Genomic DNA, 56,096 nt, shown 5'->3' with positions numbered 1-56,096 from the left:
AGCGCTCGATGCCGACCTCAAGAAGCGCCGTCGCAGCGAATGGGTCTCCATCGAGATGGAGGTCCTGACCTCTCCCCGGACCTACGACTTCCACCCCGAGCGGGCCTGGGAGCGGCTGAAGACGCGCGTGCGCAAGCCGAAGGATCTCGCGGTGCTGATGGAGGTCGCGGCCTGGCGCGAGCAGGAGGCGCAGAGCCGCGACGTGCCGCGCGGCCGCGTGCTGCGCGACGAGGCCATCAGCGATATCGCGACCCACGCGCCGAACACGCTGGAAAAGCTCGCCCATCTGCGCTCGGTGCCGAAGGGTTTCGAGAAATCCAAATGGGGCGCGGACATCGTCGCCGCGGTCGAGCGCGGGCTGGCGCGGGATTTTTCGACGCTTCCGAAGCTGGAGAAGCCGCGCAACAACAACAACGGCGCCGCCATCGTCGAGCTGTTGAAGGTGTTGCTGCGCATGACCGCCGAGAAGCATGCGGTCGCCAGCAAGGTGATCGCGACCGTCGACGATCTCGAGGAGATCGCGGCCGACGACGAAGCCGACGTGCCGGCACTGCGCGGCTGGCGCCGCGAGCTGTTCGGCGACGCTGCCTTGAAGCTCAAGCGCGGCGAGCTGGCGCTGGCGGTCGAGAAAGGCCGCGTGATCGGGGTTCAGCGGGCGTAGGGCTCACCAAGGCGCAAACTTTTGCTCGTCATCCTGAGGTGCGAGACGTGTGGTGCAGAGCACCACGCGGGGAGCCTCGAAGGATGAACGCCCGTGCTGCTACAGCCGGGCCGTCGCCCTTCGAGGGCCGCTGAAGAAGCGGCCACCTCAGGGTGACGGTGATAGATTTGAGGCCGGCGTACCCTACGCCGGCGTCAGCTTCGCCACTTCCGCCTTCATGTCGTTCAGCACACCCGAGATCGCGGCGACGAGGTCGTCGATCTGGGCCTTGGTGACGATCAGCGGCGGGCAGATGGCGATGGCGTCCAGCATGTTGCGCGAGATCACGCCGCGCTCCTGGAGCATGCGGCTGGCGATGCCGCCGACGGCGCCCGGCGTCGCCGCTGCGGTCTTGCGGCCCTTGTCGAGCACGAGCTCGATCGCCGCGATCATGCCGACGCCGCGAACCTCGCCGACCAGCGGATGGCTGGTGAGCTCACGCAGTCTGCCCTGCATATAAGCGCCGAGCTCGGCCGCATGCGCGACCAGGCCGCGCTCCTCGATGATCCTGAGGTTTTCCAGCGCAACCGCCGAACCGACCGGATGACCGCCCGCAGTGAAGCCGTGGCCGAGCACGCCGATCTTGTTGCTCTCGTCCGCAATCGGCTCGAACATGCGGTCGTTCATGATGATCGCCGAGAACGGGAAATAGCTCGAGGTGATCTGCTTGGAGACCACGAGCACGTCGGGCTTGATGCCGTAGGTCTCGCAGCCGAACATCTTGCCGGTGCGGCCGAAGCCGCAGATCACCTCGTCGGCGACCAGCAGGATGTCGTACTTGTTCAGGACCGCCTGGATCTTGTCCCAATAGGTCGCCGGCGGCACGATGACGCCGCCCGCGCCCATCACCGGCTCGCCGAAGAACGCCGCGATCGTATCGGGCCCTTCCTTCTGGATCAGCGCGTCGAGCTCCTCGGCCCGGCGCGTCGCAAAGGCTTCCTCGCTCTCGCCGGGCGCGCCGTCCTTGTAGAAATGCGGCGAGCCCGTGTGCAGGATGTTCGGCAGCGGCAGGTCGAACGAGCGGTGGTTGTTCGGCAGGCCGGTGAGGCTCGCCGAGGCAATGGTGACGCCGTGATAGGCGCGCATCCGGCTGATCACCTTCTTGCGCTGCGGCTGGCCGAGCGCGTTGGAGCGATAGGCGATCAGCTTGAGGACGGTGTCGTTGGCTTCCGAGCCGGAATTGGTGAAGAACACCTTGCTCATCGGCACAGGCGCGAGCGCGACCAGCTTCTCGGCGAGGTCGATCGAGGGCCCGTGCGATTTGGCGGAGAACGTGTGATAGAACGGCAGCGCCTGCATCTGCTTGTGCGCGGCCTCGACCAGCCGCTTCTCGTTGAAGCCCAGCCCAACGCTCCACAGGCCGGCCATCGCCTCGAAATAGCGCTTGCCCGACGCATCGAAGACGTAAGGACCCTCGCCGCGCTCGATCACCAGGGGACCTGCCTGCTGATGGGTGCGCGCGTTGGTGTAGGGATGGAGCTGATAGGCTACATCCCGGGCCTCTTGCGAATTGGGCAGCATGGACATTTGCGGAGATCCTTGAAAGCGTCTCGTCGCAGGCATAGCCGGCGTCATCACTCGATGATCAAGTACCTTGGCTATTGCGACAGCGCAGAACTTGCAACGCCAATTCGTCGGCAGCAAGCGCTCAGCAGCGATGCACAAAAATGCACGCGACAAAGCTGCACGTGACATTGCCGCACGTGACAAATCCGCTCATGACGAAGCAACATGTGGAGCATCTCTCATGCCGCGTCGTCGTCATGCCCGTCGTCAGTGCCGGCAGCGGCCTCCCTCACCTCCACCAGCGCCATCGAGAGCAGATAGACCGTCGTCGGCAAACCAAGCCCGCGCGCCCTCTCGGCCGCACGCGACAGATCACTCGCCAGCTCCTTGAGCTCGTCTCCCCGTGACAATCTCTCACCCCATCCGCCGGTCGCGGCCGCCTACACCGCAACGGCGCCGCTGGTTCTGATCAGTTCGGCGCTGGACTGGATTGTAGCAAAATTCCCGATGACATTCACTACCGCATGCTTATAAGCGGCGGATTCGCCCGTACCCGGCTGCCGGCAAGCCACGGCGTCAGCGACCACCTGGTAGCGATGGCTGCGGTGAAACCCTTCGGCTGCGGTGGCCAGGATGGTCTCGTCCAGGGAAAAACCGATCAGAATGCAGCGCACGGTCCGGATATTGGACATGTAGTCCACAAACCGCGACGAGCTGTAGGCCGACGGCAGCGGATGATCGAACGTCATCTCTCCCGGCCGCGGCTTGGTCTCCGCGATCCAATCGGTCAGCCTCGATGCCGGATTGAACCACGCCGCCTGCGCGATGCGCTTCAGATGCATCACCGGCCAGAGATTGCCCCGCCACAAGGTCAGCAGTTCCAGGCAGCGCGTCGTGACGGCGTCGCCGTCGAGGACGACGTGGCGGCGCCCAGGGGTCAGATACTCGACCTGGAGATCCGCGCAAATCAGGATCGGCGGATCATCGTGGATGGAAGCCAGCATTGTCTTGCGCAGAGCTGCACCAGTTTCAACGGTCGGCGAGCGCGAGATCCCGCAGCGGTGAAGTCACCGCCCGCCCCGCCGAGGCGTCGAGCACGCCCGGCCGGTCCCAATCGCCTTCGGGGCGGATGATCACGTAGGGATCGCTGTCCAGCGTGATCGCGTCCGGGCCCGGCTCGATCTCCAGCAGCATTTCCGTGTAGGAAAAATCCGAGAATGTGATCTTGCGATTGTGGCCGAGCGGCTTGGCGCCGAAATGGGCCCAGAAATCGACCAGCCTGTCCTGTGCCTGGCCGTAGATCTTGCGAAAGCCCTTGCGCTTCACATAGTCGACGCTGGCCTGCACCAGCTTGAACGAGACGCGCGAGCGCCGGTATTGGTGACGGACCGCGAGCCGCTCCACCTTGGCGAAATCGCCGAAGAAGCGCACCCGCAGGCAGCCTGCGGGCTCGTTGCCGACGAAGCCGATGAAATGGGCCGCGACCATGTCGTTGCCGTCGAACTCCTCCTCGAACGGACAATCCTGCTCGGCGAGATAGACCGCCGAGCGAATGGCGGTGACCAGCATGAGATCGCTTGGATCGCGCGCAAGGCGGATGGTGATGGCGCGGGAACAGGGCTGGGCGACAGGGATCCTAGTACCGTGCATCTGCAAAACTCCTTGCTTGGATGATCGCGCCCGGCATGCGCAGCGGCTGGCGATGCCAGGGCCGCTCGTAGCACCAGAGGTCGGGCTGGAAGCTCGGGACCGGCGCAAAGCCGGTCGCCTTCATGATGTCGCGTCCGGCCACGGTTGACGGCTGCGCATAGCAATCGGCGCTGCGGAACCTTAGCTGTCGCAGATGTGCTGCAGCCTTGCCGAGACCGGCGATACCGCGTCCCGTCGCCGCGATCGCCCAGATATAGATGGCCGCGACCTCTTCGTTCGCGGAAGCGAGATAGCGCGTCTCGGGCGCGGTGAGGCAGATCTCGTCGAGGAGCAACGCATCGTGCCCGCGGTCATTGAGAAACAGGAAGGCCATGCCGCCGACGAGATCGCCCTTCCGGCTGAACGTCAGGATGCTCTGGGGATCGAACGTGAAGTAATGCGCAAGCTCGGCTGTCCCGATCCGCACGCCCGGCACCAGCCGGTGCGCCATCTGCGAAAGCGGTGCAATTTCGGACAATTGCGCGCAGCGGACATCCACATCCGGGCTCAGCGGCAAGGCGTCGAAATCATGCCTTGCGGCAAACGAGCCCCTTTCCATACCCATGTCACGCCTCTATCGTTCGAGACTTTCGTGCCCCGCTACGCCGACGAGCTTAGCGGCTGGGGATCAGGAGTATGCAGCAGTTATTGCACCGGGGTGCTGCGATGACGCAGCACCGTGAAGAAGTCCTGGGCGCGTCCTGGGACGATTTGAAACTGTTTTTAGCGTGCGCAAAGTATAAAAGTTTTCGCAATGCCGCCGAGGAGCTCGGGCTCACCTCGACCACGCTGATGCGCCGCGTCGACCGGCTCGAAGAGAGCATCGGCTGCAAGCTGTTCCTGCGCGACCAGAGCGGGCTCACGCTCAGCGATGAAGGCATCGCGATGATCGCCGACGTTGCGCATATGGAGCGTCATGCCTTCAACGTCTTCCGGCGCGCCGCGCGGTCGTCGAACGACACATCAGGCACAGTGCGCGTCGCGGTGACGGAAGGCCCGGGCAATTTCTGGATCCTGCCGCGACTGATCGACTTCCAGAAGACCTACCGCAGGATCACCGTCGATCTGCGCTGCGCGATGGAGCAGGCCGACGTCGCACGGCTTGAATCGGACATCGCGATCCAGCTCGAGCCGCCGACCAATCCGGATCTGATCGTCGCCAAGCTCGGGCGTCTGCACATCTATCCCTTCGTCTCCAAGGAGTACGAAAATCTCTACGGCGTGCCGGCGACCCTGGCCGACCTGAAGAACCACCGCATCATCAAGCAGAGCGCGCCGCAGGTCGACGACGGCGCCTACGCGCGCGTGCTCGGACTGAAGTCGCTCGAGGGCATCGTTGGGATCAAGACCAATTCCTCGGTCGGCGTGCTCTATGCAGTCGAGCGCGGCGCCGGCATCGGCTTCCTGCCGACGGTCTCGACCGCGCTCGGCGCGCCGCTGATCGCCGTCGATCTCGGCGTCAGCCACCACGCCGATCTCTGGCTCACCTATCACCGGGAATTCCGCACCTCCGAGCGCCACAAGATCGTGGTCGACTGGCTGAAGAAGATCTTCGATCCCAAGACCTATCCCTGCTTCCGCGACGAGTTCATCCATCCGAACGCGCTGGTGCCGATGATGACGGCGGCGCGCGAGGGTTTTGGATTGACGGGATATGTCGCGGCGACGCCGACCTAAAGCATGATCCGGAAAAGTGCGCAGCGGTTTTCCGAAAAGATCATGCTCAAACAACAACCTAAAGCGCGATGGCGATTCATCCTAATCGCATCGCGCTTTAGGAGGCTGCGCCTACCAGCGATATTCGAAGCCGACCGTGCCCTGGTGCGAGGTCAGCTCGTTGCGGAACTTGCCGTCGTAATTGACGTAAAGCCGCGCCACGCTGGTCAAGCTGAGCGAAGCCGAGGCACCGGCATCCACGCCGTAACGGCTCTCGCCGATGCCGGGAACGACGATGTTCTGAGCGCCGAGGCTGACCTGGACTGAGCCCAGATCCTGGTGGAAATTGTCGACGAACTTGCCGTAGCCGGACAGGTCCAGGATCTTCTGGTCGATGATGAAGTAGCGGCCGATCTCGGCCCCGATCATGATGCGTGCGCGTGAGAGCGCCGTCGAGCCGACGTTGAGCGGATCGAGGCCGCCGACCTCCTGGAACGCCGCACTGGTGGCGCGCACATATTCCAGTGCGCCTTTGGGCACGATGCGCATCTGGTCCTTGGTCCAGTAATAGCTGATCTCGGTCAGCGCGCCGTCGACCGCGGCGCGATAGCCCGCGGTCGCAAGGCCAAGGCCGGTGTCGCGGCTGGAACGGACCTTGCCGAAACCGTGCACCACGGCAAAAGCCCAGGTCCATGGCCCCTTGTCGACCGAGCCGTTGAAGCCGATTTGCGTCAGGTCGAGCGTGGCCGATTGCAGCGCCAGCGGCACCTCGATGTCGGTATGGCTCTGGTCGACGGAAAAGCCGAGATTGACGCCCGGGGCCACGCGCGCGCCGAAGCCGGCGACGCCGCCAACCGTCTTGCGCCGGTCGCCGACGAAGTCGCCTTGCGCATCGGTCCGGACCGAGATGCCGTAGCCCTCGAACCAGGTGCGGTAGCGCGGATCTTCAGTGCTGGCGGACGCGCCGCCGCCGCCGGGATTGGTGCGGAATGTCCGGTTGAAACCGTTCGACGCCTGGTTGCCGAGCCGCTCCAGGAAGTTCGAGCCGAGATCGAGCGCAGCGTTGCCGGCCGACGGGGACGGGATCGGGGTGGGTGACGGCGTGGGCGTCGGTGTCGGGGTCGGCGTAGGCGTCGGGCTTTGCGCGAAGACCGGCGACGTGGCCGACATCATCACGACGATCGCAAACGCCGCCGCGATCGCTGCCGCGACCCTGCGGACGCGGTCCAGCCCGATCGTCCGCCGTGTCCCGGAGGGCTGCGATGTGCAGCACATGACGACAAATCCCGAAGCAAATGGCGGCGCGCAAAAATGCAACACGCGCGGCGCACGCATGTCGCGATTTGTGCCGAACTGCTACGGAGGGTCAACCGCTTAGCCCGCGGTCACCGAGGCTATTGCCCTCGATTGTGGTTCCGCGGCCACAGGTCGGAAATTGCAGAACGGCACAATCCGCCCGCCCTTGAAATTTAACCGCAGCTTGCTAACGGGCGATTTTCATGTTGCAATGTTGGACACAATCGGAATTGGCCGCTCTGCTGTGCGTTTCGCGACATTGAGATTCAAGACTCGAACAGACTCCCGGAAGCCCGTTTGTGGCGTGGCACGCGAAAAGCGGCCGCGTCTTTTTTATATCTAGTGGAGGAGACTGAGGATGCCGCAAAAGGGCACCGTCAAATGGTTCAACCCGACCAAGGGCTATGGGTTCATCAAGCCGAACGGCAGCGACAAGGACGTGTTCGTCCACATCTCCGCCGTCGAGCGTGCCGGACTTTCGACCCTCAACGAGAACCAGGTGGTTGAATACGACCTCGTGGAGAACCGCGGCAAGGCATCCGCGGAGAACCTCAAGGTCTCCTGAATTCTCTTAAAGCCAAAGCGCGAGAGATCATGACGTTGCCCCCGGCTCTGCCGGGGGATTTTGTTTGTGAGACCGCCGCGAGGACGGCGCTTCAGCTCACCACCGGCGCAACCAGAAAATTCTCCGACGCGGAGCTTCCGTCCGTCTTGCACACATCGCCCTCGATCCGGACCTTGCCGGTCGCGAGCAGCCGCAGCGCTTCGGGATAGATGCGGTGCTCGACTTCGAGGATGCGCTCCGACAGCGTATCCCCCGTGTCGTGATCGCTGACGGGAACCGCGCCCTGCATCACGATCGGGCCGGCATCGGTCTCGGGGATGACGAAGTGCACCGTCGCGCCTGATAGCTTGACGCCGGCGCGCAGCGCCTGGCCGTGCGGATCGAGGCCGGGGAAGGACGGCAGCAGCGACGGATGGATGTTGAGCATCCGTCCGTACCAGGCCCTGGTGAACTCGGCCGTGAACAGGCGCATGAAGCCGCCGAGGCAAATCAGCTCGATCCCATGCTGGTCGAGCGCCGCCTGCAGCACCTTTTCGAAGCCGGCGCGGTCCTTGCCGAACGGCTTGCTCTCGATCACCAGCGTGTTCACGCCGGCCGCCTTGGCCCGCTCGAGCCCGAGCGCATCGGCCTTGTTCGAAATGACGAGCGAGATTTCCGCCGGGAAATCCGCAGCAGTGGCGGCCCTGATCAGCGCGGACATGTTGGAGCCGCGGCCGGAGATCAGGATGGCGACGCGGCGCTTCATCACAGCGCCAGTCATCACAGCGCCATGTCGAGATGGCCGTTGTAGACGACGCGGTGCTCGCCCTCGGCCGGAATCACGGTGCCGAGCTGCGCCACGGTCTCGCCGGCGTCGGTGAAGACCTGCACGACCTGGTCGACCTTGTCGGGCTCGACGATCGCGATCATGCCGATGCCGCAGTTGAAGGTGCGCAGCATCTCCAGCTCGGCGATGCCGGCCTGCGCCGCCAGCCATTTGAACACCGGCAGCACCGGAAGGCGGGCCAGATCGATGCCGACGCCGAGGTTGCTCGGCAGCACGCGCGGAATGTTGTCGGTGAAGCCGCCGCCGGTGATGTGGGCAAGGCCCTTCACCGCGCCGGTCTCGCGGATCGCGCGCAGGCAGGATTTGACGTAGAGCTTCGTCGGCGTCAGCAGCGCGCCGCCAAGGGTCATGACCGGGGCGAACGGCGCCGGCGCCTCGAAGCCGAGGCCCGATTGTTCCACGATCTTGCGCACCAGCGAGAAGCCGTTCGAATGCACCCCCGATGAGGCGAGGCCAATCACGGCGTCGCCGGCCGCGATGTCCTTGCGCGGCAGCAACGTCCCTCGCTCCGCGGCACCGACGGCAAACCCGCCGAGGTCGTAATCGCCGTCCTTGTAGAGGCCGGGCATCTCGGCGGTCTCGCCGCCGATCAGGGCGCAGCCGGATTCGCGGCAGCCTTCGGCGACGCCTGCGACGATCGAAGCCGTCGCCTCCGGATCGAGCTTGCCGCAAGCGAAATAATCCAGGAAGAACAGCGGCTCGGCGCCCTGCACCACGAGGTCATTGACGCTCATGGCGACGAGGTCGATGCCGATCCCGCCATGCAGGCCGGTCTCGATCGCGATCTTGACCTTGGTGCCGACGCCGTCGGTCGCGGCCACGAGGACCGGATCTTTGAAACCGGCCGCCTTGAGGTCGAACAGGCCGCCGAAACCGCCGATCTCGGCGTCGGCGCCCGGCCGTGCGGTGGCGCGCACCATCGGCTTGATCAGGTCGACCAGGCGGTTGCCCGCATCGATATCGACGCCTGAATCGGCGTAAGTGAGGCCGTTTTTGCGGTCGGTCATGCCCGATTTCCAGTGGGTTCGCGGCTGGTTACGTCGAATTCCGGGGACGCGCAATGGCTCGCATGGCGCACCGCCGTATACTATGTAGAGATATCAACCGGTTCAGCCTCCCGAGAGGCCGGATTCGAGGTCAGACCGGGTGCCGGGAAGCGCTTTCGTGAGTATTCCGAACATCATTACCCTGGGCCGCATCATGCTGGTCCCGATCATCGTCTGGGCCATCGTGTCGAGCCAAATGGAGGTCGCGTTCGCCGTCTTCCTGATCGCCGGTATCAGCGACGCCGTGGACGGCTTCCTGGCCAAGCGCTTCAACATGACGAGCGAGCTCGGCGCCCTGCTCGACCCGCTCGCGGACAAGGCGCTGCTCGTCTCGATCTACATGGCGCTCGGCATCTGGGGCGCAATTCCGCGCTGGATCGTGATCCTGGTGGTCTCGCGCGACATCATGATCGTCGCCGCCGTGATCGTGTCCTGGCTGTTCGACCGGCCCGTCGAGATGAAGCCGTCGAAAGTGTCCAAGCTCAACACGGTGGCACAAGTGGCGTTCGCGGCGCTCGTGCTGGCGGCGCTTGCCTTCGGCTTCAAGCCGGCCCCTTATGATATCATCCTGATGGGCCTCGTCACGGTCTTCACGCTCTCCTCCGTGTCGCTCTATCTGGTCGAGTGGCTGCGGCACATGAGTACGATCGAGGCCAAATGAGAGGGGATGCGGCCCCGTAAAAGGCCAACTCCCGCTCGATACGTCCGACCTCTTCAAATGACGCCGGCGCGCCGGCATGGAGCAAAGCAAGCGTGCCAGGCCGCGTTCACCCCCGACAATTGGCGTTTTCGCTTCCGCATGCGGAGAGCCTCAGCCGGGACAATTTCCTTGAGGGACCGGCCAATGCAGCCGGTCTCGGCCTGATCGACAGCTGGCCGGAATGGCCGAACCGGATCATGTGGCTGGCCGGCCCGGAAGGAAGCGGCAAGAGCCATCTCGCCGCGATCTGGGCCGAGGAGGCCGGCGCCCGCTCCACCACGGCCAATGCGCTGACCGCTGCGGGCGTTCCGGGCACGCTCGCCACCGGTGCGCTGGTGGTCGAGGATCTCAAGGCCAGGGAATTTGACGAACGCGCCCTCTTCCACCTGATGAACCTCGCCCGCGAGGATGGCGCCTACGTTCTGTTCACCGGACGCGAGGTGCCGGCCTCGCTGGAGATCGAGCTTCGCGACCTGCGCTCGCGTCTGCGCGCCGTTCCGGTGGTCGCGTTGTTGCCGCCCGACGACCAGCTCTTCCGCGGCCTGATCGTCAAATTCTGCGCCGATCGCCAGCTCACCGTGGACGAGAGCGTGGTCGGCTACCTCGCCACCCGCCTGGAGCGGTCCTCGGCCGCCGCCCGCCAAGCCGTGGAATTGCTCGACAGCGAAGCCCTGCGACTTGGCCGCCCGGTCACCCGGGCGCTGGCCGCCGAGCTGCTGCGGGACGCTTGATCGGCCACGCGGCCGCGCCCAAGGCCTACGCGCGAGCCCGCTTGACGCGGGGAAGCCGCGGAACATCAATGTCATCGAAACGTCATCGCTCTAACACATGCTCCGGCCGGTTTTGCGCATAAGTCGCAAATTGGGGCGAACTGGATGGACCGACTTCTGATGGACTCTGCGCAAGCTGTTGAAACTAAAGAAAAAGCCCCAGAGACCGAGAGCCTGCCGGCGATCGCATCGAGTCCCGAGCGATTCATCAACCGCGAGCTTTCCTGGCTGCATTTCAACCGCCGCGTCCTGGAGGAATCGGTCAATCCCAGCCATCCCATGCTGGAGCGGGTGCGATTCCTGTCGATTTCCGCAAATAACCTCGACGAGTTCTTCATGGTTCGCGTCGCCGGAATCAAGGCGCAGGTGCGCGAGGGCATTGCCGAACGCAGCCCCGACGGCCTGACGCCATCCGAGCAGCTCGCCCTGATCAACCGCACCGTCTCCGAACTCGCCTCCGACCAGCAGGCCATCTGGCGCGATTTGCGCGGCACTCTGGCCGATGTCGGCATCGTCCTGGTCGACGGCAAGGACGTCACCAAGGCGGAACGGACCTGGATCGAGGACTATTTCCTCAGCAACGTGTTCCCGCTGCTGACGCCGCTGGCGATCGACCCGGCCCACCCCTTCCCGTTCATCCCGAGCCTCGGCTTCACCATTGCGCTCCAGCTCACGCGCGCCGCCGACGGCAAGCAGATGAACGCGCTGATCCGCATGCCCGGCAAGATCGACCGCTTCATCCGCCTGCCGGCCGACGGCAAGGTGGTCCGGCTGATCTCGCTGGAGCAGGCCACCGCCCTGTTCATCAACCGCCTGTTCCCCGGCTACAATCTGCACGGCCAGGGCGCCTTCCGCATCATCCGCGACTCCGAGCTCGAAATCGAGGAAGAGGCCGAAGACCTCGTCCGCCTGTTCGAGACCGCGCTGAAGCGCCGCCGCCGCGGGTCGGTGATCCGACTCGAGATCGATGCCAAGATGCCGGAGGAGCTGCGCAGCTTCGTGCAGCACGCGCTGTCGGCCGCCGACGACGAGGTGTTCCTGGTCGACGGCGTGCAGGCGATGAACGAGCTCTCGCAGCTCACGCGCCTCGATCGGCCCGACCTCGAATTCACCCCTTACGTGCCGCGTCATCCCGAGCGCGTGCGCGAGCATGGCGGCGACATCTTCGCCGCGATCCGGCAGAAGGACCTCGTCGTCCATCACCCCTACGAATCCTTCGACGTGGTGGTGCAGTTCCTGCAGCAGGCGACGCGCGACCCCGATGTCGTCGCGATCAAGCAGACGCTCTACCGCACCTCCAACAACTCGCCGATCGTGCGCGCGCTGGCGGAAGCCGCCGAGGCCGGCAAATCCGTCACCGCGCTGATCGAGCTGAAGGCGCGCTTCGACGAGGAAGCCAACATCCGCTGGGCACGCGATCTCGAACGCGCCGGCGTGCAGGTCGTCTACGGCTTCCTCGAACTGAAGACGCACGCAAAACTCTCGATGGTGGTGCGTCGCGAGGGCGGCAGCCTCACGACTTACGTCCATACCGGCACCGGCAATTATCATCCGGTCACCGCGCGCATCTACACCGACCTCTCCTACTTCACCTCCGATCCGACCATCGGCCGCGATGCCGCGCGCGTGTTCAATTTCATCACCGGCTACGCCGCGCCGAGCGATCTGGAAAAAATGGCGGTGTCACCGCTGACCTTGCGCAAGCGCATCATCGAGCACATCCAGGGCGAGACCGCGCACGCGCGCCACGGCCGCCACGGCGCGGTCTGGATGAAGATGAATGCGCTGGTCGACCCCGACATCATCGACGCGCTCTACGAGGCCTCCCAGGCCGGCGTGCAGGTCGAGCTCGTGGTGCGCGGTATCTGTTGCCTGCGCCCCGGCATTCCCGGCCTGTCCGAGAACATCCGCGTCAAATCGATCATCGGACGCTTCCTGGAACACGGCCGAATCTACTGCTTCGGCATGGGCCAGGGTCTGCCGAGTGCCAAAGCGGCTGTGTATATCTCCTCCGCCGACATGATGCCGCGCAACCTCGACCGCCGCGTCGAGGTGCTGTGTCCGCTGCAGAATCCCACGGTGCATCAGCAGGTTCTCGAACAGATCATGGTCGCGAATCTCAAGGACAATGAGCAGAGCTGGCAATTGTTGCCGGACGGGTCCTCAACGCGTATGAAGACCGCGAAGGGCGAAGAGCCTTTCAACGTCCACAACTACTTCATGACAAATCCGAGTCTGTCTGGCCGTGGAAAGTCGCTCAAGGAATCCTCGCCGCGTCGTCTTACGCGCCGGAACGAACGCCATCAATCCTGATCGGGGATGTTCGGCGTGAAGCGGCCGCGCAAGCGCGGCTCGAGCGTCGCGGTCATCGATATCGGTTCCAACTCGGTCCGTCTCGTCGTCTACGAGGGGCTGACGCGGAGCCTCATTCCGATCTTCAACGAGAAGACGCTGTGCGGCCTCGGACGCGAGGTGCAGAGCACCGGCCTGCTCGCGCCCGACGCTGTCGACAAGGCGTTGACCTCGTTGAGGCGCTTTCGCGCGCTGTGCCGCGTGATGCAGGTCGGGCGCGTGTTCGCGATCGCGACCGCGGCCTGCCGCGACGCCTCCAACGGCCCCGACTTCATCGCGAAGGCCGAGCGCATTTGCGCGGTGAAGATCGAGATCCTGTCGGGTCCGCGCGAGGCGCGGCTGTCGGCGCTCGGCGTAATCTCCGGCATCCATCATCCCGACGGCATCGTCGGCGATCTCGGCGGCGGCTCGCTCGAACTGATCGACGTGCGCAGGAACAGCGTGCGTAGCGGCGTGACGCTGCCGCTCGGCGGGCTCGCGCTCCAGGACCTCGCGCACAAATCGCTCAAGCGCGCCGACCGCATCGTGCGCGAGGCGATCGACGAGGTGCCACAGCTCACCGCGGGCCGCGGCCGCACTTTCTATGCGGTCGGCGGCACCTGGCGTGCGCTGGCGCGCATCCACATCATCCAGAGCGGCTATCCGCTCCAGGTGATGCACGGCTATTCGCTGTCCGCGGCTGAAGCGCTCGACTTTTCGCGTCGTCTGCGTCGCCTTGCGGCCGCGGACATGCTCGCCGACATCGAGATCGTCGCCGATGCGCGGCGCCCGCTCCTCACCTATGCGGCGTTGGTGCTCGAGCACATCATCCGGGTGGCAAAGCCGAAGACGATCGTGTTCTCGACCTTCGGCGTGCGCGAGGGCCTGCTGCACGAGAAGCTGTCGGAGCCGGAACGCAACAAGGACGGCCTGATCTGCGCCGCGGAAGAGCTGAACCAGCTGCTGTCACGCTCGGCCAAGCACGCCCACGAGCTGATCGCCTGGACCGACCGCCTCGCGCGCGTGGTGAAGCTGCGCGAGAGCGAGGAGGACCGCCGCTTGCGCCACACCGCGTGCCTGCTGTCCGATATCGGCTGGCGCGTGCATCCCGATCACCGCGGCGAGCAGACTCTGAGCCTCGTCGTCAACGGCAATTTCGGCGCGATCACCCACACCGAGCGCGCCTTCGTCGGCCTGTCGGTGTTCTATCGCTATGCGGGCCTGAGCGAGGAAAACCAGCCGCCGGTCACCATGCAGGAGCTGCTGACGCCGGCGCAGCTCGAACGCGCGCGCCTCTTGGGCGCTGCGTTCCGCGTCGCGCATCTGATCTCGGCAGCGCGCCCTGGCGTGCTGCCGGCCACGCATTTCCGCAGCCAGGGCCGCAAGCTGATGCTGGTGTTCGAGCATCGCCTCGGCGACCTCGTCGCCGACCGCGTCGGCAGCCGCTTCCGCGCACTCGCCCGCCTGGTCAGCCGCGCCGGCTCGATCGTGCGGCGCTAGCGCATGATCCGGAAAAGTGCGTAGCGGTTTTCCGAAAAGATCATGCTCTAACAATAAACCAAAGCGCAACGAGACAGGTGCAAGCGACAGGCATCTGCACCGACATTTACTTCGCGACGAATCGGCTGCCATTCCAGCGCAGCTTCCGGCTGGTTCCATTGCGGTCGAGGAGCTCGACGAAGGCCTGGTTGTTGACGGATGATAGTCGGATGTCATAGGTGCGCACCGTGAGCACGCGGCGGTATCGGCCGGCCGTCGCGACATACACTTCGTGAAGACATCCCGCGGAATTGCAAAGAACGGCTCTGCTGCGGCATTGAAAATCGTCGAAGTGAAGGGCCACGAACTCGGCGCCTGGCACGGTCAGATAGAGCGCAAAATGTTGGGCGGCCGCTATCGAGCCCCCGCACGTAGCGTTCCATTTCTGCACGTCTGCGCGGATTTCGTCCGGGAGCATGTCAATGTGCGCGGGGCTCCAAGGATCCTGCGCCGTTCCACTGTGGGAAAGCGCGGGCTGCACGAGAGCAAGCGCCGCAATGACACTGCCCAGCAGTGTGCACAAGATTCTGCTCAATTTCACGACTTTGCTCCTGCGTAGTTCAGAACAGCCTTGGCTGTTGCGCCCCCCGATAAGCAAACCACCCGGAGCCCACCTCGGCCCACAGCCGGATCGATGCCATCTCCGGCGCGCCTCGTGCAAAAATATCCTGCGCAGGCCAAGCGCGCTTGATGCACATCAACCCACCACCGTCGCGCCGGCGTTAGCGAGATACAAATGCGGCGCTCCGGACGACTTCCGCCATGCAACTGCCCCATGGGATTTTCCGTCTGAGCCCCGCTCGGAGCGCGACTGCCCGTGCTCTCCTAGCGCTTGTATTGAGTCTTTGGCCCTCCGCGCCGAATGCGCAGGACGAGGTGAAGCTCAGCGATGCGCAGGCGCGCAATCTCGGCGTCCGCGTCACCCATCCGGTCGCGAGCCGGACCGATCTGACGCTGCCCTATCCCGTCCAGATCGTCATCCCGACGCAGCAATTGTGGGTCGTCAGCGCGCCGGTGGCCGGCATGGTCGCCAATCTCCTGGTGGGGCGCGGTGACCGCGTCACAGCCGGTCAGCCGCTGGTCACGCTGGAGAGTCCGAGCTTCGTCTCCCAGCAACGCGACTATCTCCACGCGATCGCGCAGGAGCACCTCGCCAGCCAGCAGCTCAATCGCAACGTGGATCTGTTCGAAGGCAAGGCCGTGCCGCAACGCGTGCTCGAAGCCAGCCAGGCCGAAGCGCGCCAGGCCGCCCTCGTCGTCGCCGAACGGCGTCAGATGCTGCATCTGAGCGGGATGTCCGACGATGCAATCTCCCGGCTGGCCCAGCAAGCGGCGATCAGCGGGACGCTCACGGTCAATGCCCCGCAAGCCGCGTCCGTGGTCGAGCTCGCGGTGTCACCAGGGCAGCGGCTCGAACAATCCGCACCGCTCGTCAAGTTGGCGCGGCTCTCGCCGCTATGGGCGGAAATCGCGGTCCCTGCCGCCAATATTCGAGCGATCCGTACCGGCGCGAAAGTCGAGATCGAGGGCTATTCCACCCCGGGCAAGGTCGTGCTGGTCTCAGAGACCATCGATCCTGCCACCCAGACTATTCTGGTTCGCGCGGAAGTCCCCAACGACGGCGAGCTGCATCCCGGCCAGACCACCGCGGCCCGCATCGGATTTCTCTCGACCGGCGAAAGCGCCTGGGAGATCCCTTACAGCGGGCTGGTCCGGCGGGGCGAGCAAACGTCGGTCTTCGTCGGCTTTGACGGCGGCTTCCGGCTGGTGCCGGTCAAGCTGCTTGCGGAAGATCAGGACCATGTGGTCGTAGCGGGCGCCGTCTCGGACCGGGATGAGATCGCGATCGGCGGCATCTCGGCGCTTCGCGGCATCCTCTCCGGACTGGGGCAGTAAATGCTCCGGCGCCTGGTTGCGTTCGCACTGTCGCAGCGACTGTTCGTCATGCTCGGCGTGCTGCTGGTGATCGGCGCCGGCGCTGTCCTCCTGCCCGGCTTGCCGATCGATGCCTTTCCTGACGTTTCGCCGGTTCAGGTCAAGGTCATCATGAAGGCGGCGGGCCTCACTCCCGAAGAGGTCGAGCAGCGCATCACCGTTCCCGTCGAGCTCGAACTGCTCGGATTGCCGAACAAGAAGGTGCTTCGTTCGACCACGAAATACGCGCTGGCAGACATCACCGTCGATTTCGAGGACGGCACCGACATCTACTGGGCGCGCAACCAGGTCTCGGAGCGGCTGTCGAACATCTCGCGCGATTTCCCCGACGGGGTGAGCGGCGGTCTGGCGCCGATCACGAGCCCTCTCGGCGAGATGTTCATGTTCACGATCGACAGTCCCGAGCTGTCGCTCGCGGAACGCCGCACCCTGCTCGATTGGGTGATCCGCCCGGCCTTGCGGACCGTCCCCGGCGTTGCGGACGTCAATGCGCTCGGCGGCTATGTCCGCGCCTTCGAGATCGTGCCGCGCAACGATGCGCTGGCCGCGCGCGGCATCACCTACGATGTGTTTCGCCGGGCCATCGAAGCCAACAGCCGCAACGACGGCGCCGGGCGGGTGAACCAAGGCGAGGACAGCGCCCTGGTCCGGATCGAAGGCAGCGTCCGCTCGATCGAGGACATCAAGGCGATCGTCGTCGACACCCGCGAGGGCGTACCGATCCTGGTCAACGACGTCGCGAGCGTCAAAGTCGGGACGCTGACCCGCTATGGCGCCGTCACGGCGGACGGCCGCGGCGAAACCGTCGAGGGACTGGTCCTCGGCTTGCGCGGCGCCAACGCGGGTCAGCTGATCCGTGACGTGCGTGCCCGGCTCGCGGAACTGCAACCCTCGCTGCCGAAGAGCGTGTCGATCAACGTGTTCTATGACCGCAGCCGCTTGGTCAACCGCGCCGTCGGCACCGTGGTGCGGGCCCTCGGCGAGGCCACCGCCCTCGTCATCGTCCTTCTGCTGCTCTTCCTCGGCAACTGGCGGGCCTCGCTGGTGATCGCTCTCAGCCTGCCGCTTGCCATCGTCATCGCCTTGATCGTCATGCGCGTGGTGGGAATGTCGGCCAACCTGATGAGCCTCGGCGGACTTGCGATCGCGATCGGCATGCTGATCGACGCGCTGGTGGTCGTGGTCGAGAACATCGTCGGGAACCTCGGCAAGCACGAGCCGGGCAAGGCCACTCCGCTGATCCACCTGATCTACCGGTCGGTCTGCGAAGTCCTGGAACCGGTCGCCTCGGGCGTGCTCATCATCATCATCGTGTTCGTCCCCCTGCTGACGCTGCAGGGGTTGGAGGGGAAGCTGTTCATCCCCGTCGCGCTGGCCATCATTTTCGCGCTGGGCGGGTCGCTGCTTCTGGCGCTCACAGTGATCCCGGTCGCGACCTCCTTCGTGCTCAAATCTGCATCGCATCGCGATCCCCTGCTGGTACGCGCGGCCCAACGGGTCTACGCGCCGGCATTGACCTGGGCGCTCAACAACGAGCACAAGGTGATGACTGTGGCACTGATCGGCCTCGTCGCGGCGGGCTTCGCCTATACCAAGCTCGGCAAGACCTTCATGCCGACCATGGACGAAGGCGACGTCATCGTCAGCGTGGAGACGCTTCCGTCCGTCAACCTCGACGAGTCGCTAGCGATGAATGCAAGGCTGCAGACCGCGCTTCTGGCCGTGCCTGATATTGCCGGCATCGTCGCGCGAACCGGGTCGGACGAGCTCGGCCTCGACCCCATGGGCCCCAACCAGACCGACACGTTCCTCGTGCTCAAGCCGGCCGCCGAGCGTGCGACCGACAATCGCGAGGCTTTGCTGCAGAAGCTTCGCGAGGTCCTCACCGGCTTCCCCGGCATTTCGCTCAGCTTCACCCAGCCCATCGACATGCGTGTGCAGGAGATGATCAGCGGCGTGCGCGGTGACGTCGCCGTCAAGATCTTCGGCCCCGACATCGCCAAGCTGAACGAAACCGCGGCAAAGCTGTCGGCGATCCTGTCCAGCATCGACGGTGCCGAGGATGTCTACACCACGCTGAACGAAGGCGCTCAATACTACACGGTTGCGGTCAACCGCATGGAGGCCGGCCGCCTCGGCCTGACCGTGGATTCCATCGTCAACTCGCTGCGGACGCAGATCGAGGGCCGGACCATCGGGACCGCGCTCGAGGACGGACGCCGCACGCCGATCCTCATCCGGGGCAGCGAGACGACGCGGGAAGCGCCGACGCTGCTGGCGAGCCTGCCGCTCACGCTCGTCTCCGGACGGCACGTCGCGCTGTCGCAGGTCGCCCGCATCCAGCGCGTGGACGGCCCGGTGAAGATCGACCGCGAGGACGGCGCCCGCATGAGCGTGGTGCGCGCCAACGTCCGCGGTCGCGACATGGTCGGCTTCGTCGAAGCGGCCCGCCAGAAGGTCGCGACCGAACTGCCGCTGCCCAGCGGTTACCGGCTGACCTGGGGCGGGCAGTTCGAGAACCAGCAACGCGCCGCCGCGCGCCTATCCGTCGTGGTCCCCGTCGCGATCGGCCTGATCTTCGTGCTGCTCTTCACAACATTCGGTGCCATCCGCCAGGCCCTGCTGGTGCTCGTCAACATTCCCTTCGCCCTGATCGGGGGCGTCTTCGCCCTGGTCGTGACGGGCGAGTACCTGTCGGTGCCGGCTTCGGTCGGATTCATCGCGCTGCTCGGCATCGCCGTGCTCAACGGCGTCGTGCTGGTCTCCTACTTCAATCAGCTCCGCGCCCACGGCCTTCCCGAGGATCGCATCGTCGTCGAAGGCGCCATGCGCAGGCTTCGCCCCGTGCTGATGACCGCGAGCATCACGGCGCTCGGCTTGATCCCGCTGCTGTTCGCCACCGGCCCGGGATCCGAGGTGCAGCGACCGCTCGCAATCGTCGTAATCGGAGGACTGCTGTCCTCCACCCTGCTCACCCTGATTCTCCTGCCGATCCTGTATCGCCGCTATGGCGGATCGTCGAAGGTGGCCAAATGATCGAGCAGCCGGTCTGTCTGACGCTGATTGTGCCGCATCTCCTGCGCGAGGAGGTGCTCGACTATCTCGCTGAGCAGACCGACCTGGTTTCGGGATTCACGGCATCGCACGGAGCCGGTCACGGCACTGAGATCCGTTTGCATACGGCCGCCGAACGCGTGAAGGGCCACGCCGATCAGGCCGTCGTGCAAGTGGTTCTGTCGAGCAGTGATGCCGGCCGCTTGCTCGACCGTCTGCGGGTTTCGTTCGCCGGAACCAAGCTGGTCTACTGGACGATACCCGTGACGGAACTCGGCACGATCGACTGAGCGGGCCTACTCCGCCGACGCCCGGGCGTGCCGCTCGGACGATTCCAGCGCCGCTGCGGTCAGCTTGCGGCGGCGCCAGATGGTGCCGACCACCAGCACGACGATGACGCCTAGCGCGGCGCAGAAATATTCGCCGCCGGCTCCGCCATGGCCGAATTGCGGCGGGATGCGCAAGGCGCCGAGCATGCTGTCCAGCGAGGCGCCGAACGGACCGTCGAACAGCGTGTGCAGCTTCGGCGCGACACCGGGATCGGTCGCCATCACCTCGCCCGCGATCCAGCCGAGCAGCGCAGCACCGGCCCAGACCAGCACCGGCAGCTTTTCGAGCAGCGCCATGATCAGCGCCGCACCGGCGACGATCAGCGGCACGCTGATGGCAAGGCCGAGGATCAGGAGCGGCACGCTGCCATTGGCGGCGGCTGCGACCGCAATGACGTTGTCGAGCGACATGACGATGTCGGCGACCACGACGATCTGGATGGCCTGCCACAGATGCGAGGCCGCGTCGACGTCGTCGTCCTCGTCATGCTCCGGCACGAGGAGCTTGGCCGCGATCACGATCAGGGCGAGACCGCCGATCAGCTTGAGATAGGGCAGCTCCATCAGCGTCGCGACGATGCCGGTGAAGATGATGCGCAGCAGCACTGCGGCGCCGGCACCGAAGATCATGCCCCACAGGCGGTGTCGCGGCGAGAGGCCGCGGCAGGCGAGCGCGATCACCAGCGCGTTGTCACCGGACAGAAGGATGTTGATCCAGATGATCTTGCCGACCGCAATCCAGAAGGTCGGTTCGGCCATCTCGTTGCGAAACTGGGTGAAGAATGCCCCGATCGTCGCGGGATCGAAGATCTGCCAGAGCCAGCTCACAATAGGTCCCCTCGCCCAGTCTCTAAATTACGGCCGGATGATCAGCCGACGATCTCGTTGCCCGAGAAGAACTGCGCGATCTCGATCGCGGCGGTCTCCGGCGCATCCGAGCCATGTGCGGAATTCTCGCCGATCGACTTGGCGTAGAGCTTGCGGATGGTGCCGTCGGCGGCCTTGGACGGATCGGTCGCGCCCATCGCGTCGCGGTACTTGGCGATGGCGTTCTCGGCTTCCAGCACCTGGACGACGACCGGGCCCGAGGTCATGAACTCGACGAGCTCGCCGAAGAACGGCCGCGCCTTGTGGACGGCATAGAAGGTCTCGGCCTGTTCCTTGGTCATGCGGATGCGCTTCTGCGCGACGATGCGCAGGCCCGCCTTTTCGATCACGGCGTTGACGGCGCCGGTCAGGTTACGCGCGGTCGCGTCGGGCTTGATGATCGAGAAAGTGCGTTCGATGGCCATAATCTTGTCCTTGGAAGAAAAGCGGTGGTTGTCGAGTTGCGGGGCTTATATCGGCGCCTTTGCCATCCGGCAAGCGACCGCCGGTATGACGTCACAGACGCTTCGCCGCAGGACCGGACCCCTGCAGTTTCAATCTGGATTACGACAATTTCACCCAGATGAACCCAATCTGAAGCCCCTGTCAGGATTCGGTTCAGCCTCGCCGGCGTAGGGTTGGCCCCATCGAAACCGAGCCCGATCACAGGGCGGACCGTTTCGGCGGCCTTTCCATCGACGCGGATGCCCCCGCGCCGGCAGTTTTGAGGAGATCACCATGTTGAGGAAACTTTCGCTTGCCGCTGTCGCTGCGGTTGCGCTGGGTGCCGCGCTGGCGCCGACCTCGGCTTCCGCCCACTGGCATGGTGGCGGCCCGGGCTGGCACGGCGGCGGCGGAGGCTGGCACCGCGGCCACGGCTGGGGCGGACCGCGCTTCTATGCCCCCGTCTCCTACGGTTATGGCGGCTGCTATGTGCGCCGGCTGGTCCCGACCCCCTGGGGACCCCGCTGGCGGATGATCAACCGCTGCTACTGAGCCCGACAGCACCTTAAACCTAAAGGCTACCGCCCCACACGGTTGCCTTCCAAGAGAAGCCCCGGCGATCCCCCCGCCGGGGCTTCGCATTTTGGGCGGATATTGCGGGATTCATACAATTTTGACGAGAATGCCGGCATTCCCCTAAAAACCGCGAAACCATTTTGGGGGCCAATGACTTGGTACCGTGTCCTTACTTTGAGCACACGGAACCTGCGCGATGGCTGGCCTTTTTGCCAATGACAGCGAACAGATCGATCGGCGGACCAGCCGCTCGATTTGCGATGCGGTGGGCGAACGGCTTCAGCAGAGCCTGCGTCCCGAACCTCAGCTCCCGACCCACCTCGAGCAGCTCATGAACGAGCTGAGGCAGCGCGACCGCGACTCGCATTGACCGGCCAAGAAAAACGGGTTGCGTTCGACGCGCCTTGCGGTGACAAGGCCGCATGCTTGTCATCACCGATCTCTCCCTCCGCCTCGCCGGACGCCTTCTGATTGACCAGAGTTCCGTGCAGATCACGCCGGGATCGCGCGTCGGCCTGGTCGGACGCAACGGCACCGGCAAGTCGACGCTGTTCAAGGTGATCCGCGGGGAGCTCGCGGCCGAGCACGGCTCGGTGACCCTGCCGCCGCGCTGGAGCGTCGGCAGCCTCGCCCAGGAAGCCCCGAACGGACCCGACAGCCTGATCTCCGTCGTGCTCAAGGCCGACCTCGAACGTGACGCGCTGCTCGCGGAAGCCGAGAGCGCGACCGACCCGCACCGGATCGCCGAGATCCAGACCCGGCTGGTCGACATCGACGCGCATTCGGCGCCGAGTCGCGCCGCCGCGATCCTCTCCGGTCTCGGCTTCTCCGCCGCCGATCAGCTCCGCCCCTGCGCCGAGTTCTCCGGCGGCTGGCGCATGCGCGTCGCGCTCGCCGCGACGCTGTTCGCAGCCCCCGATTTGTTGCTGCTCGACGAGCCCACCAACTATCTCGACCTCGAGGGAACGTTGTGGCTGGAGGATCACCTCGCGCATTATCCGCGCACGGTGATCGTGATCAGCCACGACCGCGACCTCCTCGAAAGCTCGGTCGACCAGATCCTGCATCTGGAGCGCGGCAAGCTCACGCTCTACAAGGGCACCTATTCCTCGTTCGAGGAGCAGCGCGCCGCGCGCGAGCTGCTCGATGCCAAGCAGGTCAAGCGCCAGGAAGCCGAGCGCGCCCGGCTGCAAGCTTTCGTCGACCGCTTCAAGGCCAAGGCTTCGAAAGCCCGCCAGGCACAGTCTCGCGTGAAAATGCTGGAGCGGCTGAAGCCGATCACGGCGCTGGTCACCGAGGACGTGCGCGAGATTAGCTTTCCGGCGCCGGAGAAGATCCTGTCGCCGCCGATCATCGCGGTGGACAACGCTTCCGTCGGCTACGATCCCGCGGCGCCCGTGCTCGGCCGCGTCACGCTGCGCATCGACAATGACGATCGCATCGCACTGCTGGGTGCCAACGGCAACGGCAAGTCGACGCTCGTCAAGCTGCTCGCCGGAAGGCTCGCGCCGTTCTCCGGCAAGGTGACGCGCGCGGACAAGCTCTCGATCGCCTATTTCGCGCAGCATCAGCTCGACGAGCTGAACGAGGACGCCTCGGCCTATGACCACGTTCGCAAGCTGATGGGCGATGCGCCCGAAGCCAAAGTGCGGGCACGCGCCGGCGCGATCGGTTTTTCGGGCAAGGCGGCCGACACCAAGGCCGGCAAATTGTCCGGCGGCGAGAAGGCGCGGCTGCTGCTGGGCCTTGCGACCTTCTTCGGCCCCAACATGATCATCCTGGACGAGCCGACCAACCATCTCGACATCGACAGCCGCGCCGCGCTGGCCGAAGCCATCAACGAATTCCCCGGCGCAGTGATCATGGTTTCGCACGATCGCTATCTGATCGAGGCCTGCGCCGACCGGCTCTGGATCGTCGCCGACCGGACCGTCACCAATTACGACGGCGACCTCGACGAATATCGCCGCCTGGTGCTGTCAACGCGTAACGCCGAGCCCGCCCCGCGCGAGCGCAGTGTCGCGAGCGAGAAACCGCAGCGCGCGCGGCCCGACAATCGCGGCTCGCTGAAGAAGCGCATCACCGAAGCCGAAGCCGAGATCGCCCGCGTCAGCGACATCATCACCAAGATCGACACGGCCCTCGCCTTGCCCGACATTTTTACGCGCGATCCCAAGCAGGCCGCACAGCTGTCAAAGGCGCGCGCCAATGCCGCCGATGCGCTGGCGCGCGCGGAGGAGCAGTGGCTCGAGGCGAGCACGCAGTTCGACGAGGCTGCGGGCTGAATCCAAATCTGGGAAAACAACCCCATGCACAGTAGCGGTAATAAATCACCCTGGATCAAGTAGCTGGCCAAGCTACTCTTCATGGGATTGTCCGCTCAGTCCGCGAACTGCCCGGCCGCCTTGATGATCGGGGCCCAGCGGTCGACTTCGCTCGTCAGCATCGCGCCGAGCGCCTCGGGCGTCGCCTTGTCCTGCGGCACGGGCTCGGTGTTGATGTCGTTGAACCGGGCGATCAGCGCCGGATCCTTGAGCGCCGTCTGCAGCGCGGCCGTCAGCTTCTGCACGACCGCGGGCGGAGTGCCCTTGGGAGCATAGAGGCCATGCCAGACGCCGAGCTCGAACCCCTTGAGGCCCGCCTCATCGGCCGTCGGCAGATCAGGCAGGCTCTTCAGCCTCTCCTTGGTGGTGATCGCGTAGGCCTTGACCTGCTTGGCCGTGATCGGCCCGGTGGTGTTGGTCGCCTGGTCGCAGGTGAGATCGATCTGCTTGCCGAGCAGATCGTTCATGATCGGGCCGTTGCCCTTATAGGGCACCGTGGTGAGCTGCTTCTGTATCGCGGTCATGAACAGCATGCCGCAGAGATGCGATGCCGCACCTAACCCGGCATTGGCATAGGTCAGCTTGTCGCCCTGCTGCTGGGCGTAGGCGACCAGCTCCTTGAGCGTGTTGGCTGGAAATTCCGGACGCGCAATGATCGTCATCGGCGCGTTGGTCACGAGGCCGATCGGCGCAAACGCCGTCTTCGTGTCATAGCTGAGATTGCGGTACAGCGTCGCTGCGGTCGAGATGCCGACGTGATGGATCAGCAGCGTGTAGCCGTCGGGCTGGGCGCGCGCGGCGCGGGTCGTGCCGATGGTACCGCCGGCGCCGGTCGCGTTCTCGACAACGATTTGCTGTCCCAGCGACTTCCCCATGCCTGCGGCCGTCAGGCGCGCGATGGTGTCGGTCGGCCCGCCCGCCGCGAATGGAACCAGCATGGTGATGGGCCTCGTCGGATAATCCTGGGCAACGGCCGCGCCAAGCGGCAGAAGCAGAGCCGATACGAGGGCAATCGAGAACCGCATAGTCTCCTCCAGATTTTTATGGCTCCATATGAGCGCATTCCTGGCCGCAAGACCATCAGGAAAGCGACTCATCAGAAGCGTGCTGCAATTGTTCGGCCGCAGCGGCGTTCCGGGAACATGTCGCGAAGAGCTGCCGTCAATTCCGCCCGCTCGCCCTGCGCTAGGTCTGGCTCTCTGTCTCGTTCTCGAGCTTCGTCCGCAGGTCGGCAACGACGCGATGAACGGTTTGCAGGTCCTTGACCGTAAGCCCCTCCGAAAGGCCGTTGACCCACGGCGCCTGCAAAGCCATGGCGGCCTCGAAAGCGCGCCGCCCCTTGTCGGTCAGGACGACAAGCTGCGCCCGGCGGTGATGCGGGTTCGCCTCGAAAGCAACGAGGCCTTCCGCGTGCAGGTCATTGACGATCCGCTGCACGTTCTGGCGATTGGCCCCCAGATCGCGGGCAAGCCAAGCCACCGGCTGGGGGCGCTCCGCGTGCACGATGGCGCCGAGAATCTGCCAGCGAGCGCTCGTGAGCCCGAGCCGGGCGACCAAGCGGTCCCCTGCGGTCAAGAGCAGGCTATTCAGCCGGAACAGGTCAAGCACGAGGTTCGACAGCGCATCACCGGCCGGCGTTCGCAAGGATTTCGGCATCCGTCACCATAAACTGTTATTGACATCATAATGTCAAATCAGTACATTGCTCATAGTACCATATTGACATCATAATACCACAACGAACGGAGCCCACCCATGACGCACCTGCGTCCCCTGGATCCTGACTTTCCCATCGAACGTCAGCTTGGCATCGACACCAGCCCCGTGGTGCTCGTGAATGTGTTCACGCTCGACAAGACCGACGAGCAGAGCTTCCTCCAGGTTTGGCAGGACGATGCAGCCTTCATGAAGCGGCAGCCGGGCTTCATTGCCACCCAGCTTCACCGCGCGATCGGCGATAGCCCGACATATCTGAACTATGCCGTCTGGGAATCGACGGCCCACTTCCGGGCTGCATTCACGCATCCTGAGTTCAGATCGAAAATCGCGGCCTATCCCTCATCTGCCGTCGCCTCTCCGCACCTGTTCGAAAAGGTCGCCGTGCCCGGCATCTGTGTGGCATAGCGCGCTTCGAAACGGCAGGACCCCGATGACCAGGATCATCCACCCAGTCGCGGGCGCGGTCGCGCTGACGACGATTGCGACCTTCTGGCTCTCCACGGCTCTCACCGAGCTATTTGCGTCGCACGCGAGCATAGCCACGGTGAAAATGGCCATACCCTGGGGCTTCCTGTTGCTGGTTCCGGCGTTGGCGGTGACGGGAGGCTCAGGATTTTTCCTGGCAAAGGGACGACGTGGTGGCGTGATCGGCGCGAAGATCAAGCGCATGCCGTTCATCGCCGGCAACGGCATCCTGCTTCTCATTCCTGCCGCGTTGTTTCTTGCGTTCAAGGCGAAGGCCGCGGAGTTCGACACCACGTTCTATGCGGTACAGACTCTCGAATTGTTGGCCGGCGCGATGAACATCGCTCTTCTCGGCCTCAATATGCGCGACGGCTTCAAGATGAAGAGCCGGTTCCGCGTTCGCCAGCCCGATCGCTTGCCGGTGCTCTGACGGCGCGCGCAAACCCGGCTTTCGATCGGGTCCGCCACGCTCGCAGGCGGTCCCGCCTACGCGTGCTTCTTCTTCGGCTTCACCGCCCTCGGTGTTGGCTGCGGATCGGGATTGCCCTCGATTGACGACAGACGTCCAGCCGTGAAGGTGTAGATGCCGGCGCGCGGTCCCGTGGCCCAAGTGACGACGGCAACGCGGCGACCGGCGGCGTCATTGGAGAGATTGATGTTCGATGGCGCGCCGATGCCGCGCACCACGTCGCATTCGGTATGGCCCAGCGCGACCGTACCGCCCATCGGCGCCGGAGCCGTCGTCGATGCGTTGGCATCGGCCGGCCCGGGAGGCGGCGCCATGCCGGGACAGGCGCCGTCAGCGCTGACGAGATCCTCAGCTCCGACCGGCTTGTCGGGGGTCAGCGGCGGGGATTCGATCGAGATGTTCTTGATGAACAGCCGGCTCGGCGTGTTGAACCATTGTGCGTCCTTCGACAGCAGATCGGACGCGCCCGAGCAGCCGGCGAGCAGCGGAGCCGCGGCAGCCAAAGCAACAAGAAGCGACCTGGGAAGCTTTTGATGTCGCACGATAAACCAAATTCCCCGCGTGAAGGACCAGCCCTAAGCGATTGTCCCAACATCACTTTGCGGCACGAAGGTGACAAAAGCCAGCATCGCCCGAAAAGTGCAAATTATCATTAATTGCGAAGGACCCCTAATTCCGACGCTGCCACCGGCCCCGCTCGTCGGCCTGCCAATAGGTGACATCAAATCCCCGCTCCTTGCAATCCGTCCAGGCGCTGCGGGCAAGCGCGAGTGCATCCGGATCGTCGCCGTTGAACAGCAGCACCATGCGCGCATAACCCTGCGCGTCCTGCGGCAAGGCCGCATTGTCGACCAGGAATCGGACATGGGCGCCGTTGGGATTGCCCTCCTCGATCGCCAGCACGATCGGCTGATCGGCGGCATCGTTCACGCGCCATGTCGCATGCGGCAGGAAGGAATCGTCGCGGTAGGTCCATAAATGCGCGTCGAGCGCATCGGCGCGCTCTTCCGAGGTCGACTGCACCACGACGCGCCATCCGCGCTCGAGCGATTTCTCGAGAAGCGGCGGCAACACGTTCTCCACCGTCATGTTTTGCAGATGATAGAACAGGACTTCGGTCATCTCAGATCATTTGCGCTCGTAATGGTCGGCGACGAGACGGTCGAGCAGGCGGACGCCATAGCCGCTTGCCCAGCTCTGGTTGATGTCGGTCTTCGGCGCGCCCATGGCGGTGCCGGCGATGTCGAGATGGGCCCAGGGCGTGCCATCGACGAAACGCTGCAGGAACTGCGCGGCGGTGATCGAGCCGCCATGGCGACCGCCGGTGTTCTTCATGTCGGCGAACTGGGAATCGATCAGCTTGTCGTATTCGGGACCGAGCGGCATGCGCCAGACCTTGTCGCCGCTCTCGATGCCGGCCGCCAGCAGGCGTTCGGCGAGCTCATCATTGTTGGAGAACATGCCGGCATGCTCGGTGCCGAGCGCGACCACGATCGCGCCGGTCAGTGTCGCCAGATCCACCATGAATTTCGGCTTCACCTTCTTGGCGACGTACCAGAGCACGTCGGCCAGCACGAGGCGGCCTTCCGCGTCGGTGTTGATGATCTCGATGGTCTGGCCCGACATCGAGGTGACGATGTCGCCCGGCCGCTGCGCATTGCCGTCGGGCATGTTCTCGACGAGGCCGATGGCGCCGACCACATTGACCTTGGCCTTGCGCGCGGCAAGCGCGTGCATCAGGCCGACGACGCAGGCCGCGCCTCCCATGTCGCCCTTCATGTCCTCCATGCTGCCGGCTGGCTTGATCGAGATGCCGCCGGTGTCGAAGCAGACGCCCTTGCCGACGAAGCTCACGGGCGCCTCGCCCTTCTTGCCGCCGTCCCAGCGCATGATCACGGTGCGGCTCGGCCGCGCCGAGCCCTGGCCGACGCCGAGCAGCGCGCCCATGCCGAGCTTCTGCATCGCCCTGACGTCGAGCACCTCGACCTTGACGCCGAGCTTGCGGAGCTGACTGGCGCGGCGAGCGAATTCCTCGGGGAAGAGCACGTTCGGCGGCTCGTTGACGAGGTCGCGCGCGATGATCACGCCGTCGACGACGTGGCCGGCCGAGGCAAACGCCTTCTTCGCGGCAGCGGCATCGCCGACCGCCAGCGAGATGTCGGCGCGCGAGCCGCCCTCCTCGCCGTCCTTCTTCTTCGTCTTGTAGCGGTCGAACTTGTAGGCGCGCAGGCGCAGGCCCGAGGCGATCGCGACCGCCTGCTCGCTCGTCATCGCGCCACTGGGCAGTTCCGCCATGATCGTCATGGCGGCCGCCCCGGCGGCAAGCTTGCCCGCCGCCACACCACCGAATTTGAGGAAATCGTTCGCCTTCAGGCCGGCCGCCTTGCCGGCGCCGATCACGAGCAGACGGGTGGCCTTGACCCCTTCCGGCGCCAGGATGTCGAGCGCTGCCCCGCTCTTGCCCTTGAAGGCGGCGGCGGCGGCCGCACGCTTCACGAGTTCGATAGCGCCGCCCAGCGCCTTGGCCGTCGCCGGACCAACCTTCAGACTGTCGTCGCAGAACACGACCATGATGCCACGGGCGGCGGCAGACAACGGGACAAAGCCGACCTTGATGGCATCGGACATGGGTAACTCCTTCAAAAAACTTGGTCTTTTTGCTGCTCACGGTCCCTGGCCAGGGCCGGACATGAACGGCGATTCACTGAGCCATCTGCACTATGGGCCAGCGCCCCGGCAGATGCCAAGCACCCCCCGTGGCCTCAAGGTCACAACGAGCGAAATATTAACCATATATTGAGGGTGCCACGGGGCAGCCATTTTGTTGACGGATCAAAGGGATGGTAGTGAGAGAGTGAGCTGGCGGAAGAGGCGCTGGCCAACCTTGGGGATCCCCTGATCGGGGATTGGTTGGACAGCGGAGTTTCGGCCGACATTGGGGACTTGGTGGGATTCGTGCGGTAGCGCATGGGGTCGATCGATAGGTATATCTTCCGCACGACGCTGGCGTCGTTTGCGCTGATCCTGGTCAGCCTCACTGGCGTGATCTGGATTACGCAGGCGTTGCGCGGCATCGACCTGATGACGAGCCAGGGTCAGACCATCCTCACTTTCCTGGGCATCACCAGCCTCGTCGTGCCGGCCCTGGTCCTGATCATCTCGCCGATCGCGCTGATGATCGCGATCTCGCACACGCTGAACAAGCTCGCGACCGATTCCGAGATCATCGTGATGAATGCCGCCGGCCTGTCGCCGTTCCGGCTGTTCTATCCGTTCTTTTACGCCACCTGCGTGGTGGCGCTGCTGGTTGCGTTCATAGCGGCCTATCTCGCCCCCGACGGCATGCGGCGGATCAAGCAGTGGGATGCCGAGATCACCGCGGACGTGCTCACCAACATCCTGCAGCCCGGCCGCTTCGCCCAGCTCGACAAGAACCTCACGATCCGGATTCGCGAACGCCAGCCCGGCGGCATCCTTGCCGGCATCTTCATCGACGACCGCCGCGATCCGAACGAGCGCGTCTCGATCGTCGCCGAGCACGGCGAGGTCGTGAAGAACGAGACCGGCTCGTTCCTGGTGCTGGAGACCGGCAATCTCCAGCGCTTCGAGGCGGGCAAGCGCGATCCCGCGCTGGTGGCCTTCGGCCGCTACGGCTTCGACATGTCGAAGTTCTCCAACCAGGGCCGCGACGTCACCCTCGGCATCCGCGAGCGCTATCTCTGGGAGCTGCTTGCGCCGTCCGATAACGACCCCGTCTACAAGCAGATTCCCGGCCAGTTCCGCTCGGCCCTGCATGACAGCCTGCTCGCGCCGATCTATCCCTTCGCCTTCGCCGTGCTGACCTTCGCTTTCCTCGGTGCGCCCCGCACCACCCGCCAGAGCCGTAATTTCTCGATCGGCACTTCGGTCGTTGCGGTGTTTGGCCTGCGCATGGCCGGCTTTGCCTGCTCGGTGATGGCGGTGAAGTCGCCGAGCCCGGTGCTGGTGCAATATGCGATGGTCATGGGCGCCATCGGCGTCGGGCTGTGGATGATCATCCGCGGCGTTGTGGTCGAGCCGCCCCCTGGCCTCATGGAGGCCATCAACAGGTCGAACGCGCGCATCGCGCGGCTGTTCGGACGGCCGGCCACCGCATGAGCATGCTCACCAACACACTCGGACGCTATTTCGCCGGCCGCTTCGTGGTCGCGGCGCTCGGCGTGTTCTTGGGCATTTTCCTGCTGCTGGTGCTGGTCGACTACATCGAGATGGTGCGCAAGACCTCGGGGCTGGCGTCCGCCTCGGCACTCATGGTGGCCGAGACCTCGCTGTTCAGGGTGCCGCAACTGCTGGAGAAGCTGACGCCGTTCTGCATGCTGATCGGCGCCATGACCTGCTATCTCGCCCTCTCCCGCCGGCTCGAGCTCGTGGTTGCGCGCGCCGCCGGCATCTCCGCATGGCAGTTCATCTCACCGGCGCTCGGCAGCGCGCTCCTGATCGGGGTGATCGCAACCGTCGCCTACAATCCCATGTCGGCGAATCTGCGCGAGCTCTCCAAGCGCATGGAAGCCGAGCTGTTCGGCTCGGCGCCCGGCGGCGGCATCCAGGACGCCTCCGGCTTCTGGCTCAATCAGGTGACCAGCGACGGCCAGACCATCATCAACGCCGCGCGCAGCGAGCAGCAGGGCGTCCGACTCACCGGCCTGACGCTGTTCCGCTTTGACACAGACAGTCACTTCAAGGAGCGGATCGAGGCGCGCGAGGCGACACTGGAGTCCGGCCATTGGCTGTTCAAATCCGTTCGCCGCTTCTCGCTGGACTCCCCGCCGATCGACCAGGCCACCTTGGAGATTCCAACGACGCTCACCGAGGCGCAGGTCCGCAACAGCTTTTCCACCCCCGAGACTGTGTCCTTTTGGCAACTACCGAGCTACATCCGCTCATCCGAAAGCTCAGGCTTCGCGACAGCCGGATACCGACTCCAGTATCAAAAGCTTCTGGCACAGCCGTTTTTGCTTGCGGCCATGGTGATGCTCGCGGCCTCCGTGTCGTTGCGCTTCTTCCGGATGGGCGGCGTGCAGAAGATGGTTTTGAGTGGCGTGGGCGCAGGCTTTCTGCTCTACGTTCTGTCGAAAGTGACTGAAGACTTGAGCAAGGCTGAGTTGATGCATCCGATCGCTGCGGCGTGGTTGCCCGTAGTGGTGGGCGGCCTCACCGGCTTTTTGGCCTTGTTGTACCAGGAGGACGGTTAGTGACTGCCGTCCATCGAGGACCCGTGTCTCGTTTGACGCGCCGCATCGTGATGCGCGCGAACGGGTCCGGCTTGTCTCTTCGCAGGCTCATGATGGCTGTCGCTGCCGTGGCATCGCTCGGCGCGCTGATCGATGTTGCCGCCGTGGCCCCCGCCTCGGCCCAGAGCTTCACCTATAATCCGCTGCCGCCGCGTCCGAAGCCGCCGAAAGCAGCCAACGACAACCAGATGCTGGTTCAGGCGACCGAGGTCGACTACGACTACAACAATTCGCGCGTCTCCGCGGTCGGTAACGTCCAGCTGTTCTACAACGGCACCAGCGTCGAGGCCGACAAGGTCATCTACGACCAGAAGACCAAGCGGCTGCATGCCGAAGGCAACATCCGCATGACGGATGCTGACGGCAAGATCACCTATGCCGAGATCATGGATCTCTCCGACGATTACCGCGACGGTTTCGTCGATTCGCTGCGTGTGGACACCGCCGACCAGACCCGCATGGCCGCGAGCCGCGCCGACCGCTCCAGCGGCAATTACACGGTGTTCGAGAACGGCGTCTACACGGCCTGCGCGCCGTGTAAGGACGATCCGAAAAAGCCGCCGCTGTGGCAGGTCAAGGGTGCGCGCATCATCCACGACCAGCAGGAGAAGATGCTGTATTTCGAGACGGCGCAGATCGAATTCTTCGGTGTGCCGCTCGCCTACATGCCCTATTTCTCGACGCCCGACCCGACCGTGAAGCGCAAGAGCGGCTTCCTGATGCCGGGCTATGTTTCCGGCACGTCGAACACGGGTTATGGCGTCGAGGTTCCCTATTATTGGGCGATCGCGCCCGACATGGACGCGACCATCAACCCCCGCTTCTTGTCGCGGCAAGGCGTGCTGCTGCAGGGAGAATTCCGGCAGCGCCTGATCGACGGCGCCTACCAGATCCGCGCCTATGGCATCGACCAGCTCGATCCCGGCGCGTTTGCCGGGCAGCCGGGCGACAAGCAGTTCCGCGGCGCCGTCGACACCAAGGGTCAGTTCGCGCTGAACGACAAATGGGTCTGGGGTTGGGACGGCGTCCTGATGTCCGACTACTATTTCTTCTCGGACTACCGGCTCTACCAGTACCGCGATCCGCTCGGCTCGTTCCTGCTGCTGCCGACGGAGGCGCTGTCGCAGCTCTATCTGACCGGCGTCGGCAACCGCAGCTTCTTCGACGCGCGCACGATGTACTGGCTGAGCTATTCGGGTAACCAGAGCCAGGTGCCGATCGTCTATCCGGTGATCGACTACTCCAACGTGCTCAACTACCCGGTGTTCGGCGGCGAGTTCAGCTACAAGACCAATTTCGTGAACCTGTCGCGTGACCAGGCGGTGTTCGATCCGATCACCACGATCGCGAACACCAACAGCCTGTGCACGACGGCGTCGGCCGATCCGCTCGCCCGCACGCCGTCACAGTGCCTGCTGCGCGGCTTCCCCGGCACCTACACCCGCCTCACGGCCGAGGCGCAGTGGCGCAAATCCTTTACCGATCCGCTCGGCCAGATCTGGACGCCGTTCGCCAGCCTGCGCGCCGACGCGATCAACTCCTCGGTCTCCAACCAGCCGGGCGTGTCGAACTATCTTCCCATCGGCGACACCCAGGCGTTCCGCCTGATGCCGACCGTGGGCCTGGAATACCGCTACCCCTTCATCAACGTTCAGCCCTGGGGCTCGACCACCGTCGAGCCGATCGCGCAGATCATCATCCGGCCGAACGAGACCTATGCAGGCAAGCTCCCGAACGAGGACGCCCAGAGCATGGTGTTCGACGCCTCGAACCTGTTCAGCGTCGACAAGTTCTCCGGCTACGACCGCGTCGAGGGCGGCGGCCGCGCCAATGTCGGCGTGCAGTCCACCACGCAGTTCGACAAGGGCGGCGCCGTCAAGGCCCTGTTCGGCCAGTCCTACCAGCTGTTCGGCATGAACTCGTTCGCGGTCCAGGACCCCATCAATACCGGCCTCAATTCCGGCCTGGACAAGCCGCGTTCCGATTACGTCGCGAGCGCCAGCTACTCGCCCAACAGCACCTACACGTTCAGCGTCCGCTCCCGCATGGACGAGCAGACCTGGAACGTGCAGCGCTTCGAGGCGGAAGGCCGCGCCAACTTCAATCGCTGGGCGGTCAGCGTGCTGTACGGCAGTTACGCGGCGCAGCCGGAGCTTGGCTATCTGACCCGCCGCGAGGGCATCCTGACCTCGGGCTCCATAAAGGTTGCGACCAACTGGGTGGTGTCGGGCTCGGCGCGGTGGGACCTCGAGGCCAACAAGATCAACCAGTATGTGCTTGGTGCCGGCTATGTCGACGATTGCTTCGTGCTGGCGGCGAACTACGTAACTTCGTATAGCTATTCGGCGGGCACCGCGCCGCCCGTGCTGAGCCATGCGTTCATGTTCCAGATCGGCCTGCGCACGCTGGCGACCTCGTCGACGACCAGCAGTTCCGCCGGCCTCCAGTGAACGGTTTGAAGTGCCGGCCGCGCTTGCCCCCATCACAGGCTCGACGCGGCTGACATGCGAGCGACAATCATGACGACCCCATTGCCCGTCTTCCGCCTCCTCCTCGCCATCGCTGCCGGACTGGTCCTGACCGGACTGCCCTCGCCGTCGCGCGCGCAGAACATCGTCGTCATGGTCAACGGCGACCCGATCACCGATTTCGACATCGAGCAGCGCTCCAAGCTCGACCAGCTGACGACGCAGAAGACCCCGAGCCGGCAGGAGGTCATCAACGAGCTGATCGACGACAAGGTGAAGATGAAGGAGGGCAAGAAGTACGGGGTCGACCCCGGCATCTCCGACATCAACCAGTCCTACGAAGGCATGGCGCAGCGCATGCGCATCACGCCGGACCAGCTCACCAAGTCGCTCGAATCCAAAGGCGTCCGTCCCGAGACGCTGAAGGGCCGCATGAAGGCCGAGATGGTCTGGACCAGCCTGGTGCGCGGCCGCTTCAAGGAGAAGCTGCTGGTCGGCGAGCGCGACGTCGCGCAGGCCGTGCAGGCCCAGACCGGCGACAAGCTCCAGATCGAAGGCACCGAATACAAGATGCAGCCGATCGTGCTGATCGTGCCGCGCGGCTCGTCCGCGGCGTTCCTGGAAACACGCAAGAAGGAAGCCGAGAGCTATCGCGCGCGCGTCGGAAGCTGCGAGGAAGCCAACTCGCTGTTCCGCTCGACGCCGAACGCCACCATCCGCGACAGCGTCACCAAGACTACCGCAGAGCTGCCGGAAGCGCTGCGCAAGGTGCTCGACGACACCCCGATCGGCCATTTGACCGCGCCCGAGATGACCAAGAACGGCATCGAGATGGTGGTGCTGTGCTCGCGCAAGCCGACCATGATCGACACGCCGAAGAAGCGCGAGGTCCGCGAGAAGATGTATCAGGAGAAGTACGAGAAGACCCAGAAGGCCTATCTCGACGAGCTCCGCAAGGCGGCGATGATCGAATATCGCAACCGCTGATGGCCAATCGCGCAGCCAAACCGCATAGCCTTCCCCTTGCCCTGACCCTGGGAGAGCCCGCCGGCATCGGCCCCGACATCACGATCGCAGCCTGGCTCCGGCGCCGTGAACTGAACCTGCCCGCCTTCTATCTGCTCGGCGACGAGGCGCTGATCGCCCGGCGCGCCAAGGCGCTCGCCGCCGCGCTGGGGGCCGACGTCAGGACCGCGGCGGTGAGCCCCGGCGAGTCCGCTTCCGCCTTCACCGATGCCCTCCCCGTGGTCGCCACCGGCGAGCGCGCGACCGCCGAGCCCGGCAAGCCCGACGCATCGAGCGCGCCGGCCGCGCTCGCCTCGATCCGGCAGGCGGTCACCGATGTCCGCGAGGGCCGCGCCGGCGCCGTCGTCACCAATCCGATCGCCAAGAGCGTGCTCTACCGCTCAGGCTTCCGTCATCCCGGCCACACCGAATTCCTCGCCGAGCTCGCCGCGGAAGGCGGCCGCGTGCCGCAGCCGGTGATGATGCTGTGGTCGCCTCGGCTTGCCGTGGTGCCCGTGACCATCCACGTCTCGATTCGCGATGCGCTGGCAGAGCTCACCAGCGAGCTGATCGTCTCGACCGTGCGCATCGTCGCAGCCGAGCTGAAATCGCGCTTCGGCATCGCGCAGCCGCGTATCGCGGTCTCCGGCCTCAATCCGCATGCCGGCGAGGACGGCTCGCTCGGTCACGAGGAGCAGACGATCATCGCCCCGGCGCTTAAGGTGTTGCGTGGCGACGGCATCGAGACCAGGGGGCCGCTGCCCGCCGACACCATGTTCCACGAGGCCGCGCGCAGCACCTATGACTGCGCAATCTGCATGTATCACGACCAGGCGCTGATCCCGATCAAGACCGTCGCCTTCGACGACGCCGTCAACGTCACGCTCGGCCTGCCCTTCATCCGCACCTCACCCGATCACGGCACCGCCTTCGACATCGCCGGCACCGGCAAGGCCAATCCGGCCAGCCTGATCGCGGCGCTTCAGCTGGCCAGCCGCATGGCGGCTTCGCAAAGCCGATGAGCGCGATCGACGACCTCCCGCCGCTCCGCGAGGTCATTCGCCAGCACGCGCTGTCGGCGCGCAAATCGCTCGGCCAGAATTTCCTGCTCGACCTCAATCTCACCGCCCGCATCGCGCGCGCCGCAGCACCGCTCGACGATTCCACGATCGTCGAGATCGGCCCCGGCCCGGGCGGGCTGACACGCGCGCTGCTTGCGCTCGGCGCGAAGCGCGTCATCGCCATCGAGCATGACGAGCGGGCGATCCCGGCCTTGCAGGATATTTCCGCGCGCTATCCTGACAGGCTCGAGATCGTGCATGGCGATGCCATGACCTTCGATCCCCGCCCGCTGCTCAATGGCGAACGCGCGAAGATCGTCGCCAACCTGCCCTACAACATCGCGACCCAGCTCCTGATCGGCTGGCTCACCACCGAGCCCTGGCCGCCCTGGTACGATATGATGGTGCTGATGTTCCAGCGCGAGGTCGGCGAGCGCATCGTCGCGCGCGAGGACGAGGAGGCCTATGGCCGGCTCGGCGTGCTCGCCAATTGGCGCTGCGAGACCAAGATCCTGTTCGACATTGCGCCGTCCGCCTTCGTGCCGCCGCCGAAGGTCACCTCCTCCGTCGTGCGCCTCACGCCGCGCGCCGAGCCTCTCCCTTGCGATCGCAGGCTGCTCGAACAGGTCGCCGCCGCCGCCTTCGGTCAGCGCCGGAAAATGTTGCGGCAGAGCCTGAAATCGCTCGGCGCCGATCCGGCGCGGCTCGCCGCCGCCGCCGGCGTCGATGCGACGCGTCGCGCGGAGACCATTCCGATATCCGGCTTTGTTGCCATGGCCTGTGAATTGGCCAATATACGAACCGAAGAAGCATGATCCGGAAAAGTGTGAAGCGGTTTTCCGAACGAGATCATGCTCAAACAATGAGATAATTTCGGAGGAAGAAATATGGCGTTGATGCGTCGGCAGTCCCTGGTCAAGTTCGATGCGCCGCTGTGCGAGACCATCGTCGACACGCCCAAGCCGAAAGGCGCCGAAGTGCTGGTGCGCATCGAGCGTTGCGGCCTCTGCCATTCCGACCTGCACATCCAGGACGGCTACGCCGATCTCGGCGGCGGCAAGAAGCTCGACACCACGCGCGGCATGACGCTGCCCTTCACGCTCGGCCACGAGATCGCAGGTGTCGTCGACGAAGTCGGCCCCGACGTGCCGGCCGGCCTCATTGGCGCGAAGAAGGCCGTCTTCCCCTGGATCGGCTGCGGCCAGTGCCGCGACTGCGCCAATGGCGACGAGAATCTCTGCGTGAAGCAGCGCTTCCTCGGCGTCTCCATCGATGGCGGCTTCGCCACCCACGTGCTGGTGCCCGACGCGAAATATCTGCTCGACTACGATCCCCTGCCCGTCAACCAGGCCGCGACCTTGATGTGCTCCGGCGTCACCGCCTATGGCGCGCTCAAGCGCCTGGTCGACCGCCCGCGCCAACGCAACCTGCTGCTGATCGGTCTCGGCGGCGTCGGCATGATGGGCCTGTCGTTCGCGCAGGCGATGTTCAAGCAGCCGATCACGGTCGCCGACCTCTCGCCGGCCGCGCGCGAGACCGCGCTGAACAACGGCGCCGCCAATGCCTATGATCCGTCCGAGCCCGACGTGATCAAGCGCATCCTGAAGGAGACCGAAGGCGGCTTCGACGAGATCGTCGATTTCGCCGGCAACGAGAAGTCGATGGCCTTCGCGGTCGCGGTCGCCGCGCGCGGCGGCAAGATCGTGGTCTCCGGCCTGATGGGCGGCCAGTTCACATTGCCGATGGTGCAATGGGTCTACAAGCGCATGACCATCGAGGGTTTCATGGTCGGAACGCTCAACGAGGCCCAGGAGCTGATGGCGCTGGCGCGCGCCGGCAAGATCAAGCCGACGCCGATGCGCGAGGAGCCGATGGGCGATGTCCAGAAATGGATCGACCAGCTTCGTGCCGGCAAGGTCGTCGGCCGCATCGTGCTGAAGAACTGAGCCGCGCGCAGCGGGCCCGACGCAAGTTGGGCCCGCGTGACGGAACGCCTGCGGCCCCGCCGCGTTGGCAGCGCATGTCCATTCGCTGCACCGTCGAAAGCGCATTCTTCATCGCCTGGAGCTGCCTGGAGCAGAGCGGCGAGCTCGGCCCGCCAGACGAGAGCGCCAACGTCATTCTCGACGCCATCGAAGGTCAGCTCAAAACCGGCGAACGCCGGCAGCTGATGCTCGCCAACAAGGCGATCGACGCCTATCGCGCGCACGCGGCGATGCGCCGATCCTCGTGGGATCGCGAAGCACGCTTCGGCTGATGATCTTCGCCGCCCCTCGGGCCGCCGGCCCGGCGGCGTTTTGGCGGATTGAGGCCAGCGGTCCTCGGGCAAAGCGCACGAAGTACGGCGCTCGGCGCCACACGCTACGCCAATCCGCAAGCCCGCTATGTTCACTCCTGAACAGACCTCGCCAGATCAACGCTGCCGGGCAGCGCACGCATGCAGCCTCGCTCCCAACCTTCCGGAAGTCCGCAAAGACCGCGCGCCAGCATCTCAACTATGCAACGGCCGCTTGTGTGCACTTTGGAACCGTCGGTTCCGCCATGGAAACGTAGGGTTCTGGCTGGCGCCGATTCCCGGCCAGCCCAGAGACGCAACTGTGACCGGTCGGCCCCCGAACGATCTGCTCCGGCAGCTCACCCACCAGGATTTCGAATTGCTCGCGCCTCACCTTCAGCCGGTCGAACTCGCGGCGAGCCACGTTCTGCATCACGCCGGCGACGACGTGGCGGCGGTGCATTTTCCCTGCGGTCCCGCACTCGTGTCGTTCGCCGTGCCGGTCGAGGACGATCGCGAGGTCGAAAGCCTGCTGGTGGGCCGCGAGGGTGCGGTGGGCATTGCCGCAGGCCGCAACCCTTCGCTGGCTTATTCACGCATCGTCGTGAAGCTGGGCGGCAGCCTCGTCCGTCTGCCGCTGCGCGCGCTTGAGCAGGCACAGCAGCGGTCAGCCACGCTCCACGAGGTCTTTTCGCGCTACGCCGACTGCCAATTCGCGCAGCTGCTGCAGACGGCGGCCTGCAACGCGGCGCATTCGATCGAGCAGCGCGCCGCCAAGTGGATCATCTCCGCGAAGGAGAGTATCGGCGGCGCCGAGATCCCCCTCACCCACGAGCAGCTCGCCGGCATGCTCGGCGTCTCCCGCAGCTATGCCAGCCGCGTCATCCAGATGTTCAAGGCAAGGCGCATCCTCGCGACCCGCCGCGGCGCCATCCTGATCCTCGACGGGACAGCGCTCGAAGCCAGAGCCTGCTGCTGCAATGATTGGGTGAGGAAGCACTTTGACGAGGTGCTGGGCGGAGCGTCACCTGCCGATGGCTAAAGCGCGATGCGATCAGGATGCATCGTCATCCCGCTTTAGGTTGTTGTTCAATCATGATCTTTTCGGAAAACCGCTGCGCACTTTTCCGGATTATGCTCTAGCATCTTTGCGGCCTCACCCCTCCGGTGGCGACTGGCGTTTCAGATGCAGATAGGCCGGGCTGAAATCGCCGAGCCGCTGCAGCTCGCGCCATTTCAGGACGATGAGCTCCCCGTCGCGCAGATCCATGGTGCCGCCCCGCCTGAGGTCAGCGAGCGTCCGGTTCACGGTCGCGATCGCCATGCCGAGCGTCTCGCCGAGCTGCACCAGGCTGATGGGCAGGCGGAAGCGATTGCCGCGGACGAGCTGCGCGGCGCGGGCGCGGTAGAACAGTTCGCAGAATAGGTGCGCCATACGCGCCTGCATCGGCCGGGCGCTGTTGTTGGTGATGGCCTCGCGAAAGATCGAGGCATCGAGCAGCGTCTCGCGCCAGACCGAGAGCGCGAAAGTGGGCCGGCGCCGGAAGGCTATGAACAATTCGCGATGCGGGATGAAGGCGACCGAGGCGTGCCCGAGCGCGGAGAGCCCATGGTCCATCTGGTCGATGAACAGCCCCTGGGAGTCCGGGAGGTCACCGGAGATATGGAACGCGAGATATTGCCGTCCCCCGCTGCCGAGCAGATGGTAACGCGCCACCATGCCGGAGACGACCAGCGCCGAATGTTCAGGCTCCTCGCCCTGGCGGATGAAATCCTCGTTGGGCGCGACATCGCGCTGCGTGAAGGTGAGCGCGCGGATCTCGTCGAGATCCTCCCCGGTGAGCGCGGTGTGCTCGCTCAGGTTCCGGATCAGCACGTCGTGGGCTTTTTCCATGAGACCATCAAAAATCGCGCCGGATCTATCAAATGATACTTCTGGCCCTGGTTCAGCGGACTAGAACGCGAGACGGACGCACTGGTTGCTAATCCGTTTGCGATCATTCGGGTCGCACTCACACCATCACCTCGACCACCAACCGAGCCCGCCCTTCTCATGAGTCCTACGACGATCCTGGAGCGCATCCGCGGCCTGTTCGCATCCGATACCAGCGAACACCTCGACTGCATCAGCGATGCCTTCAAGAACGGCACGCTGCGCGAGCCGGCGCATCCGATGTCGGATCAGGAACTCGCCCACGCCATCCGCGAGTTCCGCAGCACTGAGGTCTCCGACTGGACCATCGCAAAGCTCTCGCGGCGCTTCATCGACGCGCCGCGAGAGGGCTGAAGCGCGCCACGAGACTCATGCCGCATCCGAAGTTCATCGCGCGTCTCCAGGCCATCGAAGGCCTGTCCGAGGACGAACGCCAGCAGATCGCGGGCCTGCCGTCCACGCTACGCCAGGTCGCGGACGGCGAGATCGTGCTGCGTCAGGGCGAGGCCGCCTCGCGCTGCGTCTTCGTCGTCAGCGGCTTTCTCTACCAGGCCCGCATCGTCGGCGATCGCAGCCAGATCCTCGCGTTCCACGTTCCCGGCGACATGCCCTGCCTGCACACGCTCCTGGTCACGCCGATGGATGCGGATCTCGTCGGCCTCGGCCCGACCATCGTCGGCTACGTCGGGCACAGCCAGCTCCGTCAGCTGCTCGACGGCTCTATCCATCTGACCCGCGCGTTCTGGCGCGAGACGCTGATCGATGCGGCGATCTCGCGGCAATGGATCGCCCGCCTCGGCGCGCAGGCGGCCCTGCCGAAGGTCGCGCATCTGATCTGCGAGCTCGCGGCGCGGCTGGAGATCGTCGGCCTTCTCAAGGACGCCTGTTTCCAGATGCCGATGACGCAGCGCCACGTCGCCGATGCCTGTGGCCTGTCGATCGTGCACGTCAACCGCACCATTCAAGAACTACGGCATCGCGGGTTGATCGCATGGGAGGGCAGCGAGATCGAGCTGCTGCAGCCTGAAGAATTGCGCAGGCTTGCCGATTTCACGCCCGACTATCTGACCTGAGCGCGGAGGGCGAGCGCAGAGGATGGGTGAGCGGACCGCTCTCCCTCGCGTCACGATCGCGGCCGCGCGGTCCGCCATGATGTGAACAGCGGACCACCGCGGCCGAGGACGGGATCCGTCTTCGGCCTGCGGACCTTGGCGATGCGCTTGACGGCATCGGGACGCTCGCGCGTGTCGGTGCACTCGTCGTACGTCCCGTCCTGCGGATACGCTCCGACGACCCCAAAGTCCCGGCTGGACTCGATCAGCCTGTGTCCGGTGCCGGCGGGCAGCACCAGAACGTCGCCGGCTTTCACGCGGAGGACGCGTCCCTTGACCCCGCCGCACTCAAGCCTGGCCGTGCCGCGCGCCACGCCCATCACTTCGTGGACCTGCGAATGATAATGGACGAAGTCATACACGGTGTCCCGCCACGACCGGCCCCAGCCGTTTGTATCGAACAGCGTGTCGATGATGACCTCAGGGGGATAGCGCCTGGACTTCAGATTGACCGCGCCGCGATAGAGCAACACCGGAAAACGCGGATTGTTCGGCACGATGCCATCGTCGCGAAAACGGATGGCTGCCGGCTTCCGGGCCCGCACCAGCGCCCGCAGCGTTGCCGCATCGGGATGCTCCTCCACGAGCTTCTTGGCGAGATTCTTGATCTGGTCCTTGATCGGCATGGCCTGTCCTCAGCCACGGTTCAACGACGCTGGAGGTGAGAAGTTTCAGGCGAACGGGCTTGATCGGCAGGCCCCACTCCGTCCTGCGGATGATCTCTCTAGCGATGCCTCGCACCTCCTGAGATCACGCTACGGCGTGATGATATCCAGCCTGTCCCGCGACGGGAGCGTTGCCTTGAAGGCCCGAAGCGCGGCGTCAACCGCCGCCGCATCGGCCAGCGGCGTGCGGTAGAAATCGACGTTCTGACGCGACAAGGTTACGCTTCTCGTTTGGAGCACGGCGACCTTCGTCCAGCTCGATGGCACGCCTTTCTCGAACCAGCCCTCGTAAATCATGACGAGACCGACGTCGTGATCGTGGGCAAGGGCCGCCATCTCTGCCGGCCCATAATCTCCCGCCATTCTCGCCTTGCGCACCTGCTCCGAACCAAGGCCCCAGAGATCGAGCGTATAGTTGGTATTGCGATATGCAACCAAGCCGAGATCGTTGACCCCAACCGCATCTCTGTAAAACGATTGGGCGAAACGAGCCATCTGGTATTGCTGCTCGTAGATATCGCTTGCGCCTAGCGGCGAGACCACTGCCGCTGTCATGTAGGGAATCGCCGCGGTGCCGAGCCCGAAGACCACGCCGACCTTCACACGAGACCATTGCAGCGCAGAGAGCCGTGGCTTGAGTTGTGCGATGCCCCACAGCAACGCGGCTGCCGCGAGAGCCATGATGTATACCTCATACCGATTGAACCAACCGTATTGACCGCACACCAGATGGGCTCCGGCGGCAACAAGAACAGCCAGAAGGACGATCAGTACCTTGCGATCGGCGCGTAGCAGACTGGCGCACCAGGCAACAGCGAGACCGAGTGCGATGAGCCGCAATCCATACGACGTCATCACGCTCCGCAGCATGTTTCTGACGATAGCGGGTAGCTCGCTCGCGGGCTGATCAAGAGTCGTCAGATAGCCTTTCAACAAGACGGAGCTCGGCAGCAACGGCAGGCCACGCGAGGCCATGAGAACGGCATAGCCCGATAGAGTGACGACAATGACTAGCGCTGCGCCGGCCGCGAAGCGGCGCTGGTCCAGCAGCGTGAACGCCGCGATTGCGGCACCGGCGAATGCGATCCCTTCGAAGCGGATGAGCGGAAGCAGCACCAGGGCGAGGAAATGGAGTGATGTTGGTGCGAACCCGCGCGCAGCCGCCACGAGACCAGCAAAGGTCACGATTGAGGCCCAGACGTGAATACTGTGCTCCATGCCGGTCATGGGCAGCGCGACGGCGCTGACACTGAAGATGAGGAGCAGCGCGATCACGCAAGCGAACGGAAGCTCGCCCACACCATCGAACAGGCCATTCGCCTCCAAGAGGCGTGTGATAGCCAAGATCGCCGCACCTGCGGCTGCAGCGTTGATCAACAACGGACCAAATGCACCGAGATGAAGCGCTTCGGTCAGAGCCAGACAATATGGCCAGATGATCGATGAGCTAGGCGATGAATATTCCCCGGCGTTGATCCCATATCCGCCGGACAGGATCTGGTCGGCGACCGCAAGGTGGATATACGCATCGTCGAGCGTGAAGAAGAGCCTGAAGTCGCACAGCGCCAGGACTGCGATGATCTCCATCGCAAGCAATCCCAGCCAAACGAGTATGGCTGCAGTTGAGGGTTGAATCCAGGTATCGGCACCCAATTGTCCCGACGACGCCCTGCCTGTCTTGTCGGGGCAATCGCATTGATCGACGACAGCCATCACACTCCCCTGTCAGTCGCTCGATCACGATTGACGCCTTGCCGGGGTCCATTCCCACATCCTGCGGTTTATCTTAGCCTTCCTAACAGTCGGTGACTGCAAGGCTTGAAATTCAGGTTTCCCTTGGGCAGTCGCAGAGGTAAAGGTTTGGAACTAGGGAACGCTGCTCCGCTAGGCCGCTTGGGTCATTTGCGATGATGGGGCGCGTTTCCGCGATGTACACGACAAACGGAGCTGACGGCGGTTCCTTGAGAGGCGTCGGGCAAAACACCCGGTCAAGCCCAACGCGCAAAAATATTCCACTTTCCCGAATTTCGGATTTGTGGCATATGCGCCTCATCCCGGCCCTGCCAAAGGGGCGCTTCGCGATCGTCACGAGATGCGGGCCGGGTGGCGGTGGACGCGGTAGCGCCGGCGCGATCAGCCTGATGACAGGGCGGGCAACCGTGAGTCTTCAGGGGACGCGATACGACCCGGCGCGGTCACAGCGGTTTCGTCGATGCCTGGGGGCGAGCACACGCAAGCTTCCGGATATTCCGGCGGGATCGTCCGCGGACGGAGAAGTCGTGTGGTCCTGACGCCCGGGGTCTGTGCGTCAAGGCTTGCGGTGATGCGGCGGTCCGACCGGGCACTGCATCGATCATTCCCGCAAGGCGACGGGGGCAATAGTGCATCGCTCCCCGGGGAGAGCACGAAGGACACCGTTAAAACCAGCCGCGCAGGGAAGGCCGGGCGACCGGCATCACCTGTGGTCCACCCCGTGTGCATCTTCGTCGCGCACGGACTTGCGGGTGCCGCCGGCGCCCGGCCTTCCCTGCGCCCTTTGGTCTTCATGGGGCGCGACGACAGCAAGCCTCGGGCGAAATGCGCCGCGAGAATGGGAAGCCGTGTCTGCGAGTTACGAAAGCCGATCGAGCGCGATCTATTTGCCCCATACTCGTCATTGCGAGTGCCCCCACTGTCACGCACCTTTCGCCCCGTCACTGGAACCGTCAGCCCGAGCGGCTCGCACGGTCGGGCGAAGGCGACGGTGTGACTTTCACCGGCTCTGGCTGTCTCGGCGCCCGCAGCGGCTCCGGAACCGGGGGGCGCTCCGATGGTTGCGGCGGAACCTGGAGCTCGGCGAAGCAGTAACGCCCAGGAAAATGCCTGATCTCGCGCCGGAACGAATGCGCTGCGAGCCCAATTCAAGCCACATCCTCTCCGGATTTGCGGCTCATTGCCACCCAAGTCTTTGATGACAAAGGGCTGGTTGAGAGTTGCGTCATGCGTAACCGGGAGACCAGGATGGGCAACCGCACCGCAAAATTCGTATCCGCGCTGGTCGGCAGCATCATTGCCGGCGCACCACTGGCTGCCGTGTCGCAGAATGCGCCGGCGCCATCGAGCACAGCCAACGCGGCCGCCGACTGCCTCGCCTCGCCGAAGGGTGCCGCGCCGCAGGGGCAACACTGGTACTATCGTCTCGACCGCACCACCAAGCGGCAATGCTGGTATCTGCGCGCCGCAGGCGGCAAATCCTCCCAGACCGCGCAGGCGACGACCGACGCACCCGAGGCGGATTCAGCCGCGCCGCAAACGATGCAGAACGCGCGCGCCGAATACATCGCTCCGCAGACGAGTGCCGCACCTGGCATGCCCAACACGAGCGCGCCCGCGCCCGCCGCAACCAATGCGCAGCCGGTCGCCCAGCAACCACCAAGCGGCGCGCCCGAGACCAACGCGCAGCAGCCGGCCGTGACCGCGCGCTGGCCCGAGACCTCCCCGGCCTCCGCCGCGCCCGCCCCGCGGCCAGCTCCCGTTGCGGCCACCGCACCACCAAGCGCGAAGCCGACAAAGCCTCCCGCGCCGATGGCGCTGGCCGGGCCAGACGGCACCGCCGACAAGCCGGCCGGCTCGGTGCAGATGCTGCTGCTCGTGATCGGCGGCGCGCTGGCGCTCGCCGGCATCCTCGCCAGCATCATCTACCGCTTCGCCGGCGGACGCGTACGCGTCCAGGCCGCCGTCGACCGCCGCGGGCATTGGGACGATTGGGCGCCGCAGGACCAGGACGGAAGCCGCGCACCCTGGCTCGGTGCGGAGCCCGCCGTCACGCCGCGCGCAAAGCAGGGCCCCGTCGACTTCGATGAAGTTCGGCCGCCGCAGACCGCGCAAATCGCAGCCTTCACCAGGGAGATCGGCAGGATCGCGGCGCAATCCGCGTCCATTCGCAACAAGGCCGCCGAACTCGACAAGGCCGACATCTTCAACGGAAAGTTCGAGATCGAGGCATCGCCCCCGCGGCTCGCAGCCAAGGACATCGGCGACGAAAAGGCCGTCGATCACCATGAAGATGCGCCGGTAGACGCGCAGGCCGGAGAGGCCGTCGACGTCGACGTGATCACCGCGATGCTGGAACGGCTGGCGAAGCAAGGGCCGCGGCTGCCGCAGCCTAGCCCTGCAGCTGCCCTTGCAAACCTCGCACGAAGCCAACGAGGCCAATCCGCCGCTCGCGCTTGAGGCGCTCGGCTTTCAGGATCGACTGCACCTCGGCAAAGGCCTCGTCGACGTCGTGGTTGATCACGATGTAGTCGTACTCGGCCCAGTGACTCATCTCGTGGCTGGCGCGGCTCATGCGCTTGCGGATCACCTCGTCGGAATCCTGCGCGCGCGAGTGCAGACGCTTTTCGAGATCCGCCGCCGAGGGCGGCAGGATGAAGACGCTGACGACGTCGGCGCGGGCTTTTTCGCGCAGCTGCTGCGTGCCCTGCCAGTCGATGTCGAACAGCACGTCCTGCCCGGACGATAGCGCGGCTTCGACGGGGCCACGCGGCGTGCCGTAGCTGTTCTCGAACACGGTGGCCCATTCCAACAGCTCGTCACCTTTCACCATCGCCTCGAAGCGGGGCTTGTCGACGAACAGATAATCCTTGCCGTTGACCTCGCCCGGCCGCATCGGGCGCGTGGTCGCGGACACCGACATTTTCAGGCCGGACATCCGGTCGATCAAAAGACGCGACAGCGTCGTCTTGCCCGCGCCCGAGGGCGAGGACAGCACGAACATCAATCCGCGCCGCTCGACACCGTCAGTTCCGTGACCGCCGCTCGTCATCGATCACTCCAGATTCTGGACCTGCTCGCGGAACTGCTCGACCACGTTCTTCATGGCGAGGCCCGTATTGGTCAGCTCGATGTCGTTCGACTTCGAGCAGCAGGTGTTGACCTCGCGGTGAAACTCCTGCGCCAGGAAGTCGAGCTTGCGGCCGATCGGGCCGCCCTTGCCGATCAGCTCGCGCGCCTGCGCGATGTGGGAAGCAATGCGGTCGAGCTCCTCGCGGATGTCGGCCCTGGTGGCGATCAGAATCGCCTCCTGCATCAGGCGGTCGGAATCGAAACGGTCAGAGGTGTCGAGCAGGCTCGCGATCTGCTCGGCGAGCCTCGCCTTGATCGCCTCCGGCTTGCGCCCCGGTGCGACTTCGGCTTTCTTCGCGAGTTGCTCGACCTCGTCGACCCGCTGGGTCAGGATCTGCCCGAGCGAAGTGCCCTCGCGCTTGCGCATCTCGACGAGATCGGCGAGCGCCTTGTCGAAGGCTTCGGCTGCGGCAGCGCGCGCGGCCTTGTCCTCCTCCTCGTCGCCCTCGGGCTCGGCAACCTCGACGACGCCCTTGATGGCGAGCAGGCCGTCGATGCTCGGGGCCACCGCATCGACCTTGCCGGCGATGACGGCGGCGGCCTTGAGCACGGCGTTGAGCACGTCCTCGTTGACGCGAACGGTGGCCGCAGCGTTGGCGCGCTTGACGGTGAGATTGGCATAGACGGTGCCGCGCGACAGCAGCTCGCCGGCGCGTTTCTTGGCGTGGGCCTCGAGCTCGTCAAACCCCTGCGGCAGCCGCACCCTGAGGTCAAAGCCCTTGGCGTTGACCGACTTCAATTCCCATTCGAACGTATACGGCCCGCTTGCGCCGTGGCATCTCGCAAAGCCGGTCATGGACGACAGCGCCATCAGGTCAAATTCTCCAGAAACACGGGATTCGCGAGGCATCAAGCCACGCGAATCTTAAGACTATTTTGCAGGAAAGTGGAATCCGCAAAGCCGGCGAGCAGGTCTGCAACGCGCCTAGCGCTGGACCACCGGCGGCGAGGGTTGCACCGCGCCCTGCCGCGCCGGTGCTGGAGCTGCGGGGCGCGCCGCCGGCGGCTTTTTCTGCTGGTTGGGCCGGGCCGGCGTGGTCGCCGTCGGCGTATCGGCGGCTCCGGGCGCGACGGCAGCGGGCGGTGGCGCATCCTCGGCCGGCTCCACCGTGTCGTTCTGGATCTGCTTTTCCATGGCGCGGAGCTTGGCGACGTTCTTCTGATGCGCGTCGTAAGTCTCGGTGAAGGCGTGCCCGCCGGTGCCGTCGGCGACGAAATAGAGGTCGCGGGTGCGGGCCGGGTTGGCGGCGGCCTCCAGCGAGGCGCGGCCGGGATTGGAGATCGGGCCCGGCGGCAGGCCCTCGATCACATAGGTGTTGTAGGGCGATGGCTGCGTGATCTCGCTGCGCTTGATCGGCCGGCCCAGCGTGCCCTTGCCGCCGACGAGGCCGTAGATGATGGTCGGATCGGACTGCAGCTTGATCCGCTGCTTCAGGCGGTTGACGAACACCGCGGCGACGCGGCTGCGCTCGTCGGGCTTGCCGGTTTCTTTCTCGACAATGGAAGCCAGCGTCACCAGCTGCTCCGGCGACTTGACCGGAATGTCCTGATTGCGGCGTTCCCAGATCTCGGCGAGCACGCGCTTGTGCGCCTGCTGCATGCGCTGGACCACCTGCTCGCGCGGGGTGCCGCGCGGGAATTTGTAGGTCTCGGGCAGCAACGTGCCCTCGCGCGGCAGCTCGCGCACGCTGCCGGTGAAGATGTCGTTGTCGGACAGGCGCGCCACGATCTGCTCGGAGGTGAGCCCTTCCGGAATCGTGACGGCGTGCTGCACCACCTTGCCCTCGACGATGGTGGCGATGACGTCGCGGAGCGAGGCGTTCTTCTGGAACGAATATTCACCCGGCTTGAGGTCCGAGCTCGCCTTCAACGCGGCAACGCTGGCGATGAACACCCACGGGTTGATGTCGGTCACGCCTTCCCGGTTCAGCGTCTCGGCGATGTCGCGCTTGCCCGCGCGCTGGGGAATGTTGACGATCTTGTCATCCTTGAGCGGCCCGGGCGCCTCGAGCACCTGCCGGCCGTAATAATAGACGCCGCCGGCGCCGAGCATGGCGATCAGCAGGAGGGTGATGATGGCGTTGCCGACGATCACGAAGGGATTGCGCGCACGGTCCGATCGCTTCGGCGGCGGCGGGACCTGCTCGGGCTCGAGCGCTGCCCGCGGACTCCGGGGCGAAATGGGCGGCCTTTCACTCATCGAAACAACCTGAATCCTGCCGGTTCAATCGCGGCCCGACAATCGCTTGCCCTGCCAAATGCACGCGCCCACTTCCATGACTATCGCCGAATACGGCAAAACGGTGGATTCGTCTCAAACTTAAACTAACTGGCGAGGCGCCGCACGATCACCGACGCATTGGTACCGCCAAAACCAAACGAGTTCGACAAGGCGACGTTGACCTCTCGCTTCTTCGCCGTATGCGGCACGAGATCGATCGCAGTCTCCACCGACGGATTGTCGAGGTTGATCGTCGGCGGCACGACATTATCGCGAATCGCGAGAATGGCGAAAATCGCCTCGATCGCACCCGCCGCACCCAGGAGATGGCCCGTCGACGATTTGGTCGAGGACATCGCAACCTTGGAGGCAGCATTGCCGAGCAGACGCTCGACGGCACCGAGCTCGATCTCGTCGCCGAGCGGCGTCGAGGTGCCGTGCGCGTTGATGTAGTCGAGATCGGAGGCGGTGAGGCCAGCGCGCTTGAGCGCGGCCGACATACTGCGGAAGCCGCCATCGCCATCGGGCGACGGCGAGGTAATGTGATAGGCATCACCCGAAAGACCGTAACCGATCACCTCGGCGTAGATCCTGGCGCCACGGCGCCGGGCGTGCTCGAGCTCTTCCAGCACGAGGACGCCGGCGCCCTCGCCCATCACGAAACCGTCGCGGTCCTTGTCGTAGGGACGCGAGGCCTTTTCGGGTGTCTCGTTGAAACCGGTCGACAGCGCGCGCGCGGCGTTGAAGCCGGCAATGCCGATGCGGCTGATCGGCGATTCGGCGCCGCCGGCGACCATCACGTCGGCGTCGCCCAGCGCGATCAGGCGGGCGGCATCGCCGACGGCGTGCGCACCGGTCGAGCAGGCCGTGACCACCGAATGGTTCGGCCCCTTCAGCCCGTGCGCGATCGAGACGTAGCCGGAAGCCAGGTTGATCAGGCGGCCCGGAATGAAGAACGGCGACACCCGGCGCGGTCCGCGCTCCTTGAGCAGGATCGCGGTCTCGGCAATGCCGTTGAGGCCGCCGATGCCCGATCCGATCATGGTGCCGGTCGCGCATTTGTCCTCTTCGGTCTCGGGATGCCAGTTGGCATCGTCGAGCGCCTGGCCGGCGGCGGCCATGCCGAAGATGATGAAGTCGTCGACCTTGCGCTGGTCCTTCGGCTCCATCCACTTGTCGGGATTGAAGGTATCGTTGCTGCCGTCGCCGCGCACGACCGTGCAGGCGTATTTGGTCTGAAGATCGGAGACATCGAAGCTCTCGATCCTGCGCGCACCACTCTCGCCGTTGAGGATGCGCTTCCAGGTTGGCTCGACGCCGCAGCCGAGTGGCGACACCATGCCGAGACCAGTGACGACAACCCGCCTCATATCCGAAAACTCCGCATCGAAAGATTCACGGCCAATAACAAGAAACCGGCTGACCGCTGGGAAGCGGCCCGTCCGGTTTCAATGTTGTCCCCGCGAAAATGAAGAGCCTTAGCTCTTCGCGTTCTTCTCGAGAAACTTCGTGGCGTCGCCGACGGTGAGAATCGTTTCCGCAGCGTCGTCCGGAATCTCGCAACCGAATTCTTCTTCGAACGCCATCACCAGCTCGACGGTGTCCAGACTGTCGGCGCCGAGGTCGTCGATGAAGCTCGCGGCGTCGACAACCTTCTCGGGTTCAACACCAAGGTGTTCGACCACGATCTTCTTAACCCGTTCGCCAATGTCACTCATTGCATAACCTCGTGTTGTTCCCTGTAGACCCGACCCCCCGGGACGATACGAGCCGTCGTGGTCGTGTTACTTGCCTTCGCTTACGAACTTTGATTTGGCCCCATCCTAACCGATACAGGGCCCGGCGAACGACGGCCAAGGCTCCGCATCGCCAATATACAGGGTTTCAAAAACCTGCAATGGCGTTCTTTGCCCATCCGTTGAGCGTCCGGTTATCATACTTCAACTGCCTTGACTATAAGCCTCATTTCCCTCCGGAAACGGCCGTTTGCCGCATCCGCACAGCCCATGTGGGCAGTGCGGAACGAGCGCTTCAGATCATGGCCATGCCGCCGTTGACGTGAATGGTCTGGCCGGTGACGTAGGCTGCTTCGTTCGAACTCAGGTAGACGGCGGCCGCCGCGATATCCTCGGGCGTCCCCAGGCGGGCGGCCGGAACCTTGGTCAGAATCGTTTCGCGCTGCTTGTCGTTGAGCGCATCGGTCATCGGCGTCTTGATGAAGCCCGGTGCGATGCAGTTGGCGGTGACGCCGCGCTTGGCGTATTCGGCACCAAGCGTCTTGATCATGCCGATCAGGCCCGCTTTCGACGCCGTGTAATTGCCCTGCCCGGGATTGCCGGTGACGCCGACCACCGAGGTGATGGCGATGATGCGGCCGAAGCGCTTGCGCATCATCAGCTTGGTGGCGGCGCGCGCCAGCCGGAAGGTCGCGGTTAGATTGACGTTGATGACCTCCTCCCAATCCTCGTCACGGAGCTGCACGAAGAGATTGTCGCGGGTGATACCGGCATTGGCGATGAGGATGTCGACCTGGCCCATTGCCGCTTCCGCAGCGGGCACCAGCGCCTCGACCTCGTCGGCTTTGGAGAGATTGCAGGGCAGCACATGGGTGCGCTCGCCGAGCTTGCCGGCAAGCTCGTCCAGCACCTCCTTGCGCGTTCCTGATATCGCAACGGTCGCGCCCTGCGCGTGCAGCGCCTGCGCGATCGCGCCGCCGATACCGCCGGTCGCGCCGGTGACGAGCGCCTTTTTGCCAGTCAGATCGAACATCGAAAACTCCTCCAAAGCACGATCCGGAAAAGTGCGCAGCGGTTTTCCGAAGATCGTGCGTAAACTGAAAAACTCAAGCGCGACGAGAAATCGCGCTTTAGCCCTGCTTGGCAGCGGCCAATGCATCCTTGGCGGCGGCAATGTCGTTCGGGCCACCGACCGAAACGCCGACGGCGCCGTCCGCGATGCGCTTGACGAGACCGGATAGCACCTTGCCGGCGCCGATCTCGAAGAACCGGGTGACGCCCTGCCCCGCCATATAGGCAACCGACTCGCGCCAGCGCACGGTGCCGGTGACCTGCTCGACCAGGCGGCGACGGATCTCGTCGGGATCGGTGATGGCGCTCGCCAGCACGTTCGACACCAGCGGCGAAGCCGGGGCCTTGATCGTGACCTTCGACAGCGCTTCGGCCATGGCGTCGGCAGCGGGCTGCATCAGCTTGCAATGGAACGGGGCGGACACCGGCAGCAGCATCGCGCGCTTGGCGCCCTTGGTCTTGGCGATCTCGACGGCGCGATCGACCGCGGCCTTGTCGCCCGAGACGACAACCTGCCCGCCGCCATTGTCGTTGGCGGCCTGGCAGACCTGCCCCTGCGCCGCCTCCTTGGCGACCTCCATGGCGGCCTCGTAGTCGAGACCGAGCAGTGCGGCCATCGCGCCCGCGCCGACCGGAACGGCCTTTTGCATTGCGAGACCGCGGGTGCGAAGCAGGCGGGCGGTATCCGAGACCGTCAGACTGCCGGCCGCCGCCAGCGCCGAATATTCACCGAGCGAGTGGCCGGCGACGAAGGCCGCATCTCGTCCCACGGAAAATCCAGCCTCAGCCTCCAGCACGCGCAGGGTGGCGACGGACACCGCCATCAGCGCCGGCTGGGCGTTTTCGGTGAGCTGGAGGGTTTCGGCCGGACCATCCCAGATGATCGCCGTCAGCTTCTCCCCGAGCGCGGCATCGACCTCGTCGAACACGGCGCGCGCCACCGGAAAGGCATCGGCCAGGGCCTTGCCCATGCCGACCGCCTGGGAACCCTGCCCAGGAAATGTGAATGCAGCCGTCATCGGCGCTCCCTGCTTGTCGGACACGATCCCCGCGAGAACCGGCAGCCGATTACGCACGGCGTTAGGCCATGGTTCCGGATCGTGCTCCAAAGGGGGCCGTAGACACTGTCCGGGGCCGGACTGTCAAGCCGAGATGGGAACTTCGAGCAGCACTCAACTGGGGATGCGCCCCCTCAAAACCCACCGGCGGTCTGGTTGGCGTCGACCTCCGCTCCGGCCTGCGCACGGCGCGCGCTGCTCGCCAACTGCCCCGGCCGATCCTCCCTGTCAGGCTTTGCCGTCGCCAGCCGCAACACCGCCGCGTAGTTTGGCTGCACCTCCATGCGGCCGGCATGCCGGCTCTCACTCAGCAGGCGATGGACCTTCGGCAGATTGTAACAGGGCACGTAGAACAGCAGATGATGCTCGAGGTGATAATTGACGTAGTACGGCGCGATGAACAAGCGCTCGAGAACATTGGCATGCGTGGTGCGGGTGTTGCACAGGGGATCGCTGCTGTCGGGGACGACGGCATGCTCTGCAATGTTGCGGATGCGGGTGATGACCATCATCCAGGTCAGGAGCGGCACCAGCCAGAGCAGCGGATAGGCCCACCATATGCCGGCCGCCGCGAGCGCGGCGAACATCGCGGCGTTGAGCAGGCATTGCGGACCTAGCTTGTCCCAGAAATGCGCCAGACGCTGCCGCCACGGCCAGTCCTTCGGACCGAGCCCATTGAGCAGCTGCGCCTTGCGCTGCTGGTAGCCGGTCTGCCCGGTGATATCGCGAATGAACTTGCGGCGATAGCTCAGCTTCGTAATCGGAAACGGTGCCGACAGCACGAGATCGGGATCATCCTCCTGCTGCGTGCGCGCATGGTGCTGCAGGTGGTAACGCCGGTAGCTGCGCGTCTCCGCAAACAGCGGATAGGCACAGAGCCACTGGCTCAGGGCCAGATTGGTTTTCTCGTCGGCGGACAGGCAGCCATGTGCGCCATCATGCATCAGGATCGCAAGGCCCAGTTGGCGCGAGCCGATGATTGCAACGGCAAGGACATAGGTGACCGGATTGGGCCACCACGCGACCAGGGCGATCGCGCCAATGATCAGCGCCCAGGCGTGCACGATCAGAGCAACACCTTTCCAGGTCACACGCTCTCGCACGTCGGCAAGCTGGTCGTCGGTCAGGAAATCGCGGGCACGCATGCGAAGAGCGGTCATGGCCTAGCCTTCCTCGTTCGAATTGCTTGATGCCTCGCGGCCCTCGACAAGACGCAGGCGCGCTGCGTCATCAGATTTCGCTTGCTCGCCCAGCACGCGCAGCATCTCGGCACAGAGCGCCTCGGGCGAACGGCCCATGGCGTAGCCTTCGAGAATGACGCCGATAGCGACGGCCCAGAACCGCCGCGAGCTTTCGTCGGGCGCGCGCAGGGAGCGCCAGCCGTGCCGCGCCACCTGGCTCGCATAGGCGCGCGCGCCTTCGCCGTGCAGGCGCTCGATCGTGCGCTCGACGAGCGGTGCAAGATCCTGGCGGCGCCGCGTCAATGTCAGCGCCTCGGCGAAGAAAGCCACCGAATCGCTCGCCGTCACGGTCTCCGCCAGCGCATGCGTGTATTCCCGTGGCGTGCGCGCCTTCAGCGCCGCCTGCTCGGTCGCACGCGCCAGATACAAGAGGTCGCGGCAGGCGCATTCGACGAACAGCGCCTCCTTGGTGCGGAAGTAGTAGGTGATCTGGCTTGGGAAGGCGTCCGCGGCGGCCGCGATGTCGGTGATCGCCGTGCCCGACAGCCCGCGCTCCCGGAACAGCGGACTTGCTGCATCCAGCAGCAGTGAGCGCATCTTGCGGCCGGCCGACCGTGTGGCCCGCGCAGCGTGCTTCGGATCACCCGCCGACGCCTCAAGCGGAGCCTGGACCGATTCACCCGCCATCAGCACCTCCCGATCCATTATTTGTATGACATACAAACAAATAGGTCAAGCTGGTACGGGAGGGTGGTTTGGACGCGCCTGTCAGCACCGTCTGGCCGAAAACGAGGCGCTCCAACCTTGCCAAGTCAGCCAAAATCCGTATAAGGCGCGCATCCGCAGACCCCGGCCGGGAGCTGAACGGACGGTCTCAGCAAGTCATTCGTGATTTTGGTGTGGCAGGGCCAGTCGGCCCGTCGTCCCGTGTTTCCGCCTTCTGAGCTTAATCCCAGAGTCCTTTCCGAAGGCCTCTTAAGGGCTTGACGCCGGGCGATGCGCCAACATGAGGAAAGGACCACCATGGCTCTTTATGAGCATGTCTTTCTCGCGCGTCAGGACGCGAGCACGCAGCAGGTCGAAGAGCTGACTGCGCAGATGACCGGTATCGTCGAGGGTCTCGGCGGCAAGGTCACCAAGACCGAGAATTGGGGCGTACGCTCCCTCACCTACCGCATGAACAAGAACCGCAAGGCGCACTTCGTGCTGCTCAACATCGACGCGCCGTCCGCGGCGATCGCCGAGATCGAGCGCCAGGAGCGCATCAGCGAAGACGTGATCCGCTATCTCAGCGTCCGCGTCGAGGAACTCGAGGAGGGCCCGTCCGCGATGATGCGCAAGGCCGACCGT

Annotated in this window: 56 protein-coding genes (2 of these 56 cut by a window edge); 28 read left to right on the top strand and 28 right to left on the bottom strand. The window is 64.9% G+C overall.

Annotation, left to right across the window (positions count from 1 at the left end; genetic code table 11):
• Window positions 1-661 carry the 3' portion of a ribonuclease D gene (gene rnd / locus BM190_RS06785; protein ID WP_092252957.1) on the top strand. Its footprint begins 488 nt before the window's first position, so only the last 661 of its 1,149 coding nucleotides appear in the window; its start codon lies beyond the left edge, outside the window; the stop codon is at window positions 659-661.
• A gap of 183 nt (window positions 662-844) precedes the next feature.
• Here rnd and BM190_RS06780 read toward each other — a convergent pair whose 3' ends face one another.
• From BM190_RS06780 to BM190_RS06765, 5 genes are all read right to left on the bottom strand, one after another.
• Complete coding sequence (locus BM190_RS06780; RefSeq protein WP_091955055.1) at window positions 845-2,227, bottom strand: aspartate aminotransferase family protein; 1,383 nt, start codon at window positions 2,225-2,227, stop codon at window positions 845-847.
• A gap of 218 nt (window positions 2,228-2,445) precedes the next feature.
• Window positions 2,446-2,616: a hypothetical protein gene (locus BM190_RS40305; RefSeq protein ID WP_162832232.1), complete on the bottom strand. Its 171-nt coding sequence runs from the start codon at window positions 2,614-2,616 to the stop codon at window positions 2,446-2,448.
• Between the two features lie 30 nt (window positions 2,617-2,646).
• Window positions 2,647-3,210, bottom strand: a complete 564-nt coding sequence (locus BM190_RS06775; RefSeq protein WP_092252955.1) for an isochorismatase family protein — start codon at window positions 3,208-3,210, stop codon at window positions 2,647-2,649.
• A gap of 25 nt (window positions 3,211-3,235) precedes the next feature.
• The gene (locus BM190_RS06770; RefSeq protein WP_018317522.1) at window positions 3,236-3,856 is read right to left on the bottom strand and encodes a GNAT family N-acetyltransferase; all 621 of its coding nucleotides are present in this window, start codon (window positions 3,854-3,856) and stop codon (window positions 3,236-3,238) included.
• Entirely contained in the window at window positions 3,843-4,460 is a 618-nt protein-coding gene (locus BM190_RS06765) for a hypothetical protein (protein ID WP_018317523.1), read from the bottom strand. The genes BM190_RS06770 and BM190_RS06765 overlap by 14 nt, the downstream gene beginning before the upstream one ends.
• Before the next feature lie 71 nt (window positions 4,461-4,531).
• On the opposite strand from BM190_RS06765, the gene BM190_RS06760 reads away from it, so the two are divergent.
• A complete protein-coding gene (locus BM190_RS06760; protein ID WP_018317524.1) occupies window positions 4,532-5,572 on the top strand; it encodes a LysR family transcriptional regulator in 1,041 nt (346 codons plus the stop codon).
• Window positions 5,573-5,683: 111 nt separating this feature from the next.
• Here BM190_RS06760 and BM190_RS06755 read toward each other — a convergent pair whose 3' ends face one another.
• Window positions 5,684-6,826, bottom strand: a complete 1,143-nt coding sequence (locus tag BM190_RS06755; protein ID WP_177236935.1) for an autotransporter outer membrane beta-barrel domain-containing protein — start codon at window positions 6,824-6,826, stop codon at window positions 5,684-5,686.
• A gap of 379 nt (window positions 6,827-7,205) precedes the next feature.
• Here BM190_RS06755 and BM190_RS06745 point away from each other — a divergent pair, with 379 nt between their 5' ends.
• Window positions 7,206-7,412 carry a cold-shock protein gene (locus tag BM190_RS06745; RefSeq protein ID WP_007591938.1) on the top strand — a complete coding sequence of 69 codons (207 nt, stop codon included), beginning with the start codon at window positions 7,206-7,208 and terminating at the stop codon, window positions 7,410-7,412.
• A 91-nt stretch (window positions 7,413-7,503) separates the two neighbouring features.
• On the opposite strand, the gene purN is transcribed toward BM190_RS06745, so the two are convergent.
• Both purN and purM read right to left on the bottom strand, forming a co-directional pair.
• A complete protein-coding gene (gene purN, locus BM190_RS06740; RefSeq protein ID WP_177236945.1) occupies window positions 7,504-8,157 on the bottom strand; it encodes a phosphoribosylglycinamide formyltransferase in 654 nt (217 codons plus the stop codon).
• A 14-nt stretch (window positions 8,158-8,171) separates the two neighbouring features.
• The gene (purM, locus tag BM190_RS06735) at window positions 8,172-9,245 is read right to left on the bottom strand and encodes a phosphoribosylformylglycinamidine cyclo-ligase (RefSeq protein ID WP_092252950.1); all 1,074 of its coding nucleotides are present in this window, start codon (window positions 9,243-9,245) and stop codon (window positions 8,172-8,174) included.
• 157 nt (window positions 9,246-9,402) lie between these two features.
• Between purM and BM190_RS06730 the strand changes: the two genes are divergently transcribed.
• The 4 genes from BM190_RS06730 (at window position 9,403) to ppx (ending at window position 14,585) form a co-directional block, all read left to right on the top strand.
• Window positions 9,403-9,945 carry a CDP-alcohol phosphatidyltransferase family protein gene (locus BM190_RS06730; RefSeq protein WP_025035876.1) on the top strand — a complete coding sequence of 181 codons (543 nt, stop codon included), beginning with the start codon at window positions 9,403-9,405 and terminating at the stop codon, window positions 9,943-9,945.
• 92 nt (window positions 9,946-10,037) lie between these two features.
• Complete coding sequence (locus BM190_RS06725; protein WP_091955349.1) at window positions 10,038-10,715, top strand: P-loop NTPase family protein; 678 nt, start codon at window positions 10,038-10,040, stop codon at window positions 10,713-10,715.
• A 159-nt stretch (window positions 10,716-10,874) separates the two neighbouring features.
• Window positions 10,875-13,067, top strand: coding sequence for an RNA degradosome polyphosphate kinase (locus BM190_RS06720; protein WP_018317534.1), 2,193 nt, complete (start codon window positions 10,875-10,877; stop codon window positions 13,065-13,067).
• Window positions 13,068-13,082: 15 nt separating this feature from the next.
• Window positions 13,083-14,585, top strand: a complete 1,503-nt coding sequence (gene ppx, locus BM190_RS06715; protein ID WP_092253093.1) for an exopolyphosphatase — start codon at window positions 13,083-13,085, stop codon at window positions 14,583-14,585.
• A 106-nt stretch (window positions 14,586-14,691) separates the two neighbouring features.
• On the opposite strand, the gene BM190_RS06710 is transcribed toward ppx, so the two are convergent.
• Complete coding sequence (locus tag BM190_RS06710; protein ID WP_143109022.1) at window positions 14,692-15,165, bottom strand: hypothetical protein; 474 nt, start codon at window positions 15,163-15,165, stop codon at window positions 14,692-14,694.
• A gap of 221 nt (window positions 15,166-15,386) precedes the next feature.
• On the opposite strand from BM190_RS06710, the gene BM190_RS06705 reads away from it, so the two are divergent.
• Genes BM190_RS06705 through BM190_RS06695 form a run of 3 tightly spaced genes read left to right on the top strand, consistent with a single transcriptional unit; the run spans window position 15,387 to window position 19,903 of the window.
• Entirely contained in the window at window positions 15,387-16,520 is a 1,134-nt protein-coding gene (locus BM190_RS06705) for an efflux RND transporter periplasmic adaptor subunit (protein WP_409362474.1), read from the top strand.
• The gene (locus BM190_RS06700; protein ID WP_092252944.1) at window positions 16,521-19,595 is read left to right on the top strand and encodes an efflux RND transporter permease subunit; all 3,075 of its coding nucleotides are present in this window, start codon (window positions 16,521-16,523) and stop codon (window positions 19,593-19,595) included.
• Window positions 19,592-19,903 carry a DUF3240 family protein gene (locus BM190_RS06695; RefSeq protein ID WP_092252942.1) on the top strand — a complete coding sequence of 104 codons (312 nt, stop codon included), beginning with the start codon at window positions 19,592-19,594 and terminating at the stop codon, window positions 19,901-19,903. The genes BM190_RS06700 and BM190_RS06695 overlap by 4 nt, the downstream gene beginning before the upstream one ends.
• A gap of 6 nt (window positions 19,904-19,909) precedes the next feature.
• On the opposite strand, the gene BM190_RS06690 is transcribed toward BM190_RS06695, so the two are convergent.
• Together BM190_RS06690 and ndk are read right to left on the bottom strand one after the other, a co-directional pair.
• The gene (locus BM190_RS06690) at window positions 19,910-20,770 is read right to left on the bottom strand and encodes a TerC family protein (RefSeq protein WP_092252940.1); all 861 of its coding nucleotides are present in this window, start codon (window positions 20,768-20,770) and stop codon (window positions 19,910-19,912) included.
• 41 nt (window positions 20,771-20,811) lie between these two features.
• Entirely contained in the window at window positions 20,812-21,234 is a 423-nt protein-coding gene (gene ndk, locus BM190_RS06685) for a nucleoside-diphosphate kinase (protein WP_018317541.1), read from the bottom strand.
• A gap of 313 nt (window positions 21,235-21,547) precedes the next feature.
• Between ndk and BM190_RS06680 the strand changes: the two genes are divergently transcribed.
• From BM190_RS06680 to BM190_RS06675, 3 genes are all read left to right on the top strand, one after another.
• Entirely contained in the window at window positions 21,548-21,805 is a 258-nt protein-coding gene (locus tag BM190_RS06680; protein WP_018317542.1) for a hypothetical protein, read from the top strand.
• Window positions 21,806-22,025: 220 nt separating this feature from the next.
• Window positions 22,026-22,199 (top strand): hypothetical protein, encoded by a 174-nt coding sequence (locus BM190_RS40300; protein WP_018317543.1) that lies wholly within the window; start codon window positions 22,026-22,028, stop codon window positions 22,197-22,199.
• Between the two features lie 52 nt (window positions 22,200-22,251).
• Window positions 22,252-24,114, top strand: coding sequence for an ABC-F family ATP-binding cassette domain-containing protein (locus BM190_RS06675; protein ID WP_018317544.1), 1,863 nt, complete (start codon window positions 22,252-22,254; stop codon window positions 24,112-24,114).
• A gap of 95 nt (window positions 24,115-24,209) precedes the next feature.
• On the opposite strand, the gene BM190_RS06670 is transcribed toward BM190_RS06675, so the two are convergent.
• Together BM190_RS06670 and BM190_RS06665 are read right to left on the bottom strand one after the other, a co-directional pair.
• Window positions 24,210-25,178 carry a tripartite tricarboxylate transporter substrate-binding protein gene (locus BM190_RS06670; RefSeq protein WP_092252938.1) on the bottom strand — a complete coding sequence of 323 codons (969 nt, stop codon included), beginning with the start codon at window positions 25,176-25,178 and terminating at the stop codon, window positions 24,210-24,212.
• 160 nt (window positions 25,179-25,338) lie between these two features.
• Window positions 25,339-25,809, bottom strand: a complete 471-nt coding sequence (locus BM190_RS06665; protein ID WP_092252936.1) for a MarR family winged helix-turn-helix transcriptional regulator — start codon at window positions 25,807-25,809, stop codon at window positions 25,339-25,341.
• A 99-nt stretch (window positions 25,810-25,908) separates the two neighbouring features.
• Here BM190_RS06665 and BM190_RS06660 point away from each other — a divergent pair, with 99 nt between their 5' ends.
• Window positions 25,909-26,277, top strand: a complete 369-nt coding sequence (locus BM190_RS06660; protein WP_092252934.1) for an antibiotic biosynthesis monooxygenase family protein — start codon at window positions 25,909-25,911, stop codon at window positions 26,275-26,277.
• A 25-nt stretch (window positions 26,278-26,302) separates the two neighbouring features.
• Entirely contained in the window at window positions 26,303-26,767 is a 465-nt protein-coding gene (locus tag BM190_RS06655; RefSeq protein ID WP_092252932.1) for a hypothetical protein, read from the top strand.
• A gap of 56 nt (window positions 26,768-26,823) precedes the next feature.
• Here the strand turns inward: BM190_RS06655 and BM190_RS06650 are convergent, their stop codons facing one another.
• From BM190_RS06650 to BM190_RS06640, 3 genes are all read right to left on the bottom strand, one after another.
• Window positions 26,824-27,309 (bottom strand): hypothetical protein, encoded by a 486-nt coding sequence (locus BM190_RS06650; RefSeq protein WP_177236944.1) that lies wholly within the window; start codon window positions 27,307-27,309, stop codon window positions 26,824-26,826.
• Between the two features lie 166 nt (window positions 27,310-27,475).
• Window positions 27,476-27,928: a DNA polymerase III subunit chi gene (locus BM190_RS06645; RefSeq protein WP_018317550.1), complete on the bottom strand. Its 453-nt coding sequence runs from the start codon at window positions 27,926-27,928 to the stop codon at window positions 27,476-27,478.
• Between the two features lie 6 nt (window positions 27,929-27,934).
• A complete protein-coding gene (locus tag BM190_RS06640; protein WP_092252928.1) occupies window positions 27,935-29,434 on the bottom strand; it encodes a leucyl aminopeptidase in 1,500 nt (499 codons plus the stop codon).
• A gap of 339 nt (window positions 29,435-29,773) precedes the next feature.
• On the opposite strand from BM190_RS06640, the gene lptF reads away from it, so the two are divergent.
• The 9 genes from lptF to BM190_RS06595 all read left to right on the top strand — a co-directional run bounded on the left by lptF (window position 29,774) and on the right by BM190_RS06595 (window position 39,927).
• A complete protein-coding gene (lptF, locus tag BM190_RS06635) occupies window positions 29,774-30,943 on the top strand; it encodes an LPS export ABC transporter permease LptF (RefSeq protein WP_092252926.1) in 1,170 nt (389 codons plus the stop codon).
• Entirely contained in the window at window positions 30,940-32,037 is a 1,098-nt protein-coding gene (gene lptG, locus BM190_RS06630; RefSeq protein WP_018317553.1) for an LPS export ABC transporter permease LptG, read from the top strand. The genes lptF and lptG overlap by 4 nt, the downstream gene beginning before the upstream one ends.
• Window positions 32,037-34,526: an LPS-assembly protein LptD gene (locus BM190_RS06625; RefSeq protein WP_026201870.1), complete on the top strand. Its 2,490-nt coding sequence runs from the start codon at window positions 32,037-32,039 to the stop codon at window positions 34,524-34,526. The genes lptG and BM190_RS06625 overlap by 1 nt, the downstream gene beginning before the upstream one ends.
• Before the next feature lie 69 nt (window positions 34,527-34,595).
• Complete coding sequence (locus BM190_RS06620) at window positions 34,596-35,531, top strand: SurA N-terminal domain-containing protein (protein ID WP_177236934.1); 936 nt, start codon at window positions 34,596-34,598, stop codon at window positions 35,529-35,531.
• On the top strand, window positions 35,531-36,571 hold the full coding sequence (gene pdxA / locus BM190_RS06615) for a 4-hydroxythreonine-4-phosphate dehydrogenase PdxA (protein WP_092252921.1): 1,041 nt from the start codon (window positions 35,531-35,533) through the stop codon (window positions 36,569-36,571). The genes BM190_RS06620 and pdxA overlap by 1 nt, the downstream gene beginning before the upstream one ends.
• Window positions 36,568-37,425 (top strand): 16S rRNA (adenine(1518)-N(6)/adenine(1519)-N(6))-dimethyltransferase RsmA, encoded by an 858-nt coding sequence (gene rsmA / locus BM190_RS06610; RefSeq protein ID WP_092252919.1) that lies wholly within the window; start codon window positions 36,568-36,570, stop codon window positions 37,423-37,425. Before pdxA ends, rsmA begins: the two co-directional genes overlap by 4 nt.
• Before the next feature lie 72 nt (window positions 37,426-37,497).
• Complete coding sequence (locus BM190_RS06605; protein ID WP_092252917.1) at window positions 37,498-38,556, top strand: alcohol dehydrogenase; 1,059 nt, start codon at window positions 37,498-37,500, stop codon at window positions 38,554-38,556.
• Between the two features lie 74 nt (window positions 38,557-38,630).
• On the top strand, window positions 38,631-38,867 hold the full coding sequence (locus BM190_RS06600; protein WP_092252915.1) for a hypothetical protein: 237 nt from the start codon (window positions 38,631-38,633) through the stop codon (window positions 38,865-38,867).
• A gap of 340 nt (window positions 38,868-39,207) precedes the next feature.
• The gene (locus tag BM190_RS06595; RefSeq protein ID WP_092252913.1) at window positions 39,208-39,927 is read left to right on the top strand and encodes a Crp/Fnr family transcriptional regulator; all 720 of its coding nucleotides are present in this window, start codon (window positions 39,208-39,210) and stop codon (window positions 39,925-39,927) included.
• Window positions 39,928-40,041: 114 nt separating this feature from the next.
• On the opposite strand, the gene BM190_RS06590 is transcribed toward BM190_RS06595, so the two are convergent.
• On the bottom strand, window positions 40,042-40,779 hold the full coding sequence (locus BM190_RS06590; RefSeq protein WP_018317561.1) for a Crp/Fnr family transcriptional regulator: 738 nt from the start codon (window positions 40,777-40,779) through the stop codon (window positions 40,042-40,044).
• Between the two features lie 159 nt (window positions 40,780-40,938).
• Here BM190_RS06590 and BM190_RS06585 point away from each other — a divergent pair, with 159 nt between their 5' ends.
• A complete protein-coding gene (locus BM190_RS06585; RefSeq protein ID WP_092252911.1) occupies window positions 40,939-41,172 on the top strand; it encodes a hypothetical protein in 234 nt (77 codons plus the stop codon).
• Window positions 41,173-41,189: 17 nt separating this feature from the next.
• A complete protein-coding gene (locus BM190_RS06580) occupies window positions 41,190-41,891 on the top strand; it encodes a Crp/Fnr family transcriptional regulator (protein WP_092252909.1) in 702 nt (233 codons plus the stop codon).
• Window positions 41,892-41,941: 50 nt separating this feature from the next.
• Here the strand turns inward: BM190_RS06580 and BM190_RS06575 are convergent, their stop codons facing one another.
• A complete protein-coding gene (locus BM190_RS06575; RefSeq protein WP_092252907.1) occupies window positions 41,942-42,556 on the bottom strand; it encodes a cupin domain-containing protein in 615 nt (204 codons plus the stop codon).
• A 129-nt stretch (window positions 42,557-42,685) separates the two neighbouring features.
• The gene (locus BM190_RS06570) at window positions 42,686-44,308 is read right to left on the bottom strand and encodes a DUF8728 domain-containing protein (protein WP_244550606.1); all 1,623 of its coding nucleotides are present in this window, start codon (window positions 44,306-44,308) and stop codon (window positions 42,686-42,688) included.
• A gap of 1,287 nt (window positions 44,309-45,595) precedes the next feature.
• On the opposite strand from BM190_RS06570, the gene BM190_RS06560 reads away from it, so the two are divergent.
• Entirely contained in the window at window positions 45,596-46,807 is a 1,212-nt protein-coding gene (locus tag BM190_RS06560; RefSeq protein ID WP_244550605.1) for a hypothetical protein, read from the top strand.
• Here the strand turns inward: BM190_RS06560 and gmk are convergent.
• The 9 genes from gmk to BM190_RS06515 all read right to left on the bottom strand — a co-directional run bounded on the left by gmk (window position 46,740) and on the right by BM190_RS06515 (window position 55,433).
• Window positions 46,740-47,399 (bottom strand): guanylate kinase, encoded by a 660-nt coding sequence (gene gmk / locus BM190_RS06555; RefSeq protein WP_092252901.1) that lies wholly within the window; start codon window positions 47,397-47,399, stop codon window positions 46,740-46,742. The genes BM190_RS06560 and gmk overlap by 68 nt on opposite strands.
• 3 nt (window positions 47,400-47,402) lie before the next feature.
• Window positions 47,403-48,290: a YicC/YloC family endoribonuclease gene (locus BM190_RS06550; protein ID WP_018317568.1), complete on the bottom strand. Its 888-nt coding sequence runs from the start codon at window positions 48,288-48,290 to the stop codon at window positions 47,403-47,405.
• A 114-nt stretch (window positions 48,291-48,404) separates the two neighbouring features.
• On the bottom strand, window positions 48,405-49,679 hold the full coding sequence (gene mltG, locus BM190_RS06545; protein ID WP_018317569.1) for an endolytic transglycosylase MltG: 1,275 nt from the start codon (window positions 49,677-49,679) through the stop codon (window positions 48,405-48,407).
• Window positions 49,680-49,804: 125 nt separating this feature from the next.
• Window positions 49,805-51,070 carry a beta-ketoacyl-ACP synthase II gene (gene fabF / locus BM190_RS06540; RefSeq protein ID WP_092252899.1) on the bottom strand — a complete coding sequence of 422 codons (1,266 nt, stop codon included), beginning with the start codon at window positions 51,068-51,070 and terminating at the stop codon, window positions 49,805-49,807.
• A 108-nt stretch (window positions 51,071-51,178) separates the two neighbouring features.
• Entirely contained in the window at window positions 51,179-51,418 is a 240-nt protein-coding gene (locus BM190_RS06535) for an acyl carrier protein (RefSeq protein ID WP_008130699.1), read from the bottom strand.
• A 313-nt stretch (window positions 51,419-51,731) separates the two neighbouring features.
• Window positions 51,732-52,469 (bottom strand): 3-oxoacyl-[acyl-carrier-protein] reductase, encoded by a 738-nt coding sequence (fabG, locus tag BM190_RS06530; RefSeq protein ID WP_027557576.1) that lies wholly within the window; start codon window positions 52,467-52,469, stop codon window positions 51,732-51,734.
• A 97-nt stretch (window positions 52,470-52,566) separates the two neighbouring features.
• The gene (gene fabD / locus BM190_RS06525; protein ID WP_026201874.1) at window positions 52,567-53,526 is read right to left on the bottom strand and encodes an ACP S-malonyltransferase; all 960 of its coding nucleotides are present in this window, start codon (window positions 53,524-53,526) and stop codon (window positions 52,567-52,569) included.
• 173 nt (window positions 53,527-53,699) lie between these two features.
• Window positions 53,700-54,725, bottom strand: a complete 1,026-nt coding sequence (locus BM190_RS06520) for a fatty acid desaturase family protein (RefSeq protein WP_092252897.1) — start codon at window positions 54,723-54,725, stop codon at window positions 53,700-53,702.
• A 3-nt stretch (window positions 54,726-54,728) separates the two neighbouring features.
• Window positions 54,729-55,433 (bottom strand): TetR/AcrR family transcriptional regulator C-terminal domain-containing protein, encoded by a 705-nt coding sequence (locus BM190_RS06515; protein WP_092253091.1) that lies wholly within the window; start codon window positions 55,431-55,433, stop codon window positions 54,729-54,731.
• Between the two features lie 336 nt (window positions 55,434-55,769).
• On the opposite strand from BM190_RS06515, the gene rpsF reads away from it, so the two are divergent.
• Window positions 55,770-56,096, top strand: partial view of a 30S ribosomal protein S6 gene (rpsF, locus tag BM190_RS06510; protein ID WP_026201876.1) — the 5' portion only. The gene runs 177 nt beyond the window's last position; the window shows 327 of its 504 coding nt (coding positions 1-327); its start codon is at window positions 55,770-55,772; the stop codon falls past the right edge of the window.

The sequence above is a fragment of the Bradyrhizobium sp. Rc3b genome, assembly GCF_900114915.1.
In the GTDB taxonomy this organism is placed as follows: Bacteria; Pseudomonadota; Alphaproteobacteria; order Rhizobiales; family Xanthobacteraceae; genus Bradyrhizobium.
Note: the sequence above shows the minus strand (reverse complement) of the source record. Positions and strands in the feature narration are given on the sequence as shown.

Excerpts from the sequence above, each read along its gene's own strand:
- BM190_RS06780 (WP_091955055.1), bottom strand. The coding sequence starts at position 2,227 with ATGTCCATGCTGCCCAATTCGCAAGAGGCCCGGGATGTAGCCTATCAG.
- BM190_RS06775 (WP_092252955.1), bottom strand. The coding sequence starts at position 3,210 with ATGCTGGCTTCCATCCACGATGATCCGCCGATCCTGATTTGCGCGGAT.
- BM190_RS06770 (WP_018317522.1), bottom strand. The coding sequence starts at position 3,856 with ATGCACGGTACTAGGATCCCTGTCGCCCAGCCCTGTTCCCGCGCCATC.
- BM190_RS06765 (WP_018317523.1), bottom strand. The coding sequence starts at position 4,460 with ATGGGTATGGAAAGGGGCTCGTTTGCCGCAAGGCATGATTTCGACGCC.
- BM190_RS06760 (WP_018317524.1), top strand. The coding sequence starts at position 4,532 with ATGCAGCAGTTATTGCACCGGGGTGCTGCGATGACGCAGCACCGTGAA.
- BM190_RS06755 (WP_177236935.1), bottom strand. The coding sequence starts at position 6,826 with ATGTGCTGCACATCGCAGCCCTCCGGGACACGGCGGACGATCGGGCTG.
- BM190_RS06745 (WP_007591938.1), top strand. The coding sequence starts at position 7,206 with ATGCCGCAAAAGGGCACCGTCAAATGGTTCAACCCGACCAAGGGCTAT.
- purN (WP_177236945.1), bottom strand. The coding sequence starts at position 8,157 with ATGAAGCGCCGCGTCGCCATCCTGATCTCCGGCCGCGGCTCCAACATG.
- purM (WP_092252950.1), bottom strand. The coding sequence starts at position 9,245 with ATGACCGACCGCAAAAACGGCCTCACTTACGCCGATTCAGGCGTCGAT.
- BM190_RS06720 (WP_018317534.1), top strand. The coding sequence starts at position 10,875 with ATGGACTCTGCGCAAGCTGTTGAAACTAAAGAAAAAGCCCCAGAGACC.
- BM190_RS06705 (WP_409362474.1), top strand. The coding sequence starts at position 15,387 with ATGCAACTGCCCCATGGGATTTTCCGTCTGAGCCCCGCTCGGAGCGCG.
- BM190_RS06700 (WP_092252944.1), top strand. The coding sequence starts at position 16,521 with ATGCTCCGGCGCCTGGTTGCGTTCGCACTGTCGCAGCGACTGTTCGTC.
- BM190_RS06695 (WP_092252942.1), top strand. The coding sequence starts at position 19,592 with ATGATCGAGCAGCCGGTCTGTCTGACGCTGATTGTGCCGCATCTCCTG.
- ndk (WP_018317541.1), bottom strand. The coding sequence starts at position 21,234 with ATGGCCATCGAACGCACTTTCTCGATCATCAAGCCCGACGCGACCGCG.
- BM190_RS06680 (WP_018317542.1), top strand. The coding sequence starts at position 21,548 with ATGTTGAGGAAACTTTCGCTTGCCGCTGTCGCTGCGGTTGCGCTGGGT.
- BM190_RS40300 (WP_018317543.1), top strand. The coding sequence starts at position 22,026 with ATGGCTGGCCTTTTTGCCAATGACAGCGAACAGATCGATCGGCGGACC.
- BM190_RS06675 (WP_018317544.1), top strand. The coding sequence starts at position 22,252 with ATGCTTGTCATCACCGATCTCTCCCTCCGCCTCGCCGGACGCCTTCTG.
- BM190_RS06670 (WP_092252938.1), bottom strand. The coding sequence starts at position 25,178 with ATGCGGTTCTCGATTGCCCTCGTATCGGCTCTGCTTCTGCCGCTTGGC.
- BM190_RS06665 (WP_092252936.1), bottom strand. The coding sequence starts at position 25,809 with ATGCCGAAATCCTTGCGAACGCCGGCCGGTGATGCGCTGTCGAACCTC.
- BM190_RS06660 (WP_092252934.1), top strand. The coding sequence starts at position 25,909 with ATGACGCACCTGCGTCCCCTGGATCCTGACTTTCCCATCGAACGTCAG.
- BM190_RS06655 (WP_092252932.1), top strand. The coding sequence starts at position 26,303 with ATGACCAGGATCATCCACCCAGTCGCGGGCGCGGTCGCGCTGACGACG.
- BM190_RS06645 (WP_018317550.1), bottom strand. The coding sequence starts at position 27,928 with ATGACCGAAGTCCTGTTCTATCATCTGCAAAACATGACGGTGGAGAAC.
- BM190_RS06640 (WP_092252928.1), bottom strand. The coding sequence starts at position 29,434 with ATGTCCGATGCCATCAAGGTCGGCTTTGTCCCGTTGTCTGCCGCCGCC.
- lptF (WP_092252926.1), top strand. The coding sequence starts at position 29,774 with ATGGGGTCGATCGATAGGTATATCTTCCGCACGACGCTGGCGTCGTTT.
- lptG (WP_018317553.1), top strand. The coding sequence starts at position 30,940 with ATGAGCATGCTCACCAACACACTCGGACGCTATTTCGCCGGCCGCTTC.
- BM190_RS06620 (WP_177236934.1), top strand. The coding sequence starts at position 34,596 with ATGACGACCCCATTGCCCGTCTTCCGCCTCCTCCTCGCCATCGCTGCC.
- pdxA (WP_092252921.1), top strand. The coding sequence starts at position 35,531 with ATGGCCAATCGCGCAGCCAAACCGCATAGCCTTCCCCTTGCCCTGACC.
- rsmA (WP_092252919.1), top strand. The coding sequence starts at position 36,568 with ATGAGCGCGATCGACGACCTCCCGCCGCTCCGCGAGGTCATTCGCCAG.
- BM190_RS06605 (WP_092252917.1), top strand. The coding sequence starts at position 37,498 with ATGGCGTTGATGCGTCGGCAGTCCCTGGTCAAGTTCGATGCGCCGCTG.
- BM190_RS06600 (WP_092252915.1), top strand. The coding sequence starts at position 38,631 with ATGTCCATTCGCTGCACCGTCGAAAGCGCATTCTTCATCGCCTGGAGC.
- BM190_RS06590 (WP_018317561.1), bottom strand. The coding sequence starts at position 40,779 with ATGGAAAAAGCCCACGACGTGCTGATCCGGAACCTGAGCGAGCACACC.
- BM190_RS06585 (WP_092252911.1), top strand. The coding sequence starts at position 40,939 with ATGAGTCCTACGACGATCCTGGAGCGCATCCGCGGCCTGTTCGCATCC.
- BM190_RS06580 (WP_092252909.1), top strand. The coding sequence starts at position 41,190 with ATGCCGCATCCGAAGTTCATCGCGCGTCTCCAGGCCATCGAAGGCCTG.
- BM190_RS06575 (WP_092252907.1), bottom strand. The coding sequence starts at position 42,556 with ATGCCGATCAAGGACCAGATCAAGAATCTCGCCAAGAAGCTCGTGGAG.
- BM190_RS06570 (WP_244550606.1), bottom strand. The coding sequence starts at position 44,308 with ATGGCTGTCGTCGATCAATGCGATTGCCCCGACAAGACAGGCAGGGCG.
- BM190_RS06560 (WP_244550605.1), top strand. The coding sequence starts at position 45,596 with ATGGGCAACCGCACCGCAAAATTCGTATCCGCGCTGGTCGGCAGCATC.
- gmk (WP_092252901.1), bottom strand. The coding sequence starts at position 47,399 with ATGACGAGCGGCGGTCACGGAACTGACGGTGTCGAGCGGCGCGGATTG.
- BM190_RS06550 (WP_018317568.1), bottom strand. The coding sequence starts at position 48,290 with ATGGCGCTGTCGTCCATGACCGGCTTTGCGAGATGCCACGGCGCAAGC.
- mltG (WP_018317569.1), bottom strand. The coding sequence starts at position 49,679 with ATGAGTGAAAGGCCGCCCATTTCGCCCCGGAGTCCGCGGGCAGCGCTC.
- fabF (WP_092252899.1), bottom strand. The coding sequence starts at position 51,070 with ATGAGGCGGGTTGTCGTCACTGGTCTCGGCATGGTGTCGCCACTCGGC.
- BM190_RS06535 (WP_008130699.1), bottom strand. The coding sequence starts at position 51,418 with ATGAGTGACATTGGCGAACGGGTTAAGAAGATCGTGGTCGAACACCTT.
- fabG (WP_027557576.1), bottom strand. The coding sequence starts at position 52,469 with ATGTTCGATCTGACTGGCAAAAAGGCGCTCGTCACCGGCGCGACCGGC.
- fabD (WP_026201874.1), bottom strand. The coding sequence starts at position 53,526 with ATGACGGCTGCATTCACATTTCCTGGGCAGGGTTCCCAGGCGGTCGGC.
- BM190_RS06520 (WP_092252897.1), bottom strand. The coding sequence starts at position 54,725 with ATGACCGCTCTTCGCATGCGTGCCCGCGATTTCCTGACCGACGACCAG.
- BM190_RS06515 (WP_092253091.1), bottom strand. The coding sequence starts at position 55,433 with ATGGCGGGTGAATCGGTCCAGGCTCCGCTTGAGGCGTCGGCGGGTGAT.